Source organism: Croceicoccus pelagius (assembly GCF_001661915.1).
Taxonomy (GTDB): Bacteria; Pseudomonadota; Alphaproteobacteria; order Sphingomonadales; family Sphingomonadaceae; genus Croceicoccus; species Croceicoccus pelagius.
Genome location: NZ_LYWY01000006.1, coordinates 168,610 through 223,681 on the forward strand (window position 1 = coordinate 168,610; position 55,072 = coordinate 223,681).

Annotated in this window: 59 protein-coding genes (2 of these 59 running past the window's edge); 28 read left to right on the forward strand and 31 right to left on the reverse strand. The window is 62.6% G+C overall.

Features of this window, described 5'->3' with window-relative positions; all coding sequences use genetic code 11:
- Positions 1 to 84 carry the final stretch of a YbaN family protein gene (locus tag A9D15_RS01120; RefSeq protein WP_066760950.1) on the forward strand. Its footprint begins 270 nt before the window's first position, so only the last 84 of its 354 coding nucleotides appear in the window; its start codon lies beyond the left edge, outside the window; it ends in the stop codon at positions 82 to 84.
- 4 nt (positions 85 to 88) lie between these two features.
- Here A9D15_RS01120 and A9D15_RS01125 read toward each other — a convergent pair whose 3' ends face one another.
- The 3 genes from A9D15_RS01125 to lepA form a co-directional block, all read right to left on the reverse strand.
- The gene (locus A9D15_RS01125) at positions 89 to 277 is read right to left on the reverse strand and encodes a YgaP family membrane protein (RefSeq protein ID WP_066761246.1); all 189 of its coding nucleotides are present in this window, start codon (positions 275 to 277) and stop codon (positions 89 to 91) included.
- Between the two features lie 70 nt (positions 278 to 347).
- Positions 348 to 896, reverse strand: coding sequence for a pseudouridine synthase (locus tag A9D15_RS01130; RefSeq protein WP_066760952.1), 549 nt, complete (start codon positions 894 to 896; stop codon positions 348 to 350).
- A 14-nt stretch (positions 897 to 910) separates the two neighbouring features.
- The gene (gene lepA / locus A9D15_RS01135) at positions 911 to 2,728 is read right to left on the reverse strand and encodes a translation elongation factor 4 (RefSeq protein WP_066760954.1); all 1,818 of its coding nucleotides are present in this window, start codon (positions 2,726 to 2,728) and stop codon (positions 911 to 913) included.
- Between the two features lie 128 nt (positions 2,729 to 2,856).
- On the opposite strand from lepA, the gene A9D15_RS01140 reads away from it, so the two are divergent.
- From A9D15_RS01140 to A9D15_RS01150, 3 genes are all read left to right on the forward strand, one after another.
- Positions 2,857 to 3,672, forward strand: a complete 816-nt coding sequence (locus A9D15_RS01140; protein ID WP_066760956.1) for an alpha/beta fold hydrolase — start codon at positions 2,857 to 2,859, stop codon at positions 3,670 to 3,672.
- A 78-nt stretch (positions 3,673 to 3,750) separates the two neighbouring features.
- Positions 3,751 to 5,070, forward strand: coding sequence for an FAD-dependent oxidoreductase (locus A9D15_RS01145; RefSeq protein ID WP_066760958.1), 1,320 nt, complete (start codon positions 3,751 to 3,753; stop codon positions 5,068 to 5,070).
- A complete protein-coding gene (locus tag A9D15_RS01150) occupies positions 5,067 to 5,642 on the forward strand; it encodes a hypothetical protein (protein WP_066760965.1) in 576 nt (191 codons plus the stop codon). The genes A9D15_RS01145 and A9D15_RS01150 overlap by 4 nt, the downstream gene beginning before the upstream one ends.
- Here A9D15_RS01150 and A9D15_RS01155 read toward each other — a convergent pair whose 3' ends face one another.
- The 4 genes from A9D15_RS01155 to A9D15_RS01170 all read right to left on the reverse strand — a co-directional run bounded on the left by A9D15_RS01155 (position 5,643) and on the right by A9D15_RS01170 (position 9,565).
- Positions 5,643 to 6,029, reverse strand: coding sequence for a hypothetical protein (locus A9D15_RS01155; protein WP_066760967.1), 387 nt, complete (start codon positions 6,027 to 6,029; stop codon positions 5,643 to 5,645).
- Between the two features lie 116 nt (positions 6,030 to 6,145).
- Positions 6,146 to 7,060, reverse strand: coding sequence for an SDR family oxidoreductase (locus tag A9D15_RS01160; protein ID WP_066760969.1), 915 nt, complete (start codon positions 7,058 to 7,060; stop codon positions 6,146 to 6,148).
- The gene (locus A9D15_RS01165) at positions 7,060 to 7,788 is read right to left on the reverse strand and encodes a TetR/AcrR family transcriptional regulator (RefSeq protein WP_066760971.1); all 729 of its coding nucleotides are present in this window, start codon (positions 7,786 to 7,788) and stop codon (positions 7,060 to 7,062) included. The genes A9D15_RS01160 and A9D15_RS01165 overlap by 1 nt, the downstream gene beginning before the upstream one ends.
- Positions 7,789 to 7,864: 76 nt before the next feature.
- On the reverse strand, positions 7,865 to 9,565 hold the full coding sequence (locus A9D15_RS01170) for an FAD-dependent oxidoreductase (RefSeq protein WP_066760973.1): 1,701 nt from the start codon (positions 9,563 to 9,565) through the stop codon (positions 7,865 to 7,867).
- 325 nt (positions 9,566 to 9,890) lie between these two features.
- Between A9D15_RS01170 and A9D15_RS01175 the strand changes: the two genes are divergently transcribed.
- Positions 9,891 to 12,329: a TonB-dependent receptor gene (locus A9D15_RS01175; protein ID WP_066760975.1), complete on the forward strand. Its 2,439-nt coding sequence runs from the start codon at positions 9,891 to 9,893 to the stop codon at positions 12,327 to 12,329.
- Positions 12,330 to 12,435: 106 nt separating this feature from the next.
- On the opposite strand, the gene A9D15_RS01180 is transcribed toward A9D15_RS01175, so the two are convergent.
- Positions 12,436 to 13,782: an aromatic ring-hydroxylating oxygenase subunit alpha gene (locus A9D15_RS01180; RefSeq protein ID WP_066760976.1), complete on the reverse strand. Its 1,347-nt coding sequence runs from the start codon at positions 13,780 to 13,782 to the stop codon at positions 12,436 to 12,438.
- A 12-nt stretch (positions 13,783 to 13,794) separates the two neighbouring features.
- Complete coding sequence (locus tag A9D15_RS01185) at positions 13,795 to 14,997, reverse strand: aromatic ring-hydroxylating oxygenase subunit alpha (RefSeq protein WP_066760977.1); 1,203 nt, start codon at positions 14,995 to 14,997, stop codon at positions 13,795 to 13,797.
- 195 nt (positions 14,998 to 15,192) lie between these two features.
- Here A9D15_RS01185 and A9D15_RS01190 point away from each other — a divergent pair, with 195 nt between their 5' ends.
- The gene (locus tag A9D15_RS01190) at positions 15,193 to 17,148 is read left to right on the forward strand and encodes an oxidoreductase (protein ID WP_066760978.1); all 1,956 of its coding nucleotides are present in this window, start codon (positions 15,193 to 15,195) and stop codon (positions 17,146 to 17,148) included.
- Here the strand turns inward: A9D15_RS01190 and A9D15_RS01195 are convergent.
- Complete coding sequence (locus A9D15_RS01195; RefSeq protein WP_172807432.1) at positions 17,145 to 17,699, reverse strand: TetR/AcrR family transcriptional regulator; 555 nt, start codon at positions 17,697 to 17,699, stop codon at positions 17,145 to 17,147. The genes A9D15_RS01190 and A9D15_RS01195 overlap by 4 nt on opposite strands.
- Positions 17,700 to 17,857: 158 nt before the next feature.
- Here A9D15_RS01195 and A9D15_RS01200 point away from each other — a divergent pair, with 158 nt between their 5' ends.
- From A9D15_RS01200 to A9D15_RS01215, 5 genes are all read left to right on the forward strand, one after another.
- Positions 17,858 to 19,180: a spinster family MFS transporter gene (locus A9D15_RS01200; protein WP_066760985.1), complete on the forward strand. Its 1,323-nt coding sequence runs from the start codon at positions 17,858 to 17,860 to the stop codon at positions 19,178 to 19,180.
- 337 nt (positions 19,181 to 19,517) lie between these two features.
- Positions 19,518 to 19,769, forward strand: coding sequence for a S1 domain-containing protein (locus A9D15_RS01205; protein ID WP_066760987.1), 252 nt, complete (start codon positions 19,518 to 19,520; stop codon positions 19,767 to 19,769).
- Positions 19,769 to 20,029, forward strand: coding sequence for a hypothetical protein (locus tag A9D15_RS16355; RefSeq protein ID WP_156521597.1), 261 nt, complete (start codon positions 19,769 to 19,771; stop codon positions 20,027 to 20,029). The genes A9D15_RS01205 and A9D15_RS16355 overlap by 1 nt, the downstream gene beginning before the upstream one ends.
- Positions 20,026 to 20,229: a hypothetical protein gene (locus A9D15_RS16360; RefSeq protein ID WP_156521598.1), complete on the forward strand. Its 204-nt coding sequence runs from the start codon at positions 20,026 to 20,028 to the stop codon at positions 20,227 to 20,229. Before A9D15_RS16355 ends, A9D15_RS16360 begins: the two co-directional genes overlap by 4 nt.
- A gap of 47 nt (positions 20,230 to 20,276) precedes the next feature.
- Complete coding sequence (locus tag A9D15_RS01215) at positions 20,277 to 20,468, forward strand: hypothetical protein (protein WP_066760991.1); 192 nt, start codon at positions 20,277 to 20,279, stop codon at positions 20,466 to 20,468.
- Between the two features lie 391 nt (positions 20,469 to 20,859).
- On the opposite strand, the gene dnaN is transcribed toward A9D15_RS01215, so the two are convergent.
- The 8 genes from dnaN to A9D15_RS01255 all read right to left on the reverse strand — a co-directional run bounded on the left by dnaN (position 20,860) and on the right by A9D15_RS01255 (position 26,775).
- Complete coding sequence (gene dnaN / locus A9D15_RS01220) at positions 20,860 to 21,996, reverse strand: DNA polymerase III subunit beta (protein WP_066760993.1); 1,137 nt, start codon at positions 21,994 to 21,996, stop codon at positions 20,860 to 20,862.
- 174 nt (positions 21,997 to 22,170) lie between these two features.
- The gene (locus A9D15_RS01225; protein ID WP_066760995.1) at positions 22,171 to 22,530 is read right to left on the reverse strand and encodes a YciI family protein; all 360 of its coding nucleotides are present in this window, start codon (positions 22,528 to 22,530) and stop codon (positions 22,171 to 22,173) included.
- A 17-nt stretch (positions 22,531 to 22,547) separates the two neighbouring features.
- Positions 22,548 to 23,018 carry a GNAT family N-acetyltransferase gene (locus A9D15_RS01230; protein WP_066760997.1) on the reverse strand — a complete coding sequence of 157 codons (471 nt, stop codon included), beginning with the start codon at positions 23,016 to 23,018 and terminating at the stop codon, positions 22,548 to 22,550.
- A 20-nt stretch (positions 23,019 to 23,038) separates the two neighbouring features.
- The gene (gene fabG, locus A9D15_RS01235; RefSeq protein WP_066761247.1) at positions 23,039 to 23,788 is read right to left on the reverse strand and encodes a 3-oxoacyl-[acyl-carrier-protein] reductase; all 750 of its coding nucleotides are present in this window, start codon (positions 23,786 to 23,788) and stop codon (positions 23,039 to 23,041) included.
- Positions 23,789 to 23,793: 5 nt separating this feature from the next.
- The gene (locus A9D15_RS01240; protein ID WP_066760999.1) at positions 23,794 to 24,393 is read right to left on the reverse strand and encodes a hypothetical protein; all 600 of its coding nucleotides are present in this window, start codon (positions 24,391 to 24,393) and stop codon (positions 23,794 to 23,796) included.
- Complete coding sequence (gene fabD / locus A9D15_RS01245; RefSeq protein WP_066761001.1) at positions 24,393 to 25,328, reverse strand: ACP S-malonyltransferase; 936 nt, start codon at positions 25,326 to 25,328, stop codon at positions 24,393 to 24,395. The genes A9D15_RS01240 and fabD overlap by 1 nt, the downstream gene beginning before the upstream one ends.
- Before the next feature lie 57 nt (positions 25,329 to 25,385).
- Positions 25,386 to 25,916, reverse strand: a complete 531-nt coding sequence (locus A9D15_RS01250) for a VOC family protein (RefSeq protein ID WP_066761003.1) — start codon at positions 25,914 to 25,916, stop codon at positions 25,386 to 25,388.
- A gap of 25 nt (positions 25,917 to 25,941) precedes the next feature.
- Positions 25,942 to 26,775, reverse strand: coding sequence for an LD-carboxypeptidase (locus A9D15_RS01255; RefSeq protein WP_066761007.1), 834 nt, complete (start codon positions 26,773 to 26,775; stop codon positions 25,942 to 25,944).
- 66 nt (positions 26,776 to 26,841) lie between these two features.
- Here A9D15_RS01255 and A9D15_RS01260 point away from each other — a divergent pair, with 66 nt between their 5' ends.
- Positions 26,842 to 28,284: a glutamate ligase domain-containing protein gene (locus A9D15_RS01260; protein WP_066761008.1), complete on the forward strand. Its 1,443-nt coding sequence runs from the start codon at positions 26,842 to 26,844 to the stop codon at positions 28,282 to 28,284.
- Between the two features lie 64 nt (positions 28,285 to 28,348).
- Here A9D15_RS01260 and A9D15_RS01265 read toward each other — a convergent pair whose 3' ends face one another.
- From A9D15_RS01265 to A9D15_RS01285, 5 genes are all read right to left on the reverse strand, one after another.
- A complete protein-coding gene (locus tag A9D15_RS01265; protein WP_066761009.1) occupies positions 28,349 to 28,783 on the reverse strand; it encodes a hypothetical protein in 435 nt (144 codons plus the stop codon).
- A 180-nt stretch (positions 28,784 to 28,963) separates the two neighbouring features.
- Positions 28,964 to 29,479 (reverse strand): GNAT family N-acetyltransferase, encoded by a 516-nt coding sequence (locus A9D15_RS01270; RefSeq protein ID WP_373283492.1) that lies wholly within the window; start codon positions 29,477 to 29,479, stop codon positions 28,964 to 28,966.
- Positions 29,480 to 29,675: 196 nt separating this feature from the next.
- Complete coding sequence (locus A9D15_RS01275; RefSeq protein WP_156521599.1) at positions 29,676 to 30,191, reverse strand: GNAT family N-acetyltransferase; 516 nt, start codon at positions 30,189 to 30,191, stop codon at positions 29,676 to 29,678.
- A gap of 160 nt (positions 30,192 to 30,351) precedes the next feature.
- Entirely contained in the window at positions 30,352 to 30,915 is a 564-nt protein-coding gene (locus tag A9D15_RS01280) for a hypothetical protein (protein ID WP_066761012.1), read from the reverse strand.
- A gap of 150 nt (positions 30,916 to 31,065) precedes the next feature.
- Positions 31,066 to 32,364: a DUF418 domain-containing protein gene (locus A9D15_RS01285; RefSeq protein ID WP_172807433.1), complete on the reverse strand. Its 1,299-nt coding sequence runs from the start codon at positions 32,362 to 32,364 to the stop codon at positions 31,066 to 31,068.
- 226 nt (positions 32,365 to 32,590) lie between these two features.
- Here A9D15_RS01285 and rpsF point away from each other — a divergent pair, with 226 nt between their 5' ends.
- From rpsF to rplI, 3 genes are read left to right on the forward strand one after another with little or no spacing between them, the layout of a single operon-like run.
- Entirely contained in the window at positions 32,591 to 32,947 is a 357-nt protein-coding gene (gene rpsF / locus A9D15_RS01290) for a 30S ribosomal protein S6 (RefSeq protein WP_066761015.1), read from the forward strand.
- Complete coding sequence (gene rpsR, locus A9D15_RS01295; RefSeq protein ID WP_066761017.1) at positions 32,947 to 33,171, forward strand: 30S ribosomal protein S18; 225 nt, start codon at positions 32,947 to 32,949, stop codon at positions 33,169 to 33,171. Before rpsF ends, rpsR begins: the two co-directional genes overlap by 1 nt.
- Before the next feature lie 11 nt (positions 33,172 to 33,182).
- Positions 33,183 to 33,794, forward strand: a complete 612-nt coding sequence (gene rplI / locus A9D15_RS01300) for a 50S ribosomal protein L9 (protein WP_066761019.1) — start codon at positions 33,183 to 33,185, stop codon at positions 33,792 to 33,794.
- A gap of 108 nt (positions 33,795 to 33,902) precedes the next feature.
- Here the strand turns inward: rplI and A9D15_RS01305 are convergent, their stop codons facing one another.
- Positions 33,903 to 34,253, reverse strand: coding sequence for a hypothetical protein (locus A9D15_RS01305; protein ID WP_066761021.1), 351 nt, complete (start codon positions 34,251 to 34,253; stop codon positions 33,903 to 33,905).
- A 379-nt stretch (positions 34,254 to 34,632) separates the two neighbouring features.
- On the opposite strand from A9D15_RS01305, the gene A9D15_RS01310 reads away from it, so the two are divergent.
- On the forward strand, positions 34,633 to 36,069 hold the full coding sequence (locus A9D15_RS01310; RefSeq protein ID WP_066761024.1) for an AMP nucleosidase: 1,437 nt from the start codon (positions 34,633 to 34,635) through the stop codon (positions 36,067 to 36,069).
- Between the two features lie 18 nt (positions 36,070 to 36,087).
- On the opposite strand, the gene A9D15_RS01315 is transcribed toward A9D15_RS01310, so the two are convergent.
- From A9D15_RS01315 to A9D15_RS01340, 6 genes are all read right to left on the reverse strand, one after another.
- Positions 36,088 to 36,837 carry an alpha/beta fold hydrolase gene (locus A9D15_RS01315; protein WP_066761025.1) on the reverse strand — a complete coding sequence of 250 codons (750 nt, stop codon included), beginning with the start codon at positions 36,835 to 36,837 and terminating at the stop codon, positions 36,088 to 36,090.
- Positions 36,837 to 37,862: an aspartate-semialdehyde dehydrogenase gene (locus A9D15_RS01320; RefSeq protein WP_066761026.1), complete on the reverse strand. Its 1,026-nt coding sequence runs from the start codon at positions 37,860 to 37,862 to the stop codon at positions 36,837 to 36,839. The genes A9D15_RS01315 and A9D15_RS01320 overlap by 1 nt, the downstream gene beginning before the upstream one ends.
- Positions 37,863 to 37,997: 135 nt before the next feature.
- Positions 37,998 to 38,996, reverse strand: a complete 999-nt coding sequence (egtD, locus tag A9D15_RS01325; protein ID WP_066761027.1) for an L-histidine N(alpha)-methyltransferase — start codon at positions 38,994 to 38,996, stop codon at positions 37,998 to 38,000.
- Between the two features lie 8 nt (positions 38,997 to 39,004).
- Positions 39,005 to 40,249: an ergothioneine biosynthesis protein EgtB gene (gene egtB / locus A9D15_RS01330; protein WP_066761251.1), complete on the reverse strand. Its 1,245-nt coding sequence runs from the start codon at positions 40,247 to 40,249 to the stop codon at positions 39,005 to 39,007.
- A 92-nt stretch (positions 40,250 to 40,341) separates the two neighbouring features.
- Complete coding sequence (locus A9D15_RS01335; RefSeq protein WP_066761253.1) at positions 40,342 to 41,715, reverse strand: class II 3-deoxy-7-phosphoheptulonate synthase; 1,374 nt, start codon at positions 41,713 to 41,715, stop codon at positions 40,342 to 40,344.
- A gap of 152 nt (positions 41,716 to 41,867) precedes the next feature.
- Positions 41,868 to 44,777, reverse strand: a complete 2,910-nt coding sequence (locus A9D15_RS01340) for a M16 family metallopeptidase (protein ID WP_066761030.1) — start codon at positions 44,775 to 44,777, stop codon at positions 41,868 to 41,870.
- A 116-nt stretch (positions 44,778 to 44,893) separates the two neighbouring features.
- On the opposite strand from A9D15_RS01340, the gene A9D15_RS01345 reads away from it, so the two are divergent.
- The 12 genes from A9D15_RS01345 (at position 44,894) to A9D15_RS01400 (ending at position 54,437) form a co-directional block, all read left to right on the forward strand.
- Positions 44,894 to 45,469, forward strand: a complete 576-nt coding sequence (locus tag A9D15_RS01345; protein ID WP_066761032.1) for a NifU family protein — start codon at positions 44,894 to 44,896, stop codon at positions 45,467 to 45,469.
- A gap of 21 nt (positions 45,470 to 45,490) precedes the next feature.
- The gene (tsaB, locus tag A9D15_RS01350; protein ID WP_066761033.1) at positions 45,491 to 46,117 is read left to right on the forward strand and encodes a tRNA (adenosine(37)-N6)-threonylcarbamoyltransferase complex dimerization subunit type 1 TsaB; all 627 of its coding nucleotides are present in this window, start codon (positions 45,491 to 45,493) and stop codon (positions 46,115 to 46,117) included.
- A complete protein-coding gene (locus A9D15_RS01355; RefSeq protein ID WP_066761034.1) occupies positions 46,114 to 46,614 on the forward strand; it encodes a GNAT family N-acetyltransferase in 501 nt (166 codons plus the stop codon). The genes tsaB and A9D15_RS01355 overlap by 4 nt, the downstream gene beginning before the upstream one ends.
- A gap of 195 nt (positions 46,615 to 46,809) precedes the next feature.
- Positions 46,810 to 47,247, forward strand: a complete 438-nt coding sequence (locus A9D15_RS01360) for a Ros/MucR family transcriptional regulator (protein ID WP_066761256.1) — start codon at positions 46,810 to 46,812, stop codon at positions 47,245 to 47,247.
- A gap of 114 nt (positions 47,248 to 47,361) precedes the next feature.
- Positions 47,362 to 47,781 carry a Fur family transcriptional regulator gene (locus A9D15_RS01365; protein WP_066761035.1) on the forward strand — a complete coding sequence of 140 codons (420 nt, stop codon included), beginning with the start codon at positions 47,362 to 47,364 and terminating at the stop codon, positions 47,779 to 47,781.
- Positions 47,782 to 47,785: 4 nt separating this feature from the next.
- Complete coding sequence (locus A9D15_RS01370; protein WP_066761039.1) at positions 47,786 to 48,505, forward strand: lysophospholipid acyltransferase family protein; 720 nt, start codon at positions 47,786 to 47,788, stop codon at positions 48,503 to 48,505.
- A 56-nt stretch (positions 48,506 to 48,561) separates the two neighbouring features.
- Positions 48,562 to 49,890: a tRNA (N6-isopentenyl adenosine(37)-C2)-methylthiotransferase MiaB gene (miaB, locus tag A9D15_RS01375; RefSeq protein ID WP_066761043.1), complete on the forward strand. Its 1,329-nt coding sequence runs from the start codon at positions 48,562 to 48,564 to the stop codon at positions 49,888 to 49,890.
- Positions 49,891 to 49,948: 58 nt separating this feature from the next.
- A complete protein-coding gene (locus A9D15_RS01380; RefSeq protein ID WP_066761045.1) occupies positions 49,949 to 50,842 on the forward strand; it encodes an META domain-containing protein in 894 nt (297 codons plus the stop codon).
- A 241-nt stretch (positions 50,843 to 51,083) separates the two neighbouring features.
- On the forward strand, positions 51,084 to 52,043 hold the full coding sequence (locus A9D15_RS01385; protein ID WP_082924175.1) for a PhoH family protein: 960 nt from the start codon (positions 51,084 to 51,086) through the stop codon (positions 52,041 to 52,043).
- A 13-nt stretch (positions 52,044 to 52,056) separates the two neighbouring features.
- Positions 52,057 to 52,566, forward strand: coding sequence for an rRNA maturation RNase YbeY (gene ybeY, locus A9D15_RS01390; protein ID WP_066761051.1), 510 nt, complete (start codon positions 52,057 to 52,059; stop codon positions 52,564 to 52,566).
- Positions 52,567 to 52,602: 36 nt separating this feature from the next.
- Positions 52,603 to 53,553, forward strand: a complete 951-nt coding sequence (locus tag A9D15_RS01395) for a hemolysin family protein (RefSeq protein ID WP_066761055.1) — start codon at positions 52,603 to 52,605, stop codon at positions 53,551 to 53,553.
- A complete protein-coding gene (locus A9D15_RS01400) occupies positions 53,553 to 54,437 on the forward strand; it encodes a LysR substrate-binding domain-containing protein (protein WP_066761057.1) in 885 nt (294 codons plus the stop codon). The genes A9D15_RS01395 and A9D15_RS01400 overlap by 1 nt, the downstream gene beginning before the upstream one ends.
- On the opposite strand, the gene A9D15_RS01405 is transcribed toward A9D15_RS01400, so the two are convergent.
- Positions 54,438 to 55,072 carry the 3' portion of a Tle-like phospholipase domain-containing protein gene (locus tag A9D15_RS01405; protein WP_066761058.1) on the reverse strand. It continues 262 nt past the right edge of the window, so the window shows 635 of its 897 coding nt (coding positions 263-897); its start codon lies beyond the right edge, outside the window — the gene reads right to left on this strand; the stop codon is at positions 54,438 to 54,440.

Genomic DNA, 55,072 nt, shown 5'->3' on the forward strand with positions numbered 1-55,072 from the left:
TTTGCGCCGATGCCGGCACCGCTGATCTCGCTAACGGCGGCAGTACTGGGCGGAAGCTGGATCTGGTCCCGCCCGGAAAGCTAGGCGCTCAGCGCATCGGACAAGTGTTGAAACCCACTATGCGGTAGAGCGGGCAGAACCCGACGAGCCCGGTTATCAGCGGGATCAGGCCAAGCCAGCCCCACGATGTCTGTGGCCCCACGAATACGAGCGCGATGACCAGCAGGCCCACGACGACGCGCAGGATGCGATCCCATTTTCCTTCGTTGACGGGCATTGTTACCGACTCCTTGTCCTCCAGGAGCTTCAAGAATCGCACGGCGCACGGCGCAGCTAAATGATCCCGATCAAACGCGCAGTTCGCGCCATTCGCCAAGGCCCAGCCCTTCGACGGTCCAGTCCCCGATGCTCCACCGCACCAGCCTCAGGGTCGGGTGCCCGATGGCGGCGGTCATGCGGCGGACCTGCCGGTTACGGCCCTCGTTAATGGTCAGTTCGATCCACGTATCGGGCACAGATTTGCGGTAACGGATCGGCGGGTCGCGGTCCCACAATTGGGGCGGATCTATCACGCGCGCCCGCGCGGGTGCGGTCATTCCATCCTTCAACCGCACGCCCTTGCAAAGTGCCGAGATCGCCGCTCCGTCCGGTTCGCCCTCGACTTGCGCAAGATAGGTCTTGGGCATCTTGTGGCGCGGTTCGGCGATGCGGGACTGCAAACGGCCATCGTCGGTCAGCAGCAGCAGACCCTCGCTGTCGCGGTCGAGCCGCCCGGCGGGATAGACGCCGGGAACTTTCACGTATTCCGACAGCGTCGGGTGCGGGTTTTCATCGCGTCCGGCGCTGAATTGCGACAGGACGCCAAAGGGCTTGTTCAGCAGGATAAGGCGCGACACAGGGGTGCCCCGCCTTATTCCTCACCCATGCGAAGTGCGGCGATGAAGGCTTCCTGCGGGATCGAGACGTTGCCGTACTCACGCATGCGGGCCTTGCCCTTCTTCTGCTTTTCCAGAAGCTTCTTCTTGCGCGTGATGTCGCCGCCATAACACTTGGCGGTCACATCCTTGCGCATGGCGCTGATCGTTTCGCGTGCGATGACCTTGCCGCCGATGGCCGCCTGAATCGGGATCTTGAACAGGTGGCGCGGGATGAGGTCCTTCAGCCGTTCGCACATGCCGCGTCCGCGTTCTTCGGCAACACCACGATGAACGATCATCGAAAGCGCGTCGACCGGCTCGTTGTTGACGAGGATGGACATCTTCACGAGATCGCCTTCGCGCAGGCCGATCTGTTCATAATCGAAGCTGGCATAGCCGCGGCTGATCGACTTCAGACGGTCGTAGAAGTCGAAGACCACTTCGTTGAGCGGCAGTTCATAGGTCACCTGAGCACGCCCGCCGACGTAAGTCAGGTCGACCTGAATGCCGCGACGGTCCTGACACAGCTTCAGGATCGAGCCGAGGTATTCGTCGGGCGTGTAGATCGTCGCCTTGATCCACGGCTCCTCGATGACCTTGATGCGGTTCTGGTCGGGATAGTCCGCCGGGTTGTGCAGGTAGATCTCGCGCGCCTCGTCGGTGCGGCTGGCAGCAAGGTCGATGCGATAGACGACCGACGGGGCCGTGGTGATGAGGTCGAGGTCGTATTCGCGGCTCAGGCGTTCCTGGATGATCTCAAGGTGCAACAAGCCAAGGAAACCGCAGCGGAAGCCGAAGCCCAGCGCCGCGCTCGATTCCATTTCGAACGAGAAGCTGGCGTCGTTCAAACGCAGCTTGGCGATCGATTCGCGCAGCTTGTCGAAGTCGTTCGCGTCGACCGGAAACAGGCCGCAGAAGACGACCGGCTGAACTTCCTTGTAGCCTGGCAGCGCCTTGGTCGCGCCGTTCTTTACCGTCGTAATCGTGTCGCCGACCTTGGCCTGTTCGACTTCCTTGATTTGCGCGGTGATGAAGCCGATTTCGCCCGGCCCCAATTCGGAAAGGTCGGTACGCTTGGGCGTGAAGCAGCCGACACGGTCGATCAGGTGCTCGGTCTGCCCTTGCATGAACTTGACGTTCAGGCCCTTCTTGATGACCCCGTCCATGACGCGAACCAGAATGACGACGCCGAGGTAGGGATCGTACCACGAATCGACCAGCATGGCCTTAAGCGGTGCGTCGCGGTCGCCGGCAGGCGACGGGATCTTTTCGACGATCTGTTCAAGGATTTCCTCGATGCCGATGCCCGACTTCGCGCTGGCCAGCACCGCATCGCTAGCGTCGATGCCGATGATGTCCTCAATCTCGGTCTTCACTTTTTCCGGCTCGGCGGCGGGAAGGTCGATCTTGTTGATGACGGGCACGATCTCGTGGTCATGCTCGATCGACTGGTAAACGTTGGCCAGCGTCTGCGCCTCGACCCCCTGCGCCGCGTCCACGACCAGCAACGCGCCCTCGCAGGCGGCAAGGCTGCGCGACACTTCGTAGGCGAAGTCGACGTGGCCCGGCGTGTCCATGAGGTTCAGCTCATAGGTCTCGCCGTTTTTCGCGGTATAGTTGAGGCGCACGGTCTGCGCCTTGATGGTAATACCGCGCTCTTTCTCGATGTCCATGTTATCAAGGACTTGCGCGCTCATCTCGCGCTCTGTCAGGCCGCCGGTGAACTGGATCAGGCGGTCGGCCAGCGTCGATTTGCCATGGTCGATATGGGCAATGATGCTAAAATTGCGGATGTTCGCGAGTTCGGTCATGTGCGCGCCATTAGCGATTGCCTGTGCCCATGTCAGCAAGGAACACGCATCGGGCGTCGCAAGACGCGCGGACCAGACCAATAGTCGGCTATTCCATCGAGCCGGAACCTGCTAGCGCGGCAGGCCTCATGCCATTCACTTTTCGCAAATCCACGATCGAAGGCCTGACTCTTCGGATCGGATACAAGGGGTCGGATTCGTCGCCCGACGCGGTTCCCCTGCTCATGCTGAACGGCATCGGCTTCAATGCGGAACTGATGGATGACCTGTCGCGCGCGTTCCCCGGCCGTCCGGTCCTGTGCCCCGAAATGCCGGGAAGCGGAAAGTCGCCGGATCCCGTGTTGCCATACACCATGCAGCGCATGGCACGCTGCATGGTCAGCCTGATGGAACGCGAATTCCCCGGCAGGCCGTTCGCGGCGCTTGGCTTTTCGTGGGGCGGCGCACTGGCACAGCAGATCGCGGTATCCGCGCCGCGCAAGGTGGAAAGGCTGGCCCTGGTGGCGACGACATCGGGCCTGCCGCTGCCGATCGCCAATCCCGAAGTCCTGCGCCGCATTCTCGATCCGACCGAATATATCGACCCGTCCCTCTTGGCCGAAAACTTCCGCGCCCTGCTGCACGAAGGCGGGGCGAGCGCGGGGCTGATGCGCCGTTTCAAGACACCTACACCCGCAGGTGTGGGCTGCCAGGTCGCCGCCCTTGCCAGCTGGTCGGCCGCGCCGATGCTGCCGTTCCTGCGCATGCCGGTGCTGCTGGCCGGGATGGCAGAGGATGCCATCGTGCCGATCGCGCATCAACGCGCCCTGGCCTGCCTGATCCCGCAGGCCGAAACGTTCGAAGTGCGGACCGGCGGCCATCTCCTCCCACTTGCGGTACCGGATCGTATCGCCCCGCGCCTTGCCGAGTTCCTCGACGGCAAGGAAGCGCTTGTGAACTGCTAAGGTACGCAAGCCTCTTCCCTTTTTCATCGCGTTCGATAGCCTGCCTCGACAAGACAACCAGCTTGCGGGGGACAACAGTTGCGCCATATCGCGGTGATCGGTTCGGGTCCGGCCGGATACTACACGGCAGAAGCGGCCCTGAAGCATTGGGGTGACGACGTCCGCGTCGACGTGTTCGACCGTCTTCCCGTACCATACGGCCTGATCCGCACCGGCGTTGCGCCCGATCACCAGACGATCAAGGCGGTTTCCGGTCGGTACGAGAAGACGGCACTGACCGAAAACGTTCGCTTCGTCGGCAATATCTCGGTCGGCAAGGACATCTCGGTAGAGGAACTGCGCAGCCTGTACGACGCGGTCGTCATCGCGACCGGCGCCCCGCACGATCGGAAACTGGGCATCGAGGGCGAGGAGCAGGCCGGCGTCTATGGCAGCGCCGCTTTCGTCGGCTGGTACAATTCGCACCCCCAGTTCCGCAATCTGGATCCTGACCTGTCGGGCGAAACCGCAGTCGTCATCGGCATGGGCAACGTCGCGCTCGACGTATCGCGCATCCTTTCCAAGACCGAGGCCGAGTTCGAAGGATCGGACATCGCCGCCCACGCCCTCGACATCCTGAAAGGTTCGAACATCTCGCGCATCGTGCTGCTGGGACGGCGTGGCCCGCACCAGATCATGATGACGCCCAAGGAACTTTCCGAACTGATGAAGCTCGACCGCGCCAGTCCGCACGTCGACAGCGCGGACCTTCCGCCCGAAGTCGACGACGCCATGCTGGAGCCGGGCCTGCGCAAGTCGGTGAACCACTTGCGCAGCTTTGCCGCGATCCCCGAACACATCCACGCCGAAAAACCGATCGAGATCGAGTTCGACTTTTTCGCCAGCCCCAAGGCGATCCTTGGCGACGGCAGCAAGGTGACCGGCATCGAAGTCGAGCGGACCGAAGTAAAGACCGGCCGCGCCGTCGGTACGGGTGAGACCTACACTATTCCCTGCGGCCTGGTGGTCAGCTGCATCGGCTATCACACCGCCAATATCCCCGGCGTGCCGTTCGACGAACGCCTTGGCCGCTTCGCCAACGACGACGGCCGCATCCTTACCGGGCTGTACTGCGTCGGCTGGGCGCGGCGCGGCCCTTCGGGAACGATCGGCACGAACAAGCCCGACGGCTTCGCCATCGTCGACAAGATCGCCGAAGACATCGATGCGGGCCTGCTCGGCAACGGCAGCAAGAAAGGCCGCCCCGGTTTCGACGAACTGGCAGCCGCGCGAGGGCTCGACATCGTGACCTTCCGCGACTGGAAGAAGATCGAGGAAGCCGAAGCCTCGGCCGCCCGCGACGGCGCCCCGCGAGAGAAGTTCGCCGATATCGAGGCGATGATCCGGGCGGCGCAGTGAACCCTTTCAAGCGTCGCAACAAAGCGGTCAAAGCCTTCGAGAAGCAGTTCGAACCCGATGGCGATGGCTACATCTACCGTAAGTACGGGACGGGCTCTGCATATAGGATAACGTCGGCAGAGCGTGACGAGTTTATTGCCGACTTCCGGCACGCAATGCGTTGGTCACTGATTGGCGTCATTGCGGCAATCCTGGTCTTCGCCGCCGCGCTCTCCGCTCTTGATATTGGCGAAAAAAGCCTTGTTTTCTTCGGGTTCGGCGTCGTGATCTGCTTGCCGTTATTTCTTGCGATCAAGCAAATGTACGCGGCGCCCGAGTTCCGGCTGCAGCATCGAAAAACGGCCATGCGGGGCATGCCCGTTGACGAGCGGAAACGATACGCCTTGGCGCAGATCAGCTACTGGCAACTTGCCGTCCTGCCGCTACTCGGATTGCTGGTTCTGGGCTGGATCGCCGAGGTAGTGGACGTGAAAAGCGGATGGGGACTAACCGCGTGGCTCATCCCCATCTCTTTCGCTTTAATCGCGGCGGTTCAGGGCTGGCGCAAGTTCCGCGTCAGCCGCGAGGGCTGATCAGCGCCCCTCGCCAGCCTGTTCGTTGGCCGGTGCCGGCGGCTGCAGGCCGTTGATCGTCTGGCCAAGGCGCGCGCCGAAGCTTTGTGCAAGCGGGGCGCAGGTCTCGTTCGCTTTCTCGACATTGCCGAGCAGGCTTTCCACGGTCTGCGGGTTGATCTTCGTCTCGATCTTGCCGCCAGTGCGCGCTTCGTAGCGGCCCATGAAATAGCTCATCATGAAGCCCAGACCACGCTTGCGACCCTCGTCCTGTTCCTGCGAACCGGCGACAAGCGCCCATGTCGCGCAGCGCAGGTCCGGATCGGGCGCGGCGTCCTGCGCGGCGGCAGGCAGCGCGGACAGGCCGAGCGCGGCGGCAGCGGCGATGGATGCGTACTTGGCAATCATGAAAAATACTCCCGTTTGGGCGGCCCCTAACGCGCAAGGCACGCAAAGGCCAACCCATCGCTCGCCGCGATGGACGAAGCGGGCTTGCTGCAAGCTGAAGGGAGCATTCGTGGCGATCAGTCAGCGGGCAGCGGATTCCGGCGCGCCCATTGCTCTATCCCGGTCAGCCTTGCGGGAAGAAGCTTCAGGACCGCTTCCATGTCGACGCGAAAAGGCTTCTCGGGGCTTTGGTTGTACCATTCGTAGATGCGGCGCAGTTCGGACATCAAACGCTCTGCCTCAAGGCTGGCGATGCCGTCGAAGGCGCGGCGCATGCCATCGCAAAATTCCGGAATGGGCTGACTGCGCCACGTGAGTTCGCGGCCCCACCCTTGCGATAGCCTTGCGGTCAGTTCTGGAAGACGGACGGTTTCAGGACCGCCGACCGGGATAGAACGTCCCGCAAGATCCGATCGCCCGATCGCCGCGATCATCAGGCGCGCGAGATCTTCGTGGCAAATCCAGCTGACTTCGAGATCGGGCGCGTGCGGATAACTGACGACGCCGCGTTCCACGATCGAGGGCCACGCCCAGCGCTGACGCAAGTTGTCGAGATAGACGACCGGCTCGATGCTTACACTATCGACTCCACTGGCAAAGAGCCGCGCGCGCATTTCGTGGCGAGCGTCCTGTGCGGCGAACCCGCGCTTTTCGGCGGGCACCGGCATGGACGTGTTGAACACGATCTGCGTCACGCCAGCTGTCTTTGCCGCGCGGCCGATGCGCGATGCCGCCTCGATCAGACCCGATGCCTCCTGAAAAGAGGTCGAGGGCAGGTTCACGAAGACGGTAGCGCAGCCTTCGAACGCGTTGGAAAGTCGCGTTTCGTCGCCAAGGTCTATCGCAGTTCCTGCGATCGGACCTGAAGGTGTCGCAACCTCGCCGCCCGATCGGCTGAGAGCGACAACCAGGAATCCCGCCACGACCAGCTCGCGGACTTGCGCAGCGCCTTGCACCCCGGTGGCACCGATGACGGCGATCGTTGCGGGCATCAGGGCTTGCCGGCCTTCGCCAACAGAGCCTCCAGCCGATCGATCTGCGCGCCGAGCCTTTCTTCCTGGTCCGAGCGGGCCTCTGCGCCGGTGCCGGGAATGCGAATGCCGCCGAGCAGGAGATCTACATACGCGGCCACTTCGCCTGCAACGTCGAGCGGGCGTCCCGCGAATATCGTACGCATCGCGATATGCTCCAGCCCGCCAAACAGGGCATCGCGGACCATCGCGGCATTGATCTCGGGCCGTACTTCGCCCCGGTCGATCCCCCCTTGCACCGCATCGACGACGGTCTGCGCGAAGTCGTGATTGATCTTGTGCAGCGGGGTCCCACGATAGTCGTTCCAGCGGATCTCGCGATAGAAGATTGCGTGAAGCCGCGGCGTGGATTGGATCCCGCGCAGGAAGCGCAGCCCAATGGTCACCAACTGGGCATGCAGGTCCGCGATTGAAGGCAGGTCCTCGTTCAGCCGGGCGACGAAGGGCTTTGCCCACTGTGCAAAGACTTCGCTGAGGAGCGCCTGCTTGCTTTCGAAATACTTGTAGATCGTCGCTTCTGACACGCCCGCCCGCTTCGCGATCTGGGCCATGGCAAGGTCGGCGGTCCCTGCCTCTTCCAGAAGCTCGGTCGCCGCATCGAGAATTTCTTGCGGGCGCGCGCTTTTGCGCCGGTGCCATGCGGCGCGGGGCTTGGCGTCAGGTTCGCGCGGGTCTGGTGTCTTGCTCATAGGTCCGGAACCGGTCTGAAATCTGGGGGTGAAATAATCAAGTCGTCCCTGCGATTGTTGCCGGATCCGCCCACCATCAGGCCGGCACGCCCGCTGCATGACGCCCTGCCACGAAGCCGAAAGTCATAGCCGGACCCAAGGTTGCACCGGCGCCCGGATAAGCCCCTGCAAAGACGCTCTTCTGGTCATTGCCGACAGCATAGAGCCCTTCGATCGGCGAACCGTCGGCACGAACGACCCGCGCGTGGATATCGGTGTTGAGACCCGCGAATGTCCCGATAAGGCCGCTTTCGATCTTCACGGCATAGAACGGCCCCTTGTCGAGCGGGCCGAGGCAGTTGTTGGGTCCGTGTTCGGGGTCGCCCTGATAGCGGTCGTATTCACGGGCACCGCGCCCGAATTCGGGATCGACTCCGTTGCGTGCGTTGCGGTTGAAGTTGTCGACAGTCTCCTCCAGCGCGGTGGCATCGATGCCGCACCTTGCAGCCAGCTCGCGCAAGGTGTCTGCGCGGTTCAAATAACCGCTGCGGATGTGCTGTCCGTGCGGGATCGGGAACGGGCGCGCCATGCCGATGCCCCATTTCCTGACCGCCGCGGCATCGCCGATCAGCCATGCCTCGGCCCGCGACTTGCCTTCGCAGGCCTTGATCAGGCGCGGCACAAAATCGTGATAGGCGCTGCTTTCGTCGCAAAAGCGTTTGCCATCGGCGGTGACCGAAATGAAGCCCGGCTTCTGGCGATCGATCAGGTGCGGCCAGACTCCGGTGAAATCGTCGCTGTCGGGAAGGATTGAGACCGGCATCCAGGCCGCAGGGTGTGCGACCTCGTTGCTGAACACGCCGCCCGCGCTTTCGGCCAGCCGCGTCCCGTCGCCGGTATTGCCGGGCGCCGCGGGGTTACGGTGGTCGACGTTTCCGGCAGGTGCGGGAAAAGCCTCGGCGCGGCGCTCGGCATCCTGCGGGAAACCGCCGCAGGCCAGCACCACGCCCTTGCGGACGTTGACGCGCACGGGTCCCTCACCCGTTTCCACTTCGGCGGCGGAGATGCGCCCGTCCTCTCCGATTAAGCGCTTGATCGGCGAATTGAGCCAAATCGGCGTATCCAAGTCGAACAGCGTGCGCGACAGCCGCGCAACAAGCGCGCGTCCACGCACCACCTGCTGGCCTTCGCCGAAACGCAGGACATCGAGAAAGTGCTTCGCCAGTTTTCGCGCCACGAAACCGGCCGCCCTGATCGAGCGGCCCGCTTTCATGAACTCGATCATTTCCACACCCGACCCGACCGCGAAGCCGAGAAACAGCGTTTGCGGCAGCTGGTTCTTGAGGGTGGACAGATGGTCACCCATGCGCTGCGCCTGGTAGTCGACCGTCCCGATCGAGCGGACGCACGACGAATGCTCGCTCTCCGAGTGATAGTCGGGATAGTCCATCCCGTAGAACTTCACTTCGGTTTCGTCCTCGAGGAAGCGGACCATGCGCGGCGCGACGTCGAGATAGGTCTCAAGCCGGTCGCGGTCGATATAGTTACCCGTCTCCTCGATCAGGTAGGCGCGGGCATTGTCGATCGAATCGGGCCGCCCCAGTGCCTCCTGCACGGCGACCGAATGATGGTTGCCCGGCACCCAGAGGACGCCGCCCGATGTCGCGGTCGTCCCGCCGAACACAGCTTCCTTTTCAACAACAAGGACATCCAGACCCGCCTTTCGCGCCGTCACCGCAGCGGTGAGCCCGCTCGCCCCCGTGCCCGCGACCAGCAGGTCGACAGTCAATTCCCTCATGCCTTCTCTCCCTCGCCCGCACTCATGCCGTCAGTTTAATGACCAGCACTCACTATTTGCGGGATAACGTATTTCTCCGGCTCAGCGCATCATGACCTGAAACCGGCACAAGGCCAAACAAAAAGTCATTCATGAATGTTTTGCTTGCCATTCGACCGAAAGAGGATCACAAGCCAATCCGCCAAATATGGGGCGGTCGGCGGCCACGCAGATGACATCCGACTGACAATATCGAGGATTTGATACGAGACTCGTCATCCTGGGAATACAGGAAATGAGGCTTGCTTATGAATGCGGACATATCCGCAAGGGAGAGGGGAGAAAAATGAGTTCCAATCACTGGAAAACCGTGTCGCGCGCTGCACTGGTGGCATCGATTTCGGCAATCGCGTTCGCCGCGCCTGCCCACGCGCAGGATGCATCGGGTGAACCCGCAGGGGTCGAACGTGAGGGCGGTCTGACCGAAATAATCGTGACGGCACGCAAGCGACAGGAATCGGCACAGGACATTCCCGTCGCCGTCACCGCCTTCGCGCCCGAGCAGATCGAGCGTTATGATATTTCGAGCGTGGAGCGCATCGCGGCATCCACCCCGAACCTGCAGGTCGGCAAGGCGACCACCGGTTCCGGCGCCCAGATCACGCTGCGCGGCATCGGCACCCCGGCCAGCGCGCTTGGCATCGAAAGTTCGACCGCGGTCATCGTCGACGGCGTCTATTACGGCAACGGCCGCATCCTCAACGAAGGCTTCTTCGACCTTGCCCGCATCGAGGTTCTGAAAGGTCCGCAGGCGCTGTTCTTCGGGAAGAACGCGACGGCAGGCGTCATCTCGATCACGACGGCCGATCCCACCGACTATTTCGAAGGCTCGACCCGCGTCGGATATGAAATCAAGGGCAAGCGCGCCTTTATCGAACAGATCATTTCCGGGCCGCTTAGCGACACGCTCTCGGCCCGTGTCGCGCTACGCGGTGCGAAGATGTGGGGTGGCTATACCCGCAACTACGCAACCGACCTGCCGCTGACTTTCACCGATCTCGACACCGGCACGACTTTCAACACCGTGGCAACGGCAGTTGCCGACAAAACGCCGCAGGAAAAGGAACTGCTGGGCCGCGCTTCGCTGAAGTGGGAACCGACAAGCGACCTGACCAGCGTGACCAAGATGTCGATGGGTTGGAACCGCGCGAACGATCCGGGATGGAACAACATCATCTTCGCCTGCGACGGCGGCAATTCGACGCTGATGCCCGATGTGCCGTGCGAGCGTAAGTGGTATTCCTATCACAACAACGCGCCCGAAGAAGTCGGCGCCGTGTTCCCCTACGCCTACGAAGGCGGCAACGTCGGCGCGACCTACAAGTCGTTCCAGGTTACCAACAACACCAACTACGATCTTGGCGACGTCGTGCTGACAGCGGTTCTGAACTATCAGAACCAGCGCAACCGCTGGTTCTCGGACTCCGACTACCAGCAGCGCGTGACGCAGATCTTCGTGGGCAGCTACGAGAAGTGGAAGGCCTTCAGCGGCGAATTCCGCGCCCAGACGCAGTACGATGGTCCGCTAAACGCCATGGTTGGCGTGCTCTACCAGGATTCCAAGCTGCTGGCCGACCAGAACGTGTTTTTCGGCAACGTCCAGAAGAGCAACGAGGACCCGATCAACCAGTTCATGGCGTTCAGCAAGTATTCCACCACCGATGGCGAGACTATCTCTCCCTTCGCGCAGGTGGTCTGGAACGTCGTGCCCTCGGTCGAGCTTTCGGGCGGCGTTCGCTATACGCACGAAACCAAGGACAGCTACTTCATCCATCCGTTCATCCGGCCAGGGATTGCCTATCGTGAGAACGATCCGATCAACACGAAGCAGACGTTCACCGACTGGACCCCGGAAGTCACCGTGGCTTACAAGCCGTCGCGCGCGCTCAACATCTATGCGGGCTACAAGGCCGGTTACAAGTCGGGCGGCTTCTCGAACGAGAGCACCTATACCAACGCCAGCGTTGCGGGCGATCTGGACTTCGAGCCGGAACGCGCCAAGGGGTTCGAGGGCGGCATCAAGTCCACGCTGGCCGACAACCAGCTGCGTCTCGACCTTGCGCTCTACAGCTACAAGTACATCAACCTGCAGGTCGACTTCTTCGAAGCGCAGTCCTTCCGTTTCGTGACGACCAATGCCGGTTCGGCACGCACCAAGGGTGTCGAACTGTCGGGCGAATTCGCTCCGCACGCGGCGCCGGGCCTGTCAGTGCGCGGGTCGATCAACTACAACGACGCGCACTACATCGACTTCATCGCCCCATGCGTTACCGGCCAGACCCCGGCACAGGGCTGCAACCTCACCAGCAACCCGTTCGGTGGCCTTCTCGGCCAGGATCTGGGCGGCGTGACGATGGCGATGGCACCCAAGTGGACCGGATCGCTCGGCTTTGCCTACAAGACCGATGTGTCCGACGGCATGTCGGTCGGCATCAGCAGCGATGCCCGCTACTCCAGCTCGTATAACGCATCGCCTTTCGCCAATCCGATCGCGACGCAGGGCGAATACGTCAATCTCGACGCCAGCCTGTTCCTGAAGAGCGACGCGGGTTGGGAACTGGGCCTGATCGGCAAGAACCTGACTAACCAGTTCGTCGTTTCGGGCGCGCTTGACGCACCTTCGACGGGTTCGGGCACTGGCACGGATGCCGGCCGGCTTGCCGACCAGCGCGGCTATGCCAATACGCCGCGCACGGTGCAGCTGCAGCTGACCTATCGTTACTGACTTGGGTCGTGACTGACTTGGAGCGCTACTGAGCGTTAGAGCTCCTCACTGTGGGGCGCAGGTGTTTCCAATCCGCCTGCGCCCTGCCTTTTTTCCCAGCAGACCGTCAGGAACGCCCGGGCAACCGACCGTCCAGATAGGCATCGAGCGTTGCGTGAAAATGCCGGATGCGGCTTTCCATGTAGGTCGCAAGCTGAACCGTCCCGGTGCCCGAAGCTTTCAGGCCGGTCTGCACGTGCGGCATGTTCGCCATGTCCTGATCGATCACGGGGCCAAGCGCTGGCAGTTCGGTCGCGTTCGACCACGGCTCGTCCTCGCCCAGCCAGTGGACGGGCACACCGCGTGGGCGGGTCTCGCCTTTCTTCACCGGCTTAAGGATCATCACTTCCATGATGCAGCTGTCGACATCGCGCCCGTTCGGCCGCCAGCGATAGACGATGTTCGGCACAAAGCCGCCCCACGGCGCGAAGTTGGGAAATACGTTGTAGACGATGGCGTCGAGCATTTCGGCATCGGTCGCCTCATCCAGGTCGCTTCGCGTCGCGCGCGCCATGCTGCTGCGCGCAGTCTCGCCCAGAATCGCACGCGGGGGCAGCGCGTCCGCGTCCACGCCTTCGGGCACGTCCCTGCCCCACAGGCCGAACATCCCTTCCAGCACTTCCCCGTCGCTCGGCCTCTCGCGCAAGTGCGGGCTCGGCTCGCCGAAGGCGGCAAGGTTGCGGTTCACGTGGGGGCCATAGATGTCGTATTCCGACCCCACATCCGAAAAGAACGGCAGGATCTGAGGATGGGTCGCAATGACGTGATAGCTTTCCATGAAAGCTTCCTGCGCCACTTTCCAGTTGCACGGGATAACCCGCGCGACGTGCGCGGCCTTCCAACGGCTCTCCAGCCCCCATCGCTCGAAGTGGTCGGGCAGGACGCCGAGGTATTCCTCCAGAGACGGTGCATCCGCATCGAAATTCACGAAGACGAACCCGCCCCAGCGCCCGATGCGGATGACCGGCAGGTGCAGGTCGTCATCGGACAGTGCGGCGAATTCCTGACGGCACGGCACCGACCGGATCGAGCCGTCCAAGTTCCAGCTCCACCCGTGAAAGCCGCAGCGCATGTTCTCCACCCGCCCGCTTTCGTCCATCAGCTTGCGCCCGCGGTGAAGGCAGGAATTGGGGAACGCCTCGATCGTGTCGGGCCCGCTGCGCACGACAAGGACCGAGCGGTCGATGATGTCATAGACGTGGACGTCGCCGACTTCGGGAATGTCCTCTTCACGGCAGGCCATCTGCCAGACTTTGGACCACATCATCTCGGCTTCGCGGTCAAAGAAGGCCCGGTCGATGTAACGTTCCGCCCCGATCGGCGCGCTGCCGAAATCATGGCGATGTTCGTCGCGCAGAACGTCGGGTGCGGCGCGGCTGTCGGTATCGAGCAGCTGGCGATAGGTGGTGACCATAGCTCGTACTCCTCAGTGGCTCTCGATCCAGGGGTCGAGCACGCGGTCGAGCTTCAGCCCTTCCGGCACGGCATCGCCCATCAGGCGGTCGAGCTCCATGTGCCAGGCATAGATGCGCCGCTCCTGGTACGAGAGGGTCAGCCCTTCGAAACCCTTGGCCTCGACCGATTTCTGGATCGACGGTGCGAACTGGGTGTCTTCTTCGAGGATGCGGACGAGGTTCGAAATCCGCGTCGGCCACATCTCGTGCCCTTCCGACCCTTCGGGCCCAAACCAGTGCACGTCGACGATCATCGACCGGTCGTCCGTCGGCCAGAAGGTGAGGAAGGGCATCCCCGTCGTGGAAGGCGGCGTCACGAGGTTGGGGAAGATGTTGTAGGACGGATTCTGTTCGAAGATGTCCTCGGCCCCGTCGATCTCGGGCATCCCGCGTGTACCGGGATCGCGCCAGTCGGGATCGCGATGCGCGGTCGTCATCATCGAATGCCCGCGCTCCCACAGGTTCATGAAAGAGGACCGACTGTCGAGGAAGCGGTCCACGGTGTTCGGGTGGATAGATTTGAGGTGATAGGTTTCGAGAAACGCATCGATCAGGACCTTGACCTGACAGTCGATGACGAAGCTGTCCGACTGGATGTGGCGCAGGCGGTCGACGCCAAGATTCGACCAGTCGTCGACGATCCCGCCGAGGAAATCCAGGAGCGGCTCGGCATCGGGATTCTCGTTGACGAAAACCCAGTTGCCCCACGTTTCACAGCGAACCTTCTTCAGCCCGTGGCACGACTTGTCGAAGTCGGGGAAGTCGCGCATCTCGCGCACGGCATTAAGGTTGCCGGCAAGGTCGTATGTCCAGCCGTGATAGCGGCAGAAGAAACCCTGCGTCGCGCCTTCCGCCTTTTCGACCAGCGGCGCGCCGCGGTGGCTGCAGCTGTTGTAAAAGGCGCGAATCTCGTTGCCCTTGCCGCGCACGATGACGATCGGCGAACCCGTCCGGTCCCAAAGGCGATAGTCGCCCGGGTTCGGAAGTTCGTCGACGTGCAGCGCGTAGAGCCACACGTTCTGCCAGAGATAGGTCTTCTCCAACGCGAGGAAGCCGGGGTCGGTGTAACGCGCCGCCGGGATCACCGGCAGGCGCGGAAAAGCCTCCGGCGGGGCCTTGCGCGCCTTCTCGGCGGCCATGCCCTCATAAAGCGTCATCTCGAATGCGGTGTCCATCGGCTCTCTCCGGTTTCTCGTTACGGCGATTTCCTAGCCGTTCATGGCGCGGCTCGACTTGATCGGCATCAAGAAACCTGCAAAAAAACATTCTTGCCTGCTTTTTATATAAATGACGCAAAATACCGTTGTGTCGGCATCGCCCCGCCTCGTAGAGTAACAAGCGTCTTATAAAAACTTTTTTGGAGAAGATCGATGAAGCTGCTGGAACCGATTCGCCTCGGCTCGAAGGAAGTCCGCAACCGGGTCGTCTCGACGGCCCATGCAGCATACCTCGATTTCTTCCAGCCCGGATCCACCGGCGAACGCTACATGGCCTATCAGGAACGGCGCGCACGGGGCGGGGCCGGAATGATCATCCTGACTGCGATGCACGTTCATGAAAGCAGCGGACTGCTCAATCATTTCAACTACGAGGAAAAGGACATTGCGGCCAAGTTCCGCCAGCTGTCCTCGCGCGTGCACGAACACGGCACGACCGCGATCTCGCAGCTGTTCCACTACGGTATGCAGTCGATCTCTTCCGTGCGGCCCGACCTGCACCCGCTCTGGGGCTGGTCCGCGCGCGTCAATACCGAAGGCGAGATCGGCCACGCGATGACCGACGAGGAAGTCGAGCTCGTCATCGATGCTTTCTGCCGGACTGCGCTGATCGCGGTCGAAAACGGGATGGACGGCGTCGAACTTCACGGCACGCACGGCTACCTGATCCAGCAAAGCTTTACGCCGATGTTCAACCAGCGCACCGACCGCTGGGGCGACCCGCTGGCCTTCACCACCGAACTTGCGCGCCGCGTGCGGGCGACCATCGGGCCGGACAAGGTCATGGGTTTTCGCACGTCTGCCGACGATCTCGTGCCGCCGGAAAAGGGCGGTGTCGGGCCGGACAAGTGCCGCGAATACACGGTCGAATTCGTGAAGACCGGCGCGTTTGACTACCTCAACCATTCCGAAGGCCAGGGCGGATCGCACTATGCGCTTGCGATCGGGTCCTATCGCCACAAGTTCGGCGAATGGCTGCCCCTCACCCGCAAACTGCGCGAGGCAATCGGGGCCAGCATCCCCGTGCTGGGCGTGGGCAAGATCCCGACGCCAGACCTTGCCGAAGGCGCACTGCAGAACGGCGACTGCGACATGGTCGGCATGACCCGCGCGCAGATTTCCGACCCCGACCTCGTCAGGAAACTAATGGAGGGCAAGGCGTCGAAGATCAGGACCTGCACCGGCGCGAACCAGGGCTGCATCGACCGCGCGCGCTATCCCATCACCTGTTTCCAGAACCCCGAAGTAGGCGAGGAAAACCGCCTGCGCGAAATGGACGCGGTGGCCACGACACCGAAAAAGCTGCTTGTCGTCGGCGGCGGACCTGCAGGCATGAAAGCCGCCGAAATCGCCGCGCGTCGCGGCCATAGCGTGACGCTGGCCGAAGCGGGATCGATCCTTGGCGGAAGGCTCAACATGGTCGGCACGATGGGCGCGGCCAGCAACCTGCTTTCGGCGACCGCGTGGATCGAACAGGAACTGGCCGAGCTTCCCGTCGAAGTGCAGCTTCAAACTTCGGTCGACGAAGCTTACCTGCGCGCCCTTGCCCCCGAAGCCATCGTGCTCGCGACCGGAAGCATGCCTCAAAGCGCGCTATCATGCGAAGACGATGGTTCGGTCGTCGTGCTTTCCTCTGACGAAGCGGCAAGAGGCGAGTTCGAGGACCAGAGGTTCGACATGGCCGGAACACGCGCGCTCATGATCGACCTTCGCGGCAATTACGAAAGCGCGCTGGTGCTGGAATCGCTTGTCGAACGCGGCGTCACAGTCACGGTCGCAACGCCCTTCCAGGTGTTCGGCCCGAACCTTGGCTTTACACACATGAACGACCTGCTCGCCCGCCTGCTGCGCAAGGGCACAACCCTGTTGCCACTGACCAAGCTGGCGAAAGTTGCCGATGGCGTCGCCACCTTGCGCCACTCGGTTTCGGGACAGCAGAGCAAGGAAGAGTTCGACTTCATCGTATCGGGCGCACCGCCGCGGGCGAGCGATGATCTGCGTGCGCTGTGCGAAAGCCTTGCCCCGACCTACCTTGCCGGCGACGTCATCTCGCCGCGATCGGCGCTCGAAGCCATTCGCGAGGGCGACCGCGTCGCGCGCAAGATCTAGCGATGATCAGGAATATGGGCCGCAAGCGCCCTGCCCAGCGCGTCGCGCTGGCTGGCCGCATCCCAGCGCTCGGGGTCGAACACCGCCTGCACCGCGATACCGTAGAGCGAGGCGACGATGCCGCGCGCGATCGCCATCCGGTCCGCCTCGGCCGTGCCTTCGGGCAGGATATCGGCCATCGCGAGATGCGCATTGACCGCGGCAACAATCTCGCGGTTTCGGGCTTTCTGCTCGGCCTTCAGCACCGGGCTGCACAGCGCCTCGGACCAGAACGCGATATAGATCAGCCAGTCGTCCCGCTGCTCGGGATTGAGAGGCAGGATCGCCTCGAGCTGTCCGACGAAGCCTTCGCCCGCACTCTCTTCGCGCCGGCGCCTGACGCGCGCCACCGAGTGGCGATAGGTCGCCAGCAGAATCTCGGCCTTGTCCTTGAAATAGTGAGTCACCGCGGTCGTGCTGCAATCCAGCCTTGTAGCCAGCGCCCGGACCGTAACGGCGTCCAGACCGCCTTCGCAGATCAGCGCGTGCGCCGCTTCGGTAACTTCGCGCATTCTCTCGATAGGATCGACTTCGACCGGCATTTGCCCCGTACTTCCCGCAACCGTGATCGGTTCAATATGACTAGGAGCATTTTGGCCCGCGAGGAAGTACGGTGCGCCGCAAATAGCGCCGAAAAGGCGCGAAAACAGAACGACAAAAGGGAGCAGGCATGACCACGCAAGAGCCGGAATACAAGGCGCCAGTCCAGATACCGCAAAAGGCAGGCTGGGGTGCCTGGGCCATGGTCGTCGTCCTGACCCTTGCCTATACTGTCAGCTTCATCGATCGGCAGGTGCTGAACCTGCTCGTCGAACCTCTGAAGGCCGAATTCGACCTTTCCGATACTCGGTTGAGCCTGTTACAAGGACTGGCCTTCACCTCGGCCTATATCGTCTTCAGCCCGATCTTCGGTCGGATGAGCGACACCTCGAACCGCCGCAACATCGTGCTCGGCGGCGTTGCGGTGTGGAGCATCTTCACAGCCTTGTGCGGACTGGCGCGCAACTACTGGCAGATGTTCGGCGCGCGTGTCGGAGTCGGCGCGGCAGAGGCCAGCCTGACGCCTGCCGCATGGTCGATGATCGCGGACCGCTTTCCGCCGCACCTCCTGCCGCGGGCGATGTCGATCCTGTTGATGGGCCCCTACATCGGCGGCGGCCTTGCCCTGATCTTTGGCGGACTGCTGCTGGAATTTGCCGAGAACAACAGCTTCGGATCGCTCGATGCGTGGCAGGTCGTGTTCATCGCCGCCGCCGTGCCCGGTGTCCTGATCTGCGCGATTCTGCTCCTTATCCGCGAGCCTGCTCGCAGTGCCGACAAGGACGGAGCCGAAGAAGCCGCAATGCCGCTTGCCGAAGTCTGGCGCGGTTTCAGGGCGCGGGGGAAGTTCTACTTCAATTTCTATGCGGGGATGAGCGGGATCGTCATCGCGCTCTACGCCTTTCCGGCTTGGATGCCTGCCGTCCTGATGCGCAAGTTCGGGGCAGAGGCGGCCTCGGTCGGCCTGCATTACGGCACGCTGGTACTGATCGGTGGGTCGCTCGGCGTTCTTGCCGGACCGACATTGGGCAGGCTGCTGGAAAAGAAGGGGCTCAAGGGCAGCCTCATGGTCGTCCCGCTGATCGGGGCCAGCGCGATCTTCCTGCTCTCGATAGGGCTTGCGCTGGCAGGTTCCTACGAGGCGGGACTGGTCTTCGGAGGTCTCGCCAGCTTTGCCTACTCGCTGCCAATGGCCGCAGCATCGGGAGCGCTGCAGATCGTCACCCCGAACCGCATGCGCGGCATGGCGAGCGCGATCTATGTCTTCATCGTTTCCGTCATCGGCCTTGGTGCCGCGCCGACGATCGTCGCGCTCATCACCGATCTCGTGATCGGAGACGAAGCGCGGGTCGACCAGTCGCTTGCGATCACTTGTGCAGGAGCTGCTCTGGTCTCACTTTTCCTCCTGGTGCGCGCGCGACGGGCCTATATCGATCTTGCGGCGAACGACTGACGCTTTGTGATCGTCGAGGCTGGCACATGCCGACCAGATTCTTACAGCATGGACAGTGCCTCGACGGCTTGGCTGGAGCGGGAGCGGTAGCCAGTTGGCTACTTCGGGGCCAGAAAGCAGATTTTCAGGTAACGCCCCCAATTACTGCCAGTCATCAAGCGCCTTATTTCTTCGTTTGGTTGTAAACCACCAATGGGATCGCCATCTTAAGGACAGCTACCTGTCGCAATCGACGGTCTTGGGCGTTCATATAGAAGCGCCGTTTCCTTCCCTTTCGCCTCTTAGCCGCAGCCGCGGCCAATCCCGGCTCGCTGCATCTCGCGTAAAAGGAAGTCCAATGTCTCATTTCGGCAAGATCAAGTGGTACAACAGCGGCAAGGGTTCGGGCACAATCTTGCCCGAAGAGGGCGGCGATGCGCTTCCCTTCCGCAAGTCCGACCTGCAACAGGAAGGACAGGAGCCCAAAAGCGATCAGCGTTACAGCTACGAAACCAGCGAAGTCGATGGCGGGAAGAAGCGTGCAGTCAACTTGCGTCAGCAGGGTGAAAGCCAGACCGTCGAGGAACAGGCGCGCGCTCAACAGGGCTGATGAAAGTGCATGGCTGGGGGATCTCCCTCAGCCATCGCTACCAAGAAGGCGCTATTGCGATGAACCTTAACCAACTTCTGCACAATCACCAGCGGGCCAAACTGAATGCCCGACAGGTCCGCTCGAGCGAGGATCGGGAAACCTATTTCGATCTGGTCGGCTACTACGCGAAGCGCATAACGGATTGGCGCCGCACCAAGGGCCTGTCGGATATCGGCTGGCCGCGAGACGAGCGACCTAACCAAGGGGTAGGACAATGAGCACTTTGCCCGAAACAACCAGCACCACTGGAAAAGGCCCTTGGGAAAACGAAGGCGGCGCACTGGCACCGCATTCTTCTTCCGAATTACCCGACGGTATTACCGCCATTCCGGTCACGCATTACCGGGTGGGGAACTACACCTACACCAACCTTCGCGATGCGATGGCTGAATATCAGCGGCAAGCTCCAGGTGACTGATAAGAGCGGCCTACCGGCCTCATCAGTGACTTTTCAGAAGGAATAGCATGGCAGACTTAAAGAAGTTCGTGCTGTTCCAGCGCGGTGACAGTTCTCAAGTGGCGTGTCAGGTCTCTCGGGTCCTCTACGTAACCAAGAGCGACCGCGGTGCGACCCTGCATTTTGGCGGCAACGCGCAAGTCAATGTCCAGCAAAGCTTCGAGGAGGTTCTGGCCTCGTTGGCAGAAACCCAAGCGTAACGCCGTAAAGACCGTTTCCAAACCTTCGAGGGATGCGGATAACGAGGATCGGCAAATGACCAGATCGGTCGATATACCACTATCCAGGCGAGATGCTGTCGAGATGTGCCGCGCGGCCCGCGTGGGCATCTATGATAGCGAACAGCTCGATCAGAATCTCACCCGAATCTATTGCAAGACCGAAACGGGGGCGGACGAGTTGCGGCGACAGCTTTCCACCCCGACCCAGCCGTCGACGTACCAACGCGACCGCTCCGGGAGCAGTCGAACCGCCCTGAGCGCGAGCACAGGTCGAGGAATTACAAGTCGCGCCAAGCCCAGGCAGCGGGTCGGTTGAAACGTCCGGTGCCGCCCCACAGAGCAGCCTGCTTCTTCCTTAAATGGCGCTCTACTAAACCCGCATCGGCATCAGAACGTAGAGAGCCGGGCTCGCATCGTTCTGACGGATCAGTGTCGGCGCGCCCGCATCGGCAAGGTGGAGTTCGACGTTGTCACCCTCGATCTGGGCGAGGATGTCCTTCAGATAATTCGCGTTGAAGCCGATCTCCAGACCCTCGCTGCCATAGGCAGCGGCGATTTCCTCGGCCGCGGTGCCGTTGTCGGGCGACGTGACGGATAGCGTTACGCGGTCGTTGTCGACGGACATCTTCACGGCGCGGGTCTTTTCGGTCGCGATGGTCGCAACGCGGTCGACGCCGGCAAAGAACGACTTGGGGTCAAGCTTCAGCAGCTTGTCGTTGCCGGTCGGGATGACGCGGCTGTAATCGGGGAACGTGCCGTCGATCAGCTTGCTGGTGAGGACGATGCCGCCCTCTCCGCCGAGCGTGAAGCGGATCTTGCTGGCCGACAGGTCGATCTGGACGTTGGAATCGAGGGATTCTTCCAGAAGCTTGCGCAGTTCGGCAACGCATTTGCGCGGCACGATCACGTCGGGCATCCCCTCTGCGCCATCGGGGCGCGGAATGGTGAAGCGCGCGAGGCGGTGACCGTCGGTGGCTGCCGCCTTCAGAACCGGCTGTCCGCCCGGGCCGTCATCGGCCACGTGGAAGAAGATGCCGTTGAGGTAGTAGCGCGTTTCTTCGGTGCTGATCGCGAAACGGGTGCGATCGACCAGCTGCGCCAGCGTGGCGGCCGGAACCTCGAACGTTGTCGGCAGGTCGCCTTCGACGATGACGGGGAAGTCGTCACGCGGCAGGGTGGGAAGCTGGAACCGGCTGCGCCCGGCCTTCACGACCATGCGGTTGTCCGCGGTTTCCAGGCTGACCTGCGAACCGTCGGGCAGCTTGCGCGCAATGTCGAACAACAGGTGGGCCGATACAGTGATCGCGCCCGGACTTTCGACCGAGGCGGCGGGCATGGCTTCCACGACCTGCAGGTCGAGGTCTGTCGCCATCACCTTGACGGTGCCGTCGGCCTTCGCCTCGATCAGGACGTTGGACAGGATCGGGATCGTGTTGCGGCGTTCTACCACCGACTGCACGTGGGACAGGCTGTGCAGCAGGGTTGCCCGTTCGATCGTCGCCTTCATTTCAATCAGATCCCCTTTTGCCCGACCGTGTCGAGAGGACCGACCGGGCATGAAATACGGTCAAACTTTCCTAGCGGATGGGTGAGACCGGACAAGGCGAACGAAAAGGGAACGGGTCGATTCTGGGGATAAAAGGCCGCGTAAGACCCACTTGGTCCACCGTAAAAGGTGGGATCAGGCGAAATCAGACGGCTCGTAGAACGGCCTGATCTCGATCTCGCTGGGTCCCGGCATCGGATTGGGGCACTTCTTCGCCCAGGCCACTGCCTCGTCCATGTCGGCGACTTCCCAGATCCAGTAACCGGCAACCAGTTCGCCGACCGCCTCGAACGGGCCACAGGTCACGGTGCGTTCCTCGCCGTCGAAAGCAACGCGCACTCCGTGGCTCGTGGGCTTCAGGCCGTCGCCCGACACGATGACGCCCGCCTTGGCCAGTTCGTCGTTGAACCGGTCCATTTCGGCGAAGGCCTGCTCGGTCGGCAGAATACCGGCTTCGCTTTCTTTGGTGGCTTTCACCAGGACCATCACGCGCATGCCAGTCTCTCTCGCAGCTATCCCGCGCTCTCTATGTCGAGATGCAGGAACTGGTTGAAATCGCTGGCCTCATAGTCCGAAAAAACCCCGCAGTTCGCAAATCCGCGCTTGCGGTAAAGCGCGAGCGCAGGTTCGAACGATGAACCCGAACCCGTTTCCAGATAGAGACCGCGATATCCCCTCGAACGCGCTTCATCGATGATGGTTTCGAGAATCTGCGCAGCGGCACCGCGCCGTTCAAATTCGGGAGCCGTCCGCATCGATTTCACTTCTGCCGTGCCGTCGCCAAGCGCCTTGATCGCACCGATGCTGGCGATCGTGTCGCCGTGCCACGCGGACCAGACCGTCACGCGCGGGTCCTGCAGCGCCGTCAGGTCGAGCGCGAACACGCTCTCTGCCGGAGAATTGGCCTGCATCCCGGCAAGATGCAGCGCCAGCAGGCGGCGGGTCTGCTCGCTGCTCAGATCGTCTTCGCGTATCGTGAACATGCGAGCAGTCCCCTGCCGGATCAGATCATCGCCATGCCGCCATTTACGTGCAGCGTCTGGCCCGTGACATAACCCGCTTCCTTCGACGCGAGGTAGGCGACCGCTGCCCCGATGTCCTCGCCCTCGCCCATGCGGCCCATCGGGATGCGGGCATTCAGCGCGTCCTTCTGCGCGTCGGGCAGAACGTCGGTCATCGCGGTGCGGATGAAGCCGGGGGCGACGCAGTTCACGGTGACGTTGCGGCTGGCCAGTTCCTGCGCAAGGCTCTTCGACAGGCCGACAAGGCCCGCCTTGGCCGCGGCGTAATTCATCTGGCCGGGATTGCCGGTCGTGCCGACAACGCTGGTAATCGAAACGATGCGGCCGAACTTGGCCTTCATCATCGGGCGCGTCGCGGCGCGCATCAGGCGGAAGGCGGCGGACAGGTTGATGTCCAGCACCTGCTGCCAATCTTCGTCCTTCATACGCATCATCAGCCCGTCGCGAGTGATGCCGGCATTGTTGACGAGGATGTCGAGGCTGCCCAGCGTGTCGATCGCGGCGGGGACGAGTTCTTCCACCTGCGTCGTGTCCGACAGGTTGCAGGTGATCTCGACGTGATCGCCGCCGATTTCCTCGTTAAGCTGTTCGCGAAAGGCGCGCAGCTTGTCACCGTTGGAGCCTGACAGCGCCAGCCGTGCGCCCTGCCTGGCAAGGGCGATGGCGATGGACGAACCGATGCCGCCGCTGGCCCCGGTAACGAGCGCGGTCATGCCGCTGAGGTCGAACATCTTGTTCATTCCGACTTTCCTTCTTCACTCAATCCACGAAGCCCCTCGATGCGGATAAGCCGCGCCTTGGCAAGCTGGGGGGCGTAGTTTTCGATAACGGCGGTCGCGCCCTCTTCCATGGAGACGACCGAGCCACCGGTCATGGCCTGCATGGCTTGCGCCTGTTCCGCGCTGTCGGCCTGCTGTTCGTCGGACAGGATGCGAAGGTCGCGCATGCTGATGCGGTTCAGTAATTCCTGCACTTCCAGTCTGCTTGGCGCAGACACCGGCATGGAATTCACGATGCCCATCTCGACCAGATAGCCGGTCTGCGCACCGAAAGCCGCCGACATCGTCGCATCGTCCCAATCAAGCTCAGCCATGCAGCGGTAGAGGTGGCTTGCCAGCGCGTCGCCCAAAGCCTCGGTCGGATCGGGAATCGGCCCGCCCGGCTGATAATCGAAATGATCGGTGTAATAGGAAACGTAGGCCGCGCTCTCGGCATCGGTCGCATCCCGCATGCAGGCGATGTTCGGCGGCACGTCCGCTTCCTGCGCGGCGGCAGCCGACGCGACGGCCACCCCGCCCGCGATCATCGTGACCCAGGTGAGAGCGCCCCAGCGCATCACAGTTCCCTTGCCAGCGCCTCTATGTCTTCCATCGTCACGACGCTGGTCACGACCGCGTCGGGAAAGGAACGCTTGATCATGGGAGCCAGCACCTTGCCGCCCAGTTCGTAGAAGTGGGTGACACCGATCGCGCCCATGCCGATCGCGCTTTCGCGCCAGCGGACCCGGCCCGTGACCTGTTCGACCAAGAGGCGGCGGATTTCCGCAGGGTCGGCTACCGGCTGCGCGGTGACGTTGGCGAATACCGGCAGGATCGGCGCGCTCGGCGGAGTTGCGGTCAGTGCCTCGGCCATCGCATCGGCGGCAGGCTGCATCAGGGGGCAGTGGAAAGGCGCGGAAACGGGCAGCTTCACGCCGCGCTTGATGCCGAAGTCCTTCACCAGCGCGATGGCGCGGTCGATCGCCTCTGCATGGCCCGACAGCACGACCTGCGTCGGATCGTTGTCGTTGGCTACCGTGCAGACCTGCCCTTCGGCAGCTGCTTCGGCCAATTCGCCGGCCTTCTCGATGTCGGCACCAAGCAGCGCGCACATTGAACCCACGCCCACTGGCACAGCGGCCTGCATCGCCTGTCCGCGCAGCTTCAGCAGACGCGCGGTATCGGCAACCGAGAACGCGCGCGCGGCACAAAGCGCGGTATATTCGCCAAGGCTGTGACCGGCGACGTAATCGCCCTTTTCGCCCAGCGAGACATCGAATTCGCGGCCCAAGACGCGCACGACCGCCATGGCATTGGCCATGATCGCGGGCTGCGCGTTTTCGGTGAGTGTAAGCTGGTCCTCCGGCCCTTCGGCCATCAGCCTGGCAAGATCCTGGCCCAGCGCGTCGTTCACTTCCTCGAACACTTCACGAGCGGCGCTACTGGCGGCGGAAAGGTCCATGCCCATCCCGACCTTCTGGCTGCCCTGCCCCGGAAAAACGAATGCCTTCATGATACAAGTCTCCTGTTGCCGGGCGGGTTAGGCATGCCGTTGCCCACGGGCAAGCCCTCAACCCAGCGAAATGTCGATAAGCAGGCCGTCGGAAAACCGCCCGGCCTTGTCAGCGACGAGGCCGTAGAAGCCGACCAGCGAGTCGGTCGGCTCGTAAAGCTCGATCATGTGGCCATGAGTCTTCACCGCGTCGATGAAGACGAAGCGAAAGCCGTCCTCCATCCGCGCATCGAAGGCGACCTCGTATCCGGCGGCGGCGTAATGAGCTATCGTGCTCTCGATCGATTCCACGAACAACGCGACGTGGTGCAGTCCGCCCTCCCCCGATCCTTCGGCATACATGTCATGAAAGGCCGACGGACCGGAATTATTCTGCTGGACGAATTCCACCATCACCGAGCCCCACTGGCCATAGGCGCTGGTATGATCGAGCGTCGCGGGATTGCCGCGATGCGTGGCTGATCCCAGCGGGATATTTTCGGCAACGAAATACGGACCCGATCCGTAAAGTGCGTGGTGTTCGGTCGCCGCCTTGCGGACATCGGGCACGAAATACGCAATCTGCCTGACGGGCAGCGCCTCTGGCATCTTTCTCTCCTCCTCGTGCGGTCGCTCAGCCGGGCACGAAGTCGCGCTGCTGACCGAACGGCACGATCCGGTTCGCATGGTCGTGCCCTATGTCCGCGCGGCCAAGGTACTGGATCCCGGCCCTTGCGCACCAGTCCTTTGCAATAGTCTCGGCATCGGCGCCGAACTCGCGGTCGTTTTCCGGCACGTCGGACACGCGGCCAAGGCGCAGCCCGGCGATATCCATGCCCTTAAGCACTTCCACCGTGTGGAAAAACAACCGGTCGACCGAATAGAGATATTCGCTCACTTCCTCGACCATCACGACATGACCGCGCAGGTCCGGCATGAACCGCGTACCTGCCAGCATGGCGAGCGTGGTGAGATTAAAGGCCACCGTCGGGCGGTGATCCAGCGTGGGCTCGATCGGCGCTGCCTCGCCCTTCATCCAGGCGAGCACCCGCTCGACCGCCTCGGCCCCGCGGTGGCGTTTGATGTCCAGAGGCATTGGCGCATGGACCGGCCTGCCGATCCCCGCCTTGTAGAGCGAGCCGAGCAGGTAACCCGCGTCCGAGGAACCGAGAAACACTTTCCGGTCCGCCTCGCGCGAAAGATATGTCAACGCTGCCTCGCAAATGCGGTTCGATCCATATCCGCCGCGCGCGAACCATACCGCGTCGATCGTCGGGTCGTTCGCACAGTCGAGCAAGGCCTCCAGCCTCTGTTCGTCGGTGCCTGCGAAATGCCCCGCTTCGTAAAAGCACTGTTCGTGGAAGTGCAGTTCCACCCCTTCGAAGCACGAGGCGACCTCGCGCACCGGCGCGACGAGTTCGCGCGGCAGCGTTGCCGAAGGGGCGCAGATCGCGATGCGTATGGCCATATGCATGTGGCTATCCGTCGCACCCGCGATTGCCAAGCGTGAGCACAGGCAATAGCCACAGGGGCGATGACCGATACCCCGATTTCGCCAAGCCCCGTTCCGCAAGACCTTACCGGCCGCCCGTTCTTTTTCTGCGGGATCGGCGGGTCGGGGATGCTACCACTCGCCTGCATCCTGAACGCGCGCGGTGCAAAGATCGCCGGATCGGACCGCAGCCGCGACCAGAGGCGCAGCGCGGAGAAATTCGCATGGCTCGAAGCGCAAGGCATCGAACTGTTTCCGCAGGACGGCAGCGGCATCACCAGCGGCGATCAGGTGCTGGTCGCCAGCGCCGCGATCGAGGATACAGTCCCCGAAGTCGCCCGCGCAAAAGAACTGGGCTGCCTGCGCGCCAGCCGCGCCGAATTGCTGTCTGCGCTGTTCAACGCCGCGCCAACTTCGATCGCCATCGGCGGGACGAGCGGGAAGTCGACGGTGACGGGCATGACCGGCTGGATCATGGAGCGTGCAGGTACCGATCCGACGATCATGAACGGCGCGGTGATGAAGAACTTCGTCGCGCCAGATGTGCCTTTCGCCAGTGCGCGGGCGGGGCGCGGGCAGGTCTTCGTGTCGGAAGTGGACGAAAGCGACGGGTCGATCGCGCTTTACCACCCATCGGTCGCTGTGCTGCTGAACGTCACGCTGGACCACAAGTCGATGGACGAACTGCGCGTCCTGTTCGGCGATTTCCTTGCCGCTGCCGATGTCGCAGCGGTCAACGCCGACGATGCCGAGGCGCTGGCCCTGCTGCCGCGCGCGAAGCAGGCGCTGACATTCGGGATCGAGCAGGAGAAGGCGCAGATCGGTATCGTGCCCGACTCCATCGCCGATGGCCCGACGCGGCAGGCCGCGACGCTGATCGACCGGCATGACGGGAACGAATACCCGCTCGTCCTCAACATACCGGGTCGCCACAACCTCTCAAACGCGCTCGCCGCGATTGCTGCCTGCGTTGCCGCCGGCGTTGCGGTCGGCGACGCCGTGGCGGCCCTGGCCAGCTTCACCGGCCTTGCGCGCCGGTTCGACATCGTCGGAACCAGCCCATCGGGCATCGCGGTCATCGACGATTTCGGCCACAACCCCGACAAGGTCCGCGCTACGCTTCGCACCCTGCGTAGTCATCCGGGCCGCGTGATCGCCTTTTTCCAGCCGCATGGTTTCGGCCCCCTGAAGCAGATGGGCCGCGAACTCGCGCATGTTTTTGCCGAAGAGCTTGAGGCAGACGACCGCGTGATCCTGTGCGATCCCGTCTATTTCGGCGGCACCGTGGACAAGAGCGTGGGCAGCACGGACCTTGCCGGATGGATCGCCGATGCCGGGAAACAGGCGGAACATATCCCTTCGCGAGAAGACTGCGGCGACCGGATCGTGGAGATCGCGGAGGCCCGCGACCGCATCGTCGTGATGGGCGCGCGCGACGATACGCTCAGCACTTTTGCCAAGGGCATTCTCGACCGGCTGGCATAACGCCAAAAAACAACGGGGCACCCGGATACCGGACGCCCCGCTCCCCACATCTCGGTTCCGAAGCTTATTTCGGAGCGTGCGTATGGCCCAGTTCGCTGGTCGAGTTCGCGATGATCTCACCCATTTCCTTGTCGAGCGCCTGAAGCGCATCCTTGGAACCCAGCTTCTTGATGCCAGCATTGCGCCACTTCGCGTCGGATGGCGACGTGTCGTAGTCCATTTCGGCCATGCCACCTGCCATCGGGATCATGACCATGATCGGCCAGTCGCCCGAATTCATGTGCATGATCGTCGCAGGCGTCTGCCCCGCATCGACCGTGATTTCATTGTAGGTCTTCACGATCTCTTCGAATCGGTCCCACTTACCGTCTTCGAGCTTAAGATAGAGAATGCGGTACGAAGTACGGCCCGGATCTTCCTTCACCTCCACTTGCGCATGTGCAGAGACGGAAAGGCCAAACGCTACAGTTGCCAAGATGGCAGTCTTCATAAGCTTCATGATGTTCCCCCTTCATCCACTTGAGACGAACAGGAATAGATCAAGCAAAGTCGAGTCGGCGCAACCCCTGCGGCGAAAGTTTATTTTAACCCTACTTTCCATGTGTTTACGTGTCTTGAAACGAAAAAGGGCGACCAGCAAGGGCCGCCCTTCCGTCTATTTGACGAAGTTTTCGTCTATTCAGAACGTCTTGGTAAGCACCACGAGCGCAGGATCGCCCGCGAAAGGACGCGGGGTGAACCCCTTCTCGCGCTCCAGTTCGATGGCCGCATGGTTTTCGCGGTCCTCGATAGCGATGACCTGCTTAAGACCGCGGTCCTGCGCGGCCTTGCCCAGCAGGTCGAGCATCGCCCAACCCACGCCGCGGCCCTTGTAGTCGTGGCGGATCGACACGGCGATTTCGCCCAGGTCCATGCGCGGGTCGCAGGCCAGCATCGCGGTCGCGACAAGCGCGCCGGTCTCGGCGTCGAAGGCCAGGAAGTTCTCGGACTGCCAGTGATCGACCTCGACCAGCGGGGCGATCTGGCTAGCGCCGACGTGGGCCTGCGCGCTCAGAAAGCGGAAGCGGCGGTCATCGGCGCTAACGCTGCGGAAAAAATCGACCAGTGCCTGCGCGTCACCAGCTTCGACGGGGCGAACCGTCAGCTGCACATCGTGGCGCGTCGACACGGTCATGTCGGATGCAATCACGTTCACTGCCATTCTCCATGTTGGGTCGCCGGATCAGATGCCGGCCATGGGTGGGCAGATAGTGCCTATGCTGCATTTGCGAAGTGAAATGGTGCATTGCAGCAGATGCTAATTCGATGCCACCTCTTGCATAAAACGCAAGCGGCGCAAAACAGCAGGGGCAGGCAGCATCGCCACCCGCCCCGCAACGCGTTGCAGCGCTTCAGAAAGTCCGCGTCAGAACCACCAGCGAGTTGTCGCCGGCGAAGGGCCGCGGTTCAAAGCCCTTTTCGCGCTCAAGCTCGATCGCGGCGTGGTTGTCGCGGTCCTCGATGGCGATGACCTGCTTCAACCCGCGCTCTTGCGCAGCCCGGCTCAGCACGTCCAGCATGGACCAGCCCACGCCCCGCCCGCGATAGTCGGAACGGACCGATACGGCGATCTCGCCCACGTCCATCCGCGCATCGCAGGCCAGCATGGCCGTCGCGACCAGCGCGCCGTTGCCGGTGTCGAAGGCAAGGAAGTTCTCGGTCTGCCAGTGATCGACCTCGACCAGCGGGGCGATCTGGTCATGCCCGATATGCGCCTGAGCACTGAGGAAGCGAAAACGGCGATCGCTTTCGCACACGTTCTCGAAGAAGTCTTCCAGCAATGCCTCGTCACGCGGCTCGACCGGGCGAACGGTAAGCTGCACGGCATCGCGGGTAAGGACGGTTCGCTGGGCGGCCATCACGTTCATCGACTTTCTCCTGATCCTTGCGCCGGAACTCTTGCCGGCCATGGGTCAGAGGATAAGCGGGCTGCTGCAGATGCGAATTGATCTGCCGCAAGCGGGTGCGTGACGATTTTGGAAACGCGGTTGCGTGAAGTGCAATGAGTGGCAAGCCAAGTTTTCTTCACTAGCCGAAGGTTACAGTAACATTTGGAGAGGGGCCTTTGCGAAAGTTATCCTTCGGCGCATCGTCCTGCTTCGGAACCACACAGAATTCTCTTAGCGGCTCGATCGTAAATCCACTCATAATGTGTCGGAGCACATGTCGCGCACGCGTGGATTTATCGCGCGCTTCCAGTAACCTGGCCTCAGCCGCTTGGAGTTCGAAAAACGTGATCTTGCTTCCGTTAAAAATCTCATCGATTTTCAAGTGAAATCGACAAAATTCAGCTACATACAGATCATCCGCATCGACGCTATGACTGACGAGATCAAGAGATTCCTTGAATCGCGCTAGCGAGCCATCCAAATTTTTATCTTCGTCATCAATGGATGCGAATGCGACTTCCAAAGAAATTAAGAGTCCGTCCATCGCGAGTGCCAGCGCAAGATATTCTGATTGCTCGTCCAAAGTAGCAAGCGCACTATCCAACCGCCGTCTCGCATGCGTGACGTCGCCTTTGCTCATGGCCTTGCTGGCCGATAAGAGGTAAAATAATAGCTTGAATTCTTTGATGATTGAATTTGGCATAATGACAATATCTCAAGACAGGATTGGACTGGCAAGAACATCATCCTGTTGCACGTCACACGCCTATTTAGCGAAGTAAGTCACGGTGACGGCTGACTGTCAGAAGCTTACGACCGGGGCGTTACCAGTCATCCCCCCGCAACCACCTCCTCACCGCCTGAACGCAAACACCTTCCAGTACGTCAGGCACCGCCACAGCCACTCCAGCGGGCCGAAGCGGTAGCGTTCGAGCCATGGCTTCGACCAGCCGAGCATCAGCGCCCATCCGGCAAAAACGAAGAGCCAGATGCCCCAGCGCGAGACTTGCGCGATGAGGCCAAGGCCCCAGCCGTGGAAGAACACCGGAAAGATCACCGACATCGCGATGTAGTTCGTGAACGCCATGCGCCCGGCGGCAGACAGCCTTTCGCCCAGCCACGTCGTCCCCAACTTCGGAGTCGCCACCACCAGCAGCCCCGCCATGCCCAGCACCATCGGCAGCCGGTACTGCGGCGCCCATGCATATGTGTAGAAATAGGTCGTCGCCGGGCCGAAACCGCTTTGCCAAATAGCCAGCCCCACCCCCAGCGCCACAAAAAGGGAGAACACGATACCGATGCTCGACCAGAGCACGACTTTCTGCGCGTTCCAGTTGCCGGTGAAGAAACCCGCCCGGTAAAGCGCCGCACCGATGAGCATCAGGGCCAGATAACCCGCGCCATAAGCGACTATGACGAAGATCGTCCGGCTGATCGGCGTATCCCGTTCGTGACGGTCGACGGCCATGTCGATGAAGCTCGCCCTCTGGTCGAAAGCGAGCGCATCGCGCGTGTCGCCCTCGAACCCGCCGCGCCAGTCGGCATAGTCGCGCGCGGTCTGCGCGTCGGCTGTCCCGGCGGCAATCGCCCGTTCCATCTGGTAATCGGGATCGAAATGCGAAGCCGCCCCATAACCGTCCCAGACCAGCAGCGCCGCCGCCAGTACGACCAGCGCCCAGTTCGGCACGCGCGGGACCAGCAGGATCGGCACGAGGAACAACCCCATCACCGCATAGTCGAGCAGGATGTCGCCTTCGAAAAACAGCACGTAATGGAGCGACCCGAAGACCCAGAGCCAGAACAGTCGCCGGAACTGCAGCCACCAGCCCTTCGCGCCCTTGGCCCGCGCATGTTCGAGAAACAGCGCAACGCCCGCCCCGAACAGGACCGTGAACAGCCCGCGCATCTTGCCGTCAACCAACAGCAGGTTGATCAGCCAGAACAGCTTTTCGGCAAAACTGTCCTCGATCATCGTCGGCACGCGGTGCGCGCTTCCGGGCAGAGCGAAGGCCACCATGTTCGCGGCCAGAATGCCCAGCACCGCGAACCCGCGGACAAGGTCAAGCGAGCGGATCCGCCCCGCAGTTGCCGGTTCGTCCGGCGTTGCGGCCACGTCCATCATGTCCATCGGCACGGCATTCGTCATACGCATCCCCCAATGCGAATGGTTGCGACTCGTCGTCGAACAGGACATTAGGCCCGCCCGTTCCCCGGTCAAACAGGCGCGCCACCGCGCCCTTTGGCCTTGCATTTGCGGCCAGACCCTGTAAGGCGCGCGCTTCCCTGCCTGTCCGGCACGGGAAAGCAGAAGGCCGGAGGGGCCTTGCACATCCGGTGCAAAGGTCAGCCGATCGGCAGTAAGTACAAGGACGCTACGCATGCCGCTTTACGAGCATGTGTTCCTGGCGCGCCAGGACCTGAGCCAGGCTCAGGTTGACGCGCTTGCGAACACCGCAACCGAAATCGTCGAGGCAAACGAAGGCAAGGTCACCAAGATGGAGACCTGGGGCCTCAAGAACCTCGCCTACAAGATCGACCGTAACCGCAAGGCTCACTTCGTGATGCTCAACATCGATGCCCCCGCCGGCGTCGTTGCAGAGCTTGAGCGCCAGACGCGCATCAACGAAGACGTCATTCGTTACATGACCGTCCGCGTCGAAGAACACGAGGAAGGCCCCTCGGTGATGATGCGCAAGAATGACCGCGAACGCCGCGGCCGTCGGGGAGATCGCTAATGGCCCGTCCGTTTTTCCGTCGCCGCAAGTCGTGCCCATTCTCTGCCAAGAACGCTCCGGCAATCGACTACAAGGACGTCCGTCTGCTTCAGGGCTTCATGTCCGAGCGTGGCAAGATCGTGCCTTCGCGCATCACCGCCGTATCCGCCAAGAAGCAGCGCGAGCTGTCGAAGGCGATCAAGCGCGCACGCCAGATCGGCCTGCTGCCCTACGTCGTTAAGTAAGGAGCGGATCCATGGATATCATTCTGCTCGAACGCATCGAGAAGCTCGGCTCGATCGGTGACGTCGTCACCGTGAAGGACGGCTATGCACGCAACTATCTTCTCCCCGAGAAGAAGGCCCTGCGCGCGAACGAAGCCAACAAGAAGGTCTTCGAAGCCAACCGCGACCGCCTCGAAAAGGAAAACGCAGAGCGTCGCACCGACGCCGAAGCTGCTGGCGCAAAGATCGACGGCACCGAGATCGTCCTGATCCGCGCCGCTTCGAACGCCGGCCAGCTCTACGGTTCGGTCAACGTTCGTGACGTCACCCTGGCGCTTGCCGACAAGGGCTTCGACGTCGACAAGAAGCAGGTCATCATGGGTTCGCCCATCAAGACCATCGGCATGTTCGACGTCACCGTCGCCCTGCACCCGGAAGTTCGCGTCACGATCAAGGCAAACGTTGCCCGTTCGGACGACGAAGCCGAACTGCAGAGCGAAGGCGTCGACGTCCTTGCTGCGATGTTCGAAGAAGAATCGCAGGACAAGGGCGGCTTCACCGAAGCTTTCGATCCCAACGCCGAACCGGGCGAAATCGCCACGGACGTTGCAGAGGGCGAAGCCGAAGGCGAAGAGGAGGCCTGAGAGCTTCTTCAAGCCGATACGGCCTGAAAAAAGGGCGCGGCGGGATCACCTGCCGCGCCTTTTTCTTTGCCAGTCGTGCGGGATCGCTGTTCAGGCGCTTTCGGGCAGTCAGATGGCCTTTAACTGTGCGGCCAGCACCGCCCGCCTCCGGACCGGCGTCCAGTCCTGGGGTGCAAAGCACGTCTCCATCTCGATACCGGTCGCCGCTGCGATCAGGCAGCGGGCATTCATCGTCAATTGCGCCGAGGTCGGCCGTTCGCGATAGCGCGAGGCAATAACCACGCGGTGAACCCCCAGCGCCCCGTCGAGCATGTGGTCGTTCATCAGGCCTGCTGAAGGGTGCAGCAGAGCAGTTTCGACGCGGATCTCGTTGGCGTCGTCGGTCGTCTCGGCCAGCGCAGGTTGCGCGGCAAGGATCGGAAGCAGCGCGAAAGCGCCGCTCGCAAGTACGGTTCTCATCTGTAAAATCCATAAATCTGAAATCGTTATAGCTTCAGGCCTATGTGGCCCGAACAGGAAATCAGGCGATGGATGGTGGTCCCGTGGATGGGGGAAGCGTGTGTAGCTGGCGAGCGGATAGCGCCTTGGCCGACAGCGTCGGTTGAACTGCGGGGGCCGGACGTACCGGGGGAAGCGTCGGCATGCGTCGGGGCGCGAGAGACGGAAGATACGTCGCATTCCGGCCGCTCCGCTAGCGCCGATGCCCTGCACCGCCAAGCCGGAAAAGCAGATCCCCCGAAAAATGTCTGATTCGTCCACCGTCACCGCGCGAACACGGCATAGACGAAAAGTGCATCGGGCCTTTGAATTGTAACCGGGCAGGCGCTAACTCCTGTCCATGAAAACAACAGAAGAAATCATTTCCGAAATCACCCGCATTTACGACGAGGCCCGCGCCACCCTTCGCGCAGACCTCCTGGCCTTTGCCACCGACGGCACCAAGCCGGCCGGAAGCCGTCGAACCGACGGATCGTATGCCTATCCCGAACTGCGCCTGAAATTCCGCGAAGCCGATGTCGCCGCGAACGTCACCCGTGCCTTCGCCCGCCTGACGCGCCCCGGCCTTTACGCCACGACCATCACGCGCCCGCGCCTGTTCAACGAATACCTGTCCGAACAGCTCAACCTGATCATGGCCGACTACGACGTCGAGATCGAGGTCGGGCCCTCGCGGCAGGAGATCCCCTTCCCCTACGTGGTAGACGGGGAGGCCGGTGCGGTGCTTGCAGGGGTCAGCCCGCTGGAACTGGCGCGTCATTTCCCAGCGACAGAGCTTTCGCTGATCGGCGACGAACTGGCCGACGGCATCGACATCGGCGGCGGCGGGCCCATGCCGATGTCGCTGTTCGACGCGCTGCGTACCGATTTCAGCCTTGCGCGGCTGGAACACTATACCGGTACGAATCCCGACCATTTCCAGCGCTTCATCCTGTTCACCAACTACCACCGCTATGTCGACGAATTCGTGGACTGGGCCGGTGAGCAGCTTGGCGAAGGCGGCTTTTCCGCGCTGGCAGGCGCCGGCGGACTGATGCTGACAGAAAAGACGCAGAACGCGCGGGCCCGCCTGTCCGACACGGCGTGGCGTCGCCACCAGATGCCAGCCTATCACCTCGTCGCTCCGAACCGCGGGGGCATCACTCTGGTCAACATCGGCGTCGGCCCGTCGAACGCGAAGACGATCACCGATCACCTCGCCGTGCTTCGGCCCGAGGCGTGGCTGATGATCGGGCACTGCGGCGGTCTGCGGCCCAGTCAGAAGATCGGCGACTACGTTCTGGCCCACGCCTATTTGCGCGACGATCACGTGCTGGACGCCGTTCTTCCGCCCGAAATCCCGCTTCCCGCCATTGCCGAGGTCCAGCAGGCGCTGGCCCGCGCGGCCGAGGAGATCAGCGGCACGGCGGGCGCGGACCTTAAAAAACGCATGCGCACCGGTACTGTCGTCACGACCGACGACCGCAACTGGGAACTGCAGGTGACCAACACCGGGCACCGTCTGTCGCTGTCACGCGCGGTGGGCATCGACATGGAAAGCGCGACGATCGCGGCGCAGGGCTATCGCTTCCGCGTACCTTACGGGACGCTACTGTGCGTGTCGGACAAGCCGATCCATGGTGAGCTTAAATTGCCCGGCCAGGCGAACCGTTTCTACGAGGAAGCGATTGCGAGCCACCTGCAGATCGGCATCCGTTCGTGCGAACTGCTGAAGGCGGAAGGCGATCGGTTGCACAGCCGCAAGCTGCGCGCCTTTAACGAGCCGCCGTTCCGCTAAAATTGCCTTCGGACAGGATCAGTACACGAAAAAGCGGACGAGTTCCTGACCGAGCGCGGGCTCGGAAACGCAGCTCATGTGCGTGCCGGGTATTTCGGCGAACGACGCATTGGGCAGCTTTTCGACCAGCGTGTGGGGCGAACCGTTGTCCTGGTCCTTCGCGCCGTTAATGACCTTCGTCGGCATCGTCACGGCGTCGAGGTTCGACACGTCCGTGCCCTGCATCGATGTCAGCAGTGCACGGGCGGCGACACGGTCCACCTTCTGCGTCTTCATGAAGCTCTTTGCGAAGAAGGCGGCATCGCCCATGCGGATTTCATCGAACCGGTCGATGGCATCGACGAAAAATGCGATGCGTTTGTCCCAGCCGATTAGCCCTTCCCAGCCCATGCCGACCAGCGCCAGCCGCTCTGGCCGCAGACCGTCGAGCACAGCATTGAGCGAGGTCCGCGCACCAAGCGAGAAGCCCGCAAGATCGAACGCACCAAGCCGGTAGTGCGCGATCACATCGCGCAGATCGTCGACCAGCACGTTATGCGCGTACTCCCCGTGCGGAGCCTCCGACAGCCCGTGCGCGCGCAAGTCCGGCATGATTACGTCAAACCCGGCATCGGCCAGCATCTGCGCGGTGCCGAACTTGATCCAGTTTACTTCTGCGCTGGAAAACAGCCCGTGCAGCAGCACGATCGGCTTTCCCGCGCCCGTGCGGTGGACGGCAAGCTTCGTGCCGTCCGCCGCCGTGACGTGTTCGAGAAGCGGGGCGGTCATCAGCCCTTCTTGAGGTGGCGGCGGCCCAGCAGTTCGGCGATCTGAACCGCGTTGAGCGCCGCACCCTTTCGCAGGTTGTCCGAAACGCACCACAGAGCAAGGCCGTTGTCGACCGTCGAATCTTCGCGGACGCGGCTGATGAACGTAGCGTAATCGCCAACGCATTCGACCGGCGTCACGTATCCGCCGTCTTCACGCTTGTCGACGAGCATCACGCCCGGCGCCTCGCGAAGGATGTTCTGGGCCGCTTCTGCCGAAAGCTCTTCCTCGAATTCGATGTTGAGCGATTCCGAGTGGCCGACGAAGACCGGCACGCGCACGCAAGTGGCGTGGACCTTCACCTTGGGATCGAGGATCTTCTTAGTTTCGGCGACCATCTTCCACTCTTCCTTGGTGGAACCGTCGTCGAGGAAAACGTCGATGTGCGGGATCACGTTGAAAGCGATCTGCTTGGTGAACTTCTTCGGTTCGACCTGGTCGCCCACGAAGATCGCGCGGCTCTGTTCGAACAGCTCGTCCATGCCCGCCTTGCCCGCGCCGGAAACCGACTGGTACGTGGCTACGACGACGCGCTTGATCTTCGCCGCGTCGTGCAGCGGCTTCAAGGCAACGACCATCTGCGCGGTGGAGCAGTTGGGGTTCGCGATGATGTTCTTCTTCGTATAGCCATCGATCGCGTCCGGGTTCACTTCGGGCACGATCAGCGGAACGTCCGGGTCCATGCGGTAAAGCGACGAGTTGTCGATCACGACGCAGCCGGCTGCCGCCGCCTTGGGCGCGTATTCTGCCGTCGGACCGGAGCCTGCCGCGAACAAGGCGATGTCCCAGCCGGTGAAGTCGAAATGCTCGATGTTCTTGCATTTGAGCTTCTTGCCGGTTTCGCCAAAATCGATTTCGGACCCCGTGGAACGCGAGGACGCGACAGCGGCGATCTCGTCAATCGGGAACTCGCGCTCTGCCAGGATGGTGAGCATTTCACGACCGACATTTCCGGTCGCACCGACGACGACTACCCGGTAACCCATTTCAACTACTCGCTGCATATGTTCGCGCGGAAACACCCGCACGATTGCGGGTCCGCTAAGGGAGGGCTGCCGTTAGCCGCGATAGGCGCAGAGCGCAAGTTCGCAACTGCAATAGGTTAGTCTGGATTGCGCCGGTCAGGGCGCCATGCGCAACGGGCTTGCTTCGGCAAGGATCAGCATGAAACGATCTTGCGCGTCGCGCCAATGGGTTACCGGCGTCCAGCCACCGGCGAGCAACAGGGCATTGGCGCTGCGACGGGTGTACTTGTGGCTGTTTTCGGTATGGATCGTCTCGCCTTTCAGCATCGTAAAGCGGCGTTCACAGACGTTGAACGCGAGGTCACGGCGCGCCTCCAGATGCATCTCGATCCGGGCGATGGCATCGTTCCAGATCGCGCGATGGACGAAGTCGCCGACGGGCAGTGTGCCCTCCAGCTCGCGGTTGATGCGGTGGAGGACGTTGAGGTTGAAGTCTGCGGTAATTCCGCGCGCATCGTCATAGGCCGCCTCTAGGACGGCGGTGTCCTTTACACGGTCCATCCCGATCAAGAGCTTGGCAGGACGGTCCGCCCCGTCGCACAGAGTCTCTCGCATCTCGCGCAGCAAGTCGACTGCGGTGCGCGGTACGAGGTTGCCGATGGTCGAGCCGGGGAAGAAGCCGAGGCGCGGCATGCCCGCAATGGCGCGAGGCATCGTGACCTTCTTGGTGAAGTCGGCCTCTACCGGACAGACAGGGATCGACGGGAACTTGGCGGCAAGCTGCCCCGATGACGCGCGCAGAAAGTCGCCCGAGATGTCGATTGGCACATAAGCCGCCGGATCGATCGATTTGAGCAACAGAGGTGTCTTGGCCGAACTGCCTGATCCGAACTCGACCACGGCCGTTCCTGCCCCAATCGCCGCGGCAAATGCAGCAGCGTTATTCCTCAGGATCTCGGTCTCGGCGCGGGTCGGGTAGTATTCGTCAAGTTTGGTGATTTCCTCAAACAGTTCCGAACCGCGCTCGTCGTAAAACCAGCGTGCGGGAATCGCCTTCTGGTCTTGTGACAGGCCCTGCAGCACGTCGTTCCTGAAGGCGCGGTCTATGCCGCTGTCGTCCTCATCAATAATGCGAAGTGCTTCCTGGACCGGCATCGGTGCTCCTAGATATCTTTCGCCAGACGCAGGCCGGTGAATTGCCAGCGTTGATGCGGATAGAAGAAATTGCGGTAGCTGGCCCGCGAATGGCCACGCACCGTGGCGCAGGACGCGCCCTTGAGGACGAACTGGCCGCTCATGAACTTGCCGTTGTATTCGCCGACCGCGCCTTCTGCGGGCCGGTAGCGCGGGTAAGGCAGGTAACCGCTGCGGGTCCACTGCCAGACCGAGCCGAATAACGCGCCCGTGGCGCGCGGCAGGACGGGGCCGGCCTCATCCAACTGGTCGCCCGATGATGGGTCTTCCGTGGTTGCCAGTGCTTCCCACTCGAACTCTGTAGGCAAACGATGCCCTGCCCACGATGCGAATGCGTCGGCTTCGAAATAGGAGATATGCGTCACCGGAGCGTGGGCGTCGCGCTTCTGCCATCCGGCGTGCGTGAAATGTTCGTCCTCGTGCCAGTAGAGCGGCGCGTCAATGCCATCGCGCTGCACCCAAGCCCAGCCATCGGACAGCCAGAGCGCAGGATCGCGATAACCGCCGTCGGCGATGAACTCGGCCCACTGCCCGTTTGTCACGAGACTGCGCGAAAGCGCGAAAGGTTCGAGCAGAACGCGGTGGCGCGGACCCTCGTTATCGAAGGCGAAACCGCCTCCGTCATGGCCGATCTGCGCGATGCCGCCGGGGTACTCGGTCCAGCCCTCATCCACGTCCTGAAACGCAGGTGCCGGTTCGGCATACATCGCCGGGCCAAGCGGGTTCTGGAACAGCGCATGCTTGATGTCGGTCTGCAGCAGTTCCTGGTGCTGCTGTTCGTGCGCAATCCCGAGAGCGATCAGGCCGGCACAATCCTCGCGGGTAATCAGCGCTTCCATCGCCTCGTCCACCGCGTGTCGGAAGGTAATGATCTCATCCAGCGAGGGGCGCGAAAGCATACCACGCGAAAAACGCCCGATCCGGGCGCCCTCTGCCTCGTAATACGAGTTGAACAGGAACGGATAACGCTCATCGAACAGCGCATGGCCGTCGAGGTGATCGCGCAGCAGGAATGTCTCGAAAAACCACGTCGTATGCGCAAGGTGCCACTTGGCAGGGCTCGCATCTTCCATAGACTGGATAGTAGCATCGGCATCGGAAAGCGGCGCGGCCAGAGCCTCGCTCAACGCACGGGTGCGCCGGAACCGCTCCGCCAGCGTAAGGGTCGTCTGCCCCGTTATTTCACCAGCGGTCTTGCGATGGGCATTCTCCATGCCCTTCACAATGCATAAAAAGCATTACGGTTGCGAGGCTGTGCGAATTAACTTCGCATCAAGCCTGCGCAACCATGCCAATTCAGGATGGATCAGGCCGCTTCCGCCTTGCGAACCGCCGCTTCCGCGTTGAGTTCTTCGGCCAGCAGGAATGCCAGTTCGATCGACTGCGCGCCGTTCAGGCGCGGATCGCAATGCGTGCGATAGCGGTCTGACAGGCCCTCGTCGGTGATAGCGATCGCGCCGCCGGTGCATTCGGTCACGTCCTGGCCGGTCATCTCGATATGGATGCCGCCAGCATGCGTGCCCTCTGCGCGGTGAACCGCGAAGAAGCCCTTCACTTCGGACAGGATGCGTTCGAACGGACGGGTTTTGAGTCCCGAGGCCGCCTTGATGACGTTGCCGTGCATCGGATCGCACGACCAGACGACGGGGTGGCCTTCGCGCTTCACCGCACGGACCAGCGGGGCAAGCCCTGCCTCCACCTTTTCGTGACCGAAGCGGCTGATCAGCGTGATGCGGCCAGCCTCGCGCGACGGGTTCAGCGTGTCGAGCATCTTGAGCAGCGCATCAGGATCGAGCGAAGGACCGCACTTCATGCCGATCGGGTTTCCGACACCGCGCAGGTATTCGACGTGCGCCGAACCTTCGAAACGGGTGCGGTCTCCGATCCACAGCATGTGTGCGCTGGTGTCGTACCAGTCGCCGGTCAGCGAATCCTGACGCGTCATCGCCTGCTCGTAAGGCAGGAGCAGCGCCTCGTGGCTGGTGTAGAAGCTGGTGCCCTGAAGCTGTGGGACTTCCGAAGGATCGACACCGCAAGCTTCCATGAAGTCCAGCGCTTCACCGATACGGTCGGCAGTCTGGGCAAAGCGTTCGCCCCATGCACTGCGACCGATATGGTCCAACGTCCACTGGTGAACCTGGCGCAGGTTCGCGTAACCGCCGGTCGCGAAAGCGCGCAGGAGGTTCATCGTCGCCGCCGACTGGCTGTAGGCGCGGACCATGCGTTCGGGATCGGGCTTGCGGCCTTCACCGTCGAAATTGATGTCGTTGATGATGTCGCCGAAATAGCTCGAATGTTCGACATCGCCCTGCTTTTCGGTCGGGGCCGAACGCGGCTTGGCGAACTGTCCGGCAACGCGGCCGACCTTCACCACCGGCTGCTTGCTGGCAAACGTCATGACGACGGCCATCTGCAGCAGGACACGGAAGGTGTCGCGGATGTTATCGGGGTGGAATTCGGCAAAGCTTTCCGCACAGTCGCCGCCCTGCAGCAGGAAACCGCGACCGTTGGCAACCTCGCCAAGTTCCGCCTTCAGCGCACGGGCCTCACCGGCAAAGACGAGCGGCGGAAAGGTCGAGAGACGCTGCTCCACGTCTGCCAGTACCGCCTTGTCCGCATATTCCGGAAGATGCCTGCCCTCGAAGGACTTCCAGCTATCCGGGCTCCACTTGCTCGCCACTTTTCTGCTCCGAAACTCGCTCGCCGCCATCCCATCGGGCGGCGTTTCATAATGTCCGAAAATGTCGGAATAGGGGCGCAATACGCCGCCTGCCCGAGCATTGCAAAGGTTTCAGCCGCAATTATCGCGATCTGCGTGATCGCCTGTTACGGTTACGGCAGCTTGTAACCCTCCGGCACGATCGCGACCTCGAAAGACTTGTCATTGAGCAGGAAGGCCTGCGCCAGCGCCTGCATCGCTTCTGGCGAGGTGCTCGAATAGTCGTTGAGGATCGTCCTCACGGCCAGCGCGCGGTTAGGATCGTTGGCGGTTCCGGCCAGCTCGCGCAGCCAGAAACCGTTGCCGCTCGATGCACGGCTGATCAGCTGGCGCAGCGGTTCGGTCACGCGGGAGATTTCCTCCCCGCTCGGCGGCGCGGCGGCAAGGTCAGCCGCAATCTTGCGCGATTCCTCGAAGAAGGCGGGTACCGCGTCAGGTGTCAATTGCGCCATGGCAAGGATCATGCCGCCGTCCTTGCGATCAAGCGGCCAGCGCGAGCCGACATTGGGCGCGTAGCTTGCGCCCAAACGTTCGCGCATCGCATCGAACAGGCGATTGTTGAAGATCTGCGCCAGGATCTCGAGCTGGCGCGAAACGCGGACGCCTTCGCGCCCTGCGCCAGTCGGCCAGCCAATGACAGCCGCAGCCTGATCGGCATCGCCGCGGTGGGTCAGCACGATCGGGGTGCTGGTGGGCGCAGGCTCCTTCGACAGGTTGATATCTGCGCTCGCCTCCTCTCGGGGGGCAAGCGCGCCGAACGTGCGGCTCAGCGCGGCAAGCGCCTCATCACGCTGGATATCGCCGAAAATCTCGACCTGCACCGGCCCACTGGCGAGGATCGGCTCCCACACCTTGCGGAAGCCTGCCATGTCGGTCTTCTTCAGCTCCTCGGGCGTTGGCGTTGCGAAACGCGGGTCGCCGCCACGCAGGATCTGTTCGAGATCGCGGCTCATCACGCCATTGGGACTGGTGGCATAGCTGTCATAACCCATTTCGAGCGCGGCCTTGGCGCGCAGCACCGGGTTCGCGTCCCAGCGCGGATCGGACAGCTTGGCAGCGAAAAGATAGAGCTGGTCTTCGAGATCCGCAGCACGCGTTTCCGCGCCGAAGACGAATTCGCTGTCCTCGATCGAGAAGTCGAGGCCCATCTTCCGGCCATTGGAAATCTGGTCGAGATCGTCCTGCGACAATTCGCCCATTCCGGTGCCCATCAGGGCGAACTCACCCAGCGAGATATAGGGCGCATCGTCCTTGCCGAACGCCTCGTAGCCCTCGCCAAAGCGGACGCGGACCGAAACGCGCCCCGGTTCGGCATCGCTTTGCCAGACGAGCGCGTTGACGCCGTTCGACAGCTTGACGGTCTCGATCTCGAGCACGCCGATGGGCGCGACCGAAGTCACCGTACCAGGCGTGCCGATGGCGGGAAGGTCGGCGAACGAAACCTGCTTGTCCTCGAGCCGGGCCGAGGCGTCGGCCTCTACCGGTGCGAGCATGGCTGCGCGAAAAGCGGCTTCGTCGCCGCTTGCCACATCGGGCACGTTCATCACGCCGCGCAGGACCGATCCGGTAAACAGCGCACGGGTGTGGTCCTGCACGATTGCGGGCGTGACCTTGCCTTTCATGCTGCGAAGCACGTTGAGCACGGTATCGGGCGCGGCCACGGTTTCGCGGATGTCGACGGCCTGCACGACATTGTCGGCAAGATCGGTCGCCTGCTGCACGGCCTGCGTCTCGACACCAATGGAGAAGGCGTTTTCGAACTCGTTAAGCTCACGCGTGATTTCCGCCTCGCTAGGCGGGGTGGTAAGCGCGTCGGCTATCACGGCGCGCACGTCGGCCAGCGCGGCGCGCCAGTCGTTGCCGAGCGGGGTGATCGACACGAACGTCATGTCGGCGCTGCGGCTGACGTCGTCCTGCCCGATCTGCGCGGCAAGGAAGCTGCCGCCTGCGCGCGCCTTGTTTTCCAGCCTGCGGTTGATGATCGACATGGCAAGCTGATCGGTCAGCAGGCCCTCGTTATAGACGATGGTGTCGGCCACCTTCTCCCACGGGCGCATGATCGTGTAGCTGATCGAGACCGGCAGGTCTGGTTCGTGCAGCACTGTCAGCTTGTCGACCGGAGCAAGCGCGCCCGCTGCCGCCCTGGCATCGGGGCCAGGCGTCGGCGCACCGAAATCGGGCGCGGGCACGGGTTCGCCCTTCGCATCCCAGTCGCCGAAATGCTTTTCGAGCAACTGGACCATCACTGCCGGATCGAGATCGCCCGCCACCGAGATCACGGTGTTTTCGGGCCGGTACCACCGCTTGTAGAAGGCGCGAACGCTCTTCTGGTTGGCGGCCTCAAGCGTTTCGACGGTGCCGATCGGGCTGCGTTCGGCAAGGCCCATGCCGGCAAAATAGGTCTCGCGCGTCGCATCTGCCGCACGTTTGCCCGCGCCGCCGCGTTCACGGCGCTCGGCAAGAACGATCGGAACCTCGGTGCGTACCCCGCTTTCCGAAAGGGTCGGCGCCTCGATCATGCCCGACAAGAGGCGGAACGTCTCGTCCGCCTTGGCAACGTCGATGCCCGGCACGTCGAGCTTGTATACGGTGTGCGTCGGCGTCGTTTCCGCGTTGGTATCCGAGCCAAAAGTCGCCCCCAGTTCCTGCCAGCGGGGAATCGTCTCCCCTTCCTTCAGGTAGCGGGACTGGCGGAAGACGAGGTGTTCGATGAGGTGGGCAAAGCCGCGCTCGCTGTCCTGTTCGTGCAAGCTGCCTGCATCCACGCGCACGCGAACCGAAAGCTGTTCTTGTGGCACCTCGTTGAAACGCACCGCATAGCGCACGCCGTTCGACAGTTCGCCGAACGTCCATTCGGTGTCGGGCGGAATGTCGCTGCCGCGATAGATCCACGGGCGTTCCTGGTCCACCTGCGGCCATTCACGCTGCGCTTCGGCAGAAGGTGCGGGCTGCGCAATGGCGGTGGTGGCGAGGAGTGAGAAGATCAGCGCACAGGCAGGTGCGGCACGTTTCAGGAAGGTCATGGGACCCGATATATGGGCTGCCAGCGTGAAGCGCCAGTGAACATGGCTGTCATCCCGCGCACAAAAGGCATAGAATGAACGCTTGATCCCTGACGGAAGGGGCCTAAATCGTCGCCATGTTCATCGAAACCGAAACCACGCCCAACCCCGCCACGCTGAAGTTCCTGCCCGGACGGCAGGTCATGCCCAGCGGCACGCGCGAATTCACCGATCCCGACGCTGCGGAAGTATCGCCGCTGGCCTCTGCTCTTTTCTCGCTCGGCGATGTGACCGGCGTGTTCTTCGGCAGCGACTTCGTGTCGGTCAGCGTCGCACCGGGCGTGCAGTGGGCGGACCTCAAACCGCAGGTCGTGGCCATCCTGCTCGACCATTTCGTCTCGGGCGCACCGCTGTTCACAGGCGGCGATGCAGGCGACATCGCCGTTCCGGCGGAAGATGCCGACATGGGCGACGATCCGGCCGATGCCGATGTCGTCGCACAAATCCGCGAACTGATCGAAACCCGTGTTCGCCCCGCAGTGGCGGGCGATGGCGGCGACATCATCTATCGCGGTTTCCGCGAGGGCGTCGTCTTCCTGACGATGCAGGGTGCCTGCGCAGGCTGCCCGTCTTCGACCCAGACGCTGAAGCACGGGATCGAGGGGCTTTTGAAGCACTACGTTCCCGAAGTGACCGAGGTTCGCGCCGCCTGACCGGCCAAATCTGCTGACGTCATGACGCGGACACTCGTGATCGACAGCGCGACCGACGCTTGCTCGGCTGCTCTTTTCGAGGGCAGCGAATGCCTTGCGGGCGAGTGGTTCCAGCTTGGCCGAGGCCATGCCGAACGCCTTGTGCCGATGATCGGCGCGCTACCTGAAAAGGGCCGTGCCGACCGCGTCGTCGTAGCGCTGGGGCCGGGCAGTTTCACGGGCATCCGTGTCGGACTTGCTGCAGCCAGGGCACTGGCCCTGGCGTGGAAAGCGGACCTATTCGGCTATCACACACCCGCCCTGCTCGCTGCCCAGGCGCGGGCCGAGCATGGCGCGGTGCCGGTCGCGGTAGTGAATACCGGCGGCCATGGCGAGTGGTTCGTCGAGGAGTTCGAAGCCGACGGCTCCAGCCTCGCACCGGTGCGATCGCTCCGCCCAGACGATGCGGCATCGCAGATCGGCGCAGACCTCGTCGTCGGCAGCCAGGCTGGGTCATTGGTAAACTTGCGAGGGACCGGCACGGCGCAGGCAATGCTGCCCGATGCGCGGCGTTTCGCTGAACTGCCCGAAAGCGCTCTCACCCGCGATGTGCGCCCCGCCTATGGCCGTGCGCCAGATGCAAAGCTGCCCGGCAGGAAAATGCCATGAGACCGACCGCGCCCGAAATGGACGGCATGATGTCGGTCATGCTCTCCGCATTCGATCCAGCATTCGGCGAAGCATGGAACGAGCGGCAGCTGGCATCTGCCATGCTCATCCCCGGCACGCGCTTTGCGATGATCGACGCGCATGGCGTGCTGGGCCCGCCCTCACCTTCCGTACCCACCGCCGGCTTCTACCTCACGCGGCAGGTCGTGGATGAAGAAGAGCTACTGCTGATCGCGGTCGATCCCGAGTATCGAAGACTTGGTCTTGGCTCGCGGTTACTTGAGCACCTCCTTGCAAACGCTCAGGAAAGAGGGACTGCGCGCCTGTTTCTCGAAATGCGCGCCGACAATCCGGCAGAGCATTTCTATCGCCGCTACGGCTTCGAACAGGTCGGTTTGCGGCGGGACTACTATCGCGGTGCCGACGGGCGGCTGCGCGATGCAAAGACATTTGCAAGGACGTTAGTTCAAGTAATCGAATTGCGCAGCGCACAATAATCGAAAATAGCGCAGGCAAGTCGAACCGCGCTTCAGGAACAATGTATCGAATTGATACTTAAGAGTGGTTCACAGGGACTTGTTGTCGGGGGACATGCGCCCTATAAGTGGCTGCGAGACGGACACTCGCGGCCTTCCACCATATTTCGCCGATCGGCGAAAACGCCTGAGTTCGTGATCGCAAAGGACACAGAAATGGACAATTCCGCCCCGGACATGACGGAAACCCTCATCACGCTTACTTCGGATATCGTTGCCGCCCACGTCAGCAACAACCCCGTCGAAGTTTCCGACGTACCGACCCTCATCAACAACATCTACAACGCGCTTGCCGGCCTTGGTTCCGAACCGGCCGAAGAAGAAACGCCGCCGGAACCGGCCGTTTCGATCCGCTCTTCTGTCAAGCCCGACTACATCGTCTGCCTTGAAGACGGCAAGAAGCTCAAGATGCTCAAGCGCCACCTGATGACGCACTACAACATGACGCCGGAAGAATATCGTGCGCGCTGGAATCTGCCCGCCGACTATCCGATGGTCGCCCCGAACTACGCCGAAAAGCGCCGCGAACTGGCCAAGAAGATCGGCCTGGGTCGCAAGCCGGGCCGCCGCAAGGCCGCCGCCAAGAAATCCTGAGGGATTTGAGGGTTCGGGCGGTTGCGCTATTGCGGATCAACGGACTATGGTCCGCGCTTCAGCCAACCGCCTGCAACCTGCCGACCGGCGTAAATCGAAAGAACTGACCGACCGGTGCCCAATCGTATCGACATCGAAGCAGTCTGTGCCGAACGCGGCCTTCGCATAACGGACCAGCGCCGCGTGATCGCTCGCGTCCTGTCCGATAGTGAGGACCACCCCGACGTGGAACTGCTGCATTCGCGTGCGTCTGCCATCGATCCGCGCATTTCGATCGCCACGGTCTACCGCACCGTCCGCCTGTTCGAAGAGGCCGGTATCCTCGACCGCCACGACTTCGGCGATGGCCGCGCCCGTTACGAAGCCGCGCCCGAGGCTCACCACGATCACCTGATCGACGTCGAGACCGGCAAGGTCGTCGAATTCGTCGATCCCGAGCTTGAAGCGTTGCAGCGCCAGATCGCCGAACGCCTCGGCTTCCGCCTCGTCGACCACCGGATGGAACTTTACGGCGTAAAGCTGGAACGGGACTGATCCTGTGCGCCGACTGCGGATTGCGGGCCGGCTGATCGCGCTGATCGGCTGGCTTCTGCTCTGCATTCCCGCCTACATTCTCTCGCGCCTGGTCACGCGCCGCCGCATCGTGCCGCGCATTTTCCTTGGCGGGGTTGCCCGCATGATGGGCGTGCGGATTGCGACGACCGGCGAACTGGAGCCGCGCGCGATCCTGCTCGCCAATCACCTCAGCTGGCTCGACATCCCGATCGTCGCCGCCTGCACCGGCAGCGCCTTTGTTGGCCATGACGGAATCGCGCAGAGCAAGTTCCTGAAGTGGCTGGCCGAAATGAACGACACCGTCTTCATCGCCCGCACCCGCCGCCAGACCGTGACGCGCCAGATCGAACAGGTACGTGAGGCGCTGGACAATTCGCACGTTCTGACGCTGTTTCCCGAAGGAACGACGAGCGACGGCAAGGACCTGCTGCCACTCAAGAGCTCGCTCCTTTCCGCGATCGACCCTGCACCCGAAGGCGTTGCGGTTCAGCCGGTCTTTCTCGATTTCGGCACGGCTGCGCAGGAAATCGCTTGGGTGGGCGACGAACCGGGGCTCGACAACTTCTTCAAGGTGCTGGGCAGGCACGGGCCTTTGGACATTACCGTGCATTTCCTGCCCCCGCTGACGGGCGAAAGCCTTGCCGGGCGCAAGACAATCGCCGCGGCCACGCGCCGCGCGCTCGAACGGGCGATGGGCCAGTAGAAACTTACCCCTCGCGCGATCTTCAAATGCGCGCCGAAAGCGCGTAAGGGCGCCCCATGAACAAGGTCTCCACCCCCAAAAGTTTCCGCGTTAAAAGCTTCGGCTGCCAGATGAACGTCTATGACGGCGAGCGCATGGCCGAACTTCTGGGCGCGCAGGGCATGGAAGCGGCAGTCGAAGGCGAAGACGCCGATCTCGTCGTGCTCAACACCTGCCACATCCGCGAAAAGGCGGCAGAGAAGGTCTATTCCGATATTGGCCGGATCGTGAAGGATTGGGGCCGGGACGACGGCTCCAGCCCGCTGATCGCGGTCGCCGGTTGCGTCGCGCAGGCCGAAGGCGAAGAGATCATGAAACGCGCCAAGGACGTCCGCATGGTCGTCGGCCCGCAGGCCTATCACCGCCTGCCCGAAATGATCGAAAAGGCCAGCGCGGGCGAGCGCGTGACCGATACCGACATGCCCGCAGAGGCGAAGTTCGGCGCCCTCCCCGCACGCCGCAAGCGTGCGCCGAGCGCGTTCCTGACGGTACAGGAGGGCTGCGACAAGTTCTGCACTTACTGCGTCGTGCCCTATACCCGCGGTGCGGAAATATCGCGTCCGTTCAGCGATCTGATCAAAGAAGCGCAGAAACTGGTCGAACAGGGCGCGCGCGAACTAACCCTGCTGGGCCAGAATGTGAATGCATGGACCGGCGAAGATGCGAAGGGCGGCGACATCGGCCTCGACGGACTGATCCGCGAACTGGCCAAGCTGCCCGATCTGGCGCGCATCCGTTACACCACCAGCCACCCCAACGACATGACCGACGCCCTGATTGCGGCGCATGGCGAAGTGGACAAGCTGATGCCTTACCTGCACTTGCCCGTGCAGGCCGGTAGCGACCCGATCCTTGCCGCGATGAACCGCAGCCACACCGCCGAAAGCTACATCCGCCTGATCGAGCGCGTGCGCGAGGCCCGCCCCGACATCGCGATCAGCGGCGACTTCATCGTCGGCTTCCCTGGCGAGACCGATGCCGACTTCGAAGCGACGATGCAGATGGTGGCCACGATCCGCTATGCCGCTGCCTTCAGCTTCAAGTACTCGCCCCGCCCCGGCACCCCTGCCGCGACGATGGAAGATCAGGTCGCGGTCGAAGTGATGGATGAGCGGTTGCAGCGCCTTCAGGCCGCGATCACCCGCGACCAGTTCGCCTTCAACAAGGCGAGCGTCGGCAAGACCTGTCAGGTACTCGTCGAACGTCAGGGCCGCCGCGAAGGCCAGTGGCTGGGCAAGACGCCGTGGCTGCAGTCCGCGCACTTTACCGGCGACTATAAGGTCGGCGATCTGGTCGAGGTCGAACTGCTCGAGGCCGGTCCCAACTCTCTTTCGGCGCGCGCATAGTGAAATAGGTGGTTACCCGCCTTGCAAGGACCGGCAATTGTGCGATGATGGTCGGGTAATGTCCCGACCCAAATCCCTGAAATACATCGCGATTGTCGCCGTTCTCGCGGCTGCCGCCTGCAATTCAGGCGAGGCGGAAACACCCGTCCCTGCGCCCAGCCCGACCGTCACGGCGACGCCGACGCCGGTACCGGTGGCTCCGCAAGGCGGTGGCCTGCTCGACGAAGGCTTCGCCCCCATCGCCTTCGACCTTGCAGGGACGAGCTGGCTGGTGATTGCCATCGACGGTGAGCCGCTGGCCGAACGCTATTCCGATCTGGCCACCGTCCACTTTACGCAGTCAATGCTCCACTGGCAGGGCTGCAACTACCACGAAGGGCTCTACGTGCGCAGCCGGACCAGCTTTGCCGCTGGCCGGACGGTCGCAACGCAGATCGCCTGCCCCGACAGCACTCCCGATCCGGCCATGGCGCAAGTGCTGGGCGGGCGCCCGCTCATCGGAAGCAATTCCGAGGGCAAGCTTCAACTCGCTGTCGAAGGCCGCAGGCTGACCCTGTCGCAGATCGACAAACGCTACAACGAACCGCCCGCCCCGCCGCTGGAGGCCGGGCCCTTCCGCCTGATGACCGCAGAGGGCGGGACGCATCCGCCGGTACTCTCGTTCAAGGGCGGTACGTTCTCGATCTGGCTAGATTGTCCGGGCGCGGTAAGTGGACAGGCTCGGGTCGATGATGGCCGGATGCGCACCGGCAAGGTCGAGGCATCGCAGTGCGAAACCCACCGCCCGACCGCGCGGCGCGCGCTGGAAACATTCTTCAAGGGATCACCCACCATCGCGCGCGGGCCAAACGGCGAACTGATGCTGAGCGACGGCGATACGATCATCCAGGGTCAGCAGTGCTATCCCGACCCCAGCGGCTGCGCGCACGCGGCGGCAGAGCCCACCGTTTAGCCAGGGCGAAATCTGCATGGGGCATAGTGCATTTGCACACCTTGCCACCGGCCCGAGGTATCCTATCTTCAACACATACCCGAGTCGCCCCGGGCCGTTGCCCGGTCGGCAGGAACGAAGGAGCATTCGTGGGGAACATCGTGTGAGCCGCAAGCAGGCGCGCGTACAGACTTCCGCCCCGGCAGGCAGCCCATCGGCAGGCCTCCCCGGCAATTCGGCCCCCACACGGGCCCGCACCGAAATGGAATTCGAAAATCCCGAGGTTCTCGGGACTCTTTTCGGCCAGTTCGATGCCAACCTCGTCCAGATAGAGAACCGCCTCGGCGTCTATATCTCGGCCCGCGGCAACCGCATCCAGATCGAAGGATCGGAAGAAGCGGTGGCCCGCGCCAGAGAGGTGCTTTCGGGAATGCACACCCGGCTGAAACAGGGTTTCGAGCTTGATCAGGGCGCCGTCGAATCGCTAATCGCGATGAGCAGCGAGCCCACGCTCGAAGGCATCATCACCGGCGACGACAAACGCCCGCCGATCATGATCCGCACCCGCAAGAAGACGATCGTGCCGCGCTCCGCCGCGCAGATCGACTACATGCAGGCCTTGACCAGCAACGAGGTGACCTTCGCCCTCGGGCCGGCAGGTACCGGCAAGACCTATCTTGCCGTGGCGCAGGCCGTGGCGCAGCTCATCACCGGCAGCGTGCAGCGCCTCATCCTTTCGCGCCCTGCTGTCGAGGCGGGTGAGCGGATCGGCTTTCTGCCCGGCGACATGAAGGACAAGGTCGATCCCTACCTTCGCCCGCTTTATGACGCGCTCTACGACTGTCTGCCCGCAGAACAGGTCGAACGTCGCATCGCCAGCGGCGAGATCGAGATCGCGCCGATCGCCTTCATGCGCGGCCGTACGCTGGGCGATGCCTTCGTCATTCTCGACGAAGCGCAGAACACCACGGCTGCGCAGATGAAGATGTTCCTCACCCGTTTCGGCCAGAACAGCCGGATGGTGGTGTGCGGAGACCCGAACCAGGTCGATATTCCGGGCGGCGTCATGCACTCGGGCCTTGCCGATGCGGTTCGCCGGCTCGAGGGCATCGAGGGCATTGCGGTTTCGCGCTTTACCGCCGCGGACGTGGTTCGCCACCCGCTCGTCGGGCGGATCGTCGATGCCTACGAAGGTCCGAATGCGGAAAAACCGCCTTCCTGATGACTTTCCCGCGATGACTGCGCCCGTACTGGAACTCGACATCGACCCCGTCTGGGGCGACTCGACCGATTGGGATGAACTTTCAGCCGAAGCGGCAGAAGCCGTCGCGGCCGAAGTGCCCGAACTCGCGCGCTCCGAAATTCTGGTCAGCGTCGTCTTTGCCGATGACGAGGAAGTCCACGACCTCAACCGCCAGTGGCGCGCAAAAGACAAGCCGACCAACGTCTTGAGCTTCCCGATGTTGAGCCGGGAGGAGCTTCTGGCCGCCCGGAACAGCCCCGGCGCGCCGGTCATGCTGGGCGATATCATCCTCGCCTACGGCGTCTGCGCGCGCGAGGCGGATGAGAAATCTGTTGCACTTGCGAAGCATGCGACCCATTTGCTTGTCCACGGGTTGCTTCATCTTGCCGGTTACGACCACGAGACGAGCACCGAGGACGCCGAGGCGATGGAAGCGATGGAAATTCGCATTCTCGCCCGTCTCGGCATCGCGGATCCTTACGGGGACCGCGACCCGGTTTGACAAGCCCGCAGGTTGAAAGGACCATGAGGCCCGACGATGTCGGACGGCGATAGATCAGAAGACGCTCGCAACCCGGAGCCTGACCGACGGGGCGAAAAGCGATTCCTGTGGGATAAAATCCGCACCTTCTTCGACGGGCATGAGGGCGACCAGTCGCTTCGCGCCCAGATCGAGGAAGCCATCGACGAACACGAGGAAGAGGAAGAGCGCGACGGCCCGCAGGGCATCGTCGGCGACCTCACCATGCTGGAGCGTCAGATGCTCCGCAATCTCCTCCACTTCAGCGAACACGATGCCGACGACGTCGCCATCCCGCGCGGCGAGATCATCGCCATCGATCGCAGCGCAAGCTGGGACGAGCTGGTCGCGACGTTCTCCGAACATGGCCATTCGCGCATGCCGGTCTATTCCGAATCTCTCGATCACGTGATCGGGATGATGCACATCAAGGACGTTTTCCCCTTCCTGGCGAACAGGAAGGAACCCCCGTCCGACTGGACCAAGCTGATGCGCCAGCCGCTTTACGTGCCGCAAGCGCGCGGCGCGCTGGACGTGCTGGCCGACATGCGGGCGCGCTGCGTGCATCTTGCCATCGTAGTCGACGAATATTCGGGCACCGACGGCATCATCACGATCGAGGATCTGGTCGAGGAAATCGTCGGCGAGATCGAGGACGAACACGACGACGCGCCGGTCCAGCTTCTGGTCCCGATCGACGACGGCATGTGGGATGCGGACGCCCGTACCGAGCTTGAGGAAGTCGCCCGCCGCGTCGACCCGCGCCTCGCCGAAGTCGAGGAAGCGGTCGACACGCTGGGCGGGCTGGCCTTCGTGCTGGCCGAAAAAGTCCCCGTCGTGGGCGAAATCATGGACCATGACAGCGGCTGGAAGCTCGAAGTGATCGCGGGCAACGAACGCCATGTCGAACGCCTGCGCCTCCATCCGCCGGTCGCCGCCGAAGAGGCGGAAGAGGAAGAAGCGGCCTAATGGTCCCCAAGCGGCTCCCTCCCCTCCGCTCGCTGGAGGCCTTCGTCCGCATCGCCCGCCTCGGTTCTGCCAAGGCCGCGGCGGAGGAGCTTGCGATCAGCCCGTCGGCCCTGTCCCGCCGCGTCACCGCGCTTGAGGATTTCACGGGCCGCAAGCTGTTCCATCGCAAGCATCAGGCGATGACGCTGACCGACGATGGCGAAGCGATGTTCAACGCTATTGCGCCAACGCTGGACGAATTGGCGGAGAGGATCGGTCAGCAGATGGCCGACAGCAAGATCATGCGCCTGCGACTTGGGGTCATGCCGCTATTCGGCAGCCAACGACTGGTCCCGCGTTTGCCTGAACTGCGCAGCCTCTACCCGAGTTTGCACATCGACATCGATTCCTCGGGCCACCCGATCCCGAAACTGGGCGACACGCTGGATGCGGCAATCACGCTGGCGGACGAGCCCGATCCGAAGCTGCATCACGTTAGGCTCGATCAGAACCGCGTCCACGCGATCGCTTCAAAAGCTCTGGTTGAGCAATTGGGCAGCTTTCCCGATCCCGAGCGGCTGGCCGAGCAGAACTTTCTCGTCCATTCCGAGATGCAGTTGAGCTTCGAGGCCTGGAAGAAAGCCGTCGGTCTCAACAGTCGTCACGAACTCATGGTCGACAGTTTCGACAGCGGACCGCTCCTGATGGAAGCGGCGGCGCAAGGGCTCGGCATCGCGATCCTGCATGGCGACCACCTCGCCCGATCGAACGACGACAGGCTTGCCACGCTCTACGATATCGAGGTGAAAAGCCCCTACAGCTACTGGTTCGTGTGCAAGCCGCGCGCGCTGGAAAGCCGACCGGTGCGCATCTTCCACGACTGGCTGGTGAACGCCCAGCTTTGATCAGAGCGCTTTGTTCTCGATTCCTGCCGTTACCGGCGGGTCGATCTCATTGCTGATGACCGACTTTCTAGCCGCCTCGCTGTCAAGCGCGGCGATCCACGTCAGGCAGTCGGCCAGCCGCCGCATGAAATGGCTGGCGACCGGGTCGATCGTCGACTGGCAGTCTATGACATAGCCGTCCCAGCGCCCGTCATTGGCGGCAAAGCGCACCCATCCGGCGACGTCGGCAGTCTCGGAGACAGAGGTGTGGACGGTCTTGCCGTCGAGGCCTTTTTCCAGCGCCCAGCCGCCCGCGTTTGGATTGAACAGGTAGCTGTGGAGCGTTTCGGGCAAGGCACCGTCCTCACGCTCGACCTTTTTCAAAACGTGATCGGCAATGCGCCCGCCAAGCGAATGGCCGGTCAATGATACCGGGATGTCGGCATACCCCGCCTCATCCAGTCCATGTCGGACCTGCCGGTAGATGCTGAGGCCGCGTGGCGCCTGCTGGCCCAGAAGCGTGCCGTAATACCAGTCCTTGGGCCCCTCGGTCCCGCGATAGACCAGTACGACTTCCTTCAGGTGATCGCCCTCGAACCGGTCGAACACGCTGTAGGCAAAGCCCACCTTGTCATCGACCGAAGCGAAGCGTTCCT

Bases quoted from the DNA above. Each gene is read 5' to 3' on its own strand.
- A9D15_RS16360 (WP_156521598.1), top strand. From the start codon at position 20,026: ATGAGCACTTTGCCCGAAACAACCAGCACCACTGGAAAAGGCCCTTGG.
- fabD (WP_066761001.1), bottom strand. From the start codon at position 25,328: ATGAAGGCATTCGTTTTTCCGGGGCAGGGCAGCCAGAAGGTCGGGATG.
- A9D15_RS01205 (WP_066760987.1), top strand. From the start codon at position 19,518: ATGTCTCATTTCGGCAAGATCAAGTGGTACAACAGCGGCAAGGGTTCG.
- A9D15_RS01155 (WP_066760967.1), bottom strand. From the start codon at position 6,029: ATGATTGCCAAGTACGCATCCATCGCCGCTGCCGCCGCGCTCGGCCTG.
- A9D15_RS01280 (WP_066761012.1), bottom strand. From the start codon at position 30,915: ATGCCAAATTCAATCATCAAAGAATTCAAGCTATTATTTTACCTCTTA.
- A9D15_RS16355 (WP_156521597.1), top strand. From the start codon at position 19,769: ATGAAAGTGCATGGCTGGGGGATCTCCCTCAGCCATCGCTACCAAGAA.
- A9D15_RS01195 (WP_172807432.1), bottom strand. From the start codon at position 17,699: ATGCGCGAAGTTACCGAAGCGGCGCACGCGCTGATCTGCGAAGGCGGT.
- rpsF (WP_066761015.1), top strand. From the start codon at position 32,591: ATGCCGCTTTACGAGCATGTGTTCCTGGCGCGCCAGGACCTGAGCCAG.
- A9D15_RS01250 (WP_066761003.1), bottom strand. From the start codon at position 25,916: ATGCCAGAGGCGCTGCCCGTCAGGCAGATTGCGTATTTCGTGCCCGAT.
- A9D15_RS01255 (WP_066761007.1), bottom strand. From the start codon at position 26,775: ATGGCCATACGCATCGCGATCTGCGCCCCTTCGGCAACGCTGCCGCGC.
- A9D15_RS01380 (WP_066761045.1), top strand. From the start codon at position 49,949: ATGTCCCGACCCAAATCCCTGAAATACATCGCGATTGTCGCCGTTCTC.
- A9D15_RS01225 (WP_066760995.1), bottom strand. From the start codon at position 22,530: ATGCGCGTGATGGTCCTGGTGAAAGCCACCAAAGAAAGCGAAGCCGGT.
- A9D15_RS01400 (WP_066761057.1), top strand. From the start codon at position 53,553: ATGGTCCCCAAGCGGCTCCCTCCCCTCCGCTCGCTGGAGGCCTTCGTC.
- A9D15_RS01315 (WP_066761025.1), bottom strand. From the start codon at position 36,837: ATGACCGCCCCGCTTCTCGAACACGTCACGGCGGCGGACGGCACGAAG.
- A9D15_RS01160 (WP_066760969.1), bottom strand. From the start codon at position 7,060: ATGCCCGCAACGATCGCCGTCATCGGTGCCACCGGGGTGCAAGGCGCT.
- rpsR (WP_066761017.1), top strand. From the start codon at position 32,947: ATGGCCCGTCCGTTTTTCCGTCGCCGCAAGTCGTGCCCATTCTCTGCC.
- A9D15_RS01185 (WP_066760977.1), bottom strand. From the start codon at position 14,997: ATGGACACCGCATTCGAGATGACGCTTTATGAGGGCATGGCCGCCGAG.
- lepA (WP_066760954.1), bottom strand. From the start codon at position 2,728: ATGACCGAACTCGCGAACATCCGCAATTTTAGCATCATTGCCCATATC.
- dnaN (WP_066760993.1), bottom strand. From the start codon at position 21,996: ATGAAGGCGACGATCGAACGGGCAACCCTGCTGCACAGCCTGTCCCAC.
- A9D15_RS01355 (WP_066761034.1), top strand. From the start codon at position 46,114: ATGAGACCGACCGCGCCCGAAATGGACGGCATGATGTCGGTCATGCTC.
- A9D15_RS01125 (WP_066761246.1), bottom strand. From the start codon at position 277: ATGCCCGTCAACGAAGGAAAATGGGATCGCATCCTGCGCGTCGTCGTG.
- tsaB (WP_066761033.1), top strand. From the start codon at position 45,491: ATGACGCGGACACTCGTGATCGACAGCGCGACCGACGCTTGCTCGGCT.
- egtD (WP_066761027.1), bottom strand. From the start codon at position 38,996: ATGCCGGTCCAGGAAGCACTTCGCATTATTGATGAGGACGACAGCGGC.
- A9D15_RS01260 (WP_066761008.1), top strand. From the start codon at position 26,842: ATGACCGATACCCCGATTTCGCCAAGCCCCGTTCCGCAAGACCTTACC.
- A9D15_RS01175 (WP_066760975.1), top strand. From the start codon at position 9,891: ATGAGTTCCAATCACTGGAAAACCGTGTCGCGCGCTGCACTGGTGGCA.
- rplI (WP_066761019.1), top strand. From the start codon at position 33,183: ATGGATATCATTCTGCTCGAACGCATCGAGAAGCTCGGCTCGATCGGT.
- A9D15_RS01165 (WP_066760971.1), bottom strand. From the start codon at position 7,788: ATGAGCAAGACACCAGACCCGCGCGAACCTGACGCCAAGCCCCGCGCC.
- A9D15_RS01320 (WP_066761026.1), bottom strand. From the start codon at position 37,862: ATGGGTTACCGGGTAGTCGTCGTCGGTGCGACCGGAAATGTCGGTCGT.
- A9D15_RS01180 (WP_066760976.1), bottom strand. From the start codon at position 13,782: ATGGTCACCACCTATCGCCAGCTGCTCGATACCGACAGCCGCGCCGCA.
- A9D15_RS01215 (WP_066760991.1), top strand. From the start codon at position 20,277: ATGGCAGACTTAAAGAAGTTCGTGCTGTTCCAGCGCGGTGACAGTTCT.
- A9D15_RS01340 (WP_066761030.1), bottom strand. From the start codon at position 44,777: ATGACCTTCCTGAAACGTGCCGCACCTGCCTGTGCGCTGATCTTCTCA.
- fabG (WP_066761247.1), bottom strand. From the start codon at position 23,788: ATGTTCGACCTCAGCGGCATGACCGCGCTCGTTACCGGGGCCAGCGGC.
- A9D15_RS01275 (WP_156521599.1), bottom strand. From the start codon at position 30,191: ATGAACGTGATGGCCGCCCAGCGAACCGTCCTTACCCGCGATGCCGTG.
- A9D15_RS01305 (WP_066761021.1), bottom strand. From the start codon at position 34,253: ATGAGAACCGTACTTGCGAGCGGCGCTTTCGCGCTGCTTCCGATCCTT.
- A9D15_RS01240 (WP_066760999.1), bottom strand. From the start codon at position 24,393: ATGCGCTGGGGCGCTCTCACCTGGGTCACGATGATCGCGGGCGGGGTG.
- A9D15_RS01395 (WP_066761055.1), top strand. From the start codon at position 52,603: ATGTCGGACGGCGATAGATCAGAAGACGCTCGCAACCCGGAGCCTGAC.
- A9D15_RS01230 (WP_066760997.1), bottom strand. From the start codon at position 23,018: ATGTTCACGATACGCGAAGACGATCTGAGCAGCGAGCAGACCCGCCGC.
- A9D15_RS01345 (WP_066761032.1), top strand. From the start codon at position 44,894: ATGTTCATCGAAACCGAAACCACGCCCAACCCCGCCACGCTGAAGTTC.
- miaB (WP_066761043.1), top strand. From the start codon at position 48,562: ATGAACAAGGTCTCCACCCCCAAAAGTTTCCGCGTTAAAAGCTTCGGC.
- A9D15_RS01360 (WP_066761256.1), top strand. From the start codon at position 46,810: ATGGACAATTCCGCCCCGGACATGACGGAAACCCTCATCACGCTTACT.
- A9D15_RS01285 (WP_172807433.1), bottom strand. From the start codon at position 32,364: ATGCGTATGACGAATGCCGTGCCGATGGACATGATGGACGTGGCCGCA.
- ybeY (WP_066761051.1), top strand. From the start codon at position 52,057: ATGACTGCGCCCGTACTGGAACTCGACATCGACCCCGTCTGGGGCGAC.
- A9D15_RS01170 (WP_066760973.1), bottom strand. From the start codon at position 9,565: ATGAGGGAATTGACTGTCGACCTGCTGGTCGCGGGCACGGGGGCGAGC.
- A9D15_RS01385 (WP_082924175.1), top strand. From the start codon at position 51,084: ATGGAATTCGAAAATCCCGAGGTTCTCGGGACTCTTTTCGGCCAGTTC.
- A9D15_RS01140 (WP_066760956.1), top strand. From the start codon at position 2,857: ATGCCATTCACTTTTCGCAAATCCACGATCGAAGGCCTGACTCTTCGG.
- egtB (WP_066761251.1), bottom strand. From the start codon at position 40,249: ATGGAGAATGCCCATCGCAAGACCGCTGGTGAAATAACGGGGCAGACG.
- A9D15_RS01200 (WP_066760985.1), top strand. From the start codon at position 17,858: ATGACCACGCAAGAGCCGGAATACAAGGCGCCAGTCCAGATACCGCAA.
- A9D15_RS01310 (WP_066761024.1), top strand. From the start codon at position 34,633: ATGAAAACAACAGAAGAAATCATTTCCGAAATCACCCGCATTTACGAC.
- A9D15_RS01190 (WP_066760978.1), top strand. From the start codon at position 15,193: ATGAAGCTGCTGGAACCGATTCGCCTCGGCTCGAAGGAAGTCCGCAAC.
- A9D15_RS01265 (WP_066761009.1), bottom strand. From the start codon at position 28,783: ATGAAGCTTATGAAGACTGCCATCTTGGCAACTGTAGCGTTTGGCCTT.